General features: G+C 67.1%; 52 protein-coding genes, 1 pseudogene and 1 riboswitch (1 of these 54 cut by a window edge). Of the genes and pseudogenes, 23 read left to right on the top strand and 30 right to left on the bottom strand.

The window, feature by feature from the left end; genetic code table 11:
• From argB to coaBC, 4 genes are all read right to left on the bottom strand, one after another.
• Positions 1-338 carry the start of an acetylglutamate kinase gene (gene argB, locus ACYVD0_RS03240; RefSeq protein ID WP_460425456.1) on the bottom strand. Its footprint begins 565 nt before the window's first position, so the window shows 338 of its 903 coding nt (coding positions 1-338); its start codon is at positions 336-338; the stop codon falls past the left edge of the window.
• Positions 339-479: 141 nt separating this feature from the next.
• Entirely contained in the window at positions 480-1,877 is a 1,398-nt protein-coding gene (gene algC / locus ACYVD0_RS03235; protein WP_460425455.1) for a phosphomannomutase/phosphoglucomutase, read from the bottom strand.
• Between the two features lie 176 nt (positions 1,878-2,053).
• Positions 2,054-2,509 carry a dUTP diphosphatase gene (gene dut, locus ACYVD0_RS03230; RefSeq protein ID WP_460425454.1) on the bottom strand — a complete coding sequence of 152 codons (456 nt, stop codon included), beginning with the start codon at positions 2,507-2,509 and terminating at the stop codon, positions 2,054-2,056.
• A gap of 4 nt (positions 2,510-2,513) precedes the next feature.
• A complete protein-coding gene (gene coaBC / locus ACYVD0_RS03225; RefSeq protein ID WP_460425486.1) occupies positions 2,514-3,722 on the bottom strand; it encodes a bifunctional phosphopantothenoylcysteine decarboxylase/phosphopantothenate synthase in 1,209 nt (402 codons plus the stop codon).
• Positions 3,723-3,880: 158 nt separating this feature from the next.
• On the opposite strand from coaBC, the gene radC reads away from it, so the two are divergent.
• Positions 3,881-4,555, top strand: a complete 675-nt coding sequence (radC, locus tag ACYVD0_RS03220; RefSeq protein WP_460425453.1) for a JAB domain-containing protein — start codon at positions 3,881-3,883, stop codon at positions 4,553-4,555.
• Positions 4,556-4,568: 13 nt separating this feature from the next.
• Here radC and mtgA read toward each other — a convergent pair whose 3' ends face one another.
• Entirely contained in the window at positions 4,569-5,282 is a 714-nt protein-coding gene (gene mtgA / locus ACYVD0_RS03215; protein ID WP_460425485.1) for a monofunctional biosynthetic peptidoglycan transglycosylase, read from the bottom strand.
• A 69-nt stretch (positions 5,283-5,351) separates the two neighbouring features.
• Between mtgA and ACYVD0_RS03210 the strand changes: the two genes are divergently transcribed.
• The 4 genes from ACYVD0_RS03210 (at position 5,352) to trmB (ending at position 7,710) form a co-directional block, all read left to right on the top strand.
• Positions 5,352-5,729, top strand: a complete 378-nt coding sequence (locus ACYVD0_RS03210; RefSeq protein WP_460425452.1) for a DUF423 domain-containing protein — start codon at positions 5,352-5,354, stop codon at positions 5,727-5,729.
• An 83-nt stretch (positions 5,730-5,812) separates the two neighbouring features.
• Positions 5,813-6,013, top strand: a complete 201-nt coding sequence (thiS, locus tag ACYVD0_RS03205) for a sulfur carrier protein ThiS (protein WP_460425451.1) — start codon at positions 5,813-5,815, stop codon at positions 6,011-6,013.
• 90 nt (positions 6,014-6,103) lie between these two features.
• Complete coding sequence (locus tag ACYVD0_RS03200) at positions 6,104-6,898, top strand: thiazole synthase (protein WP_460425450.1); 795 nt, start codon at positions 6,104-6,106, stop codon at positions 6,896-6,898.
• 89 nt (positions 6,899-6,987) lie between these two features.
• Entirely contained in the window at positions 6,988-7,710 is a 723-nt protein-coding gene (gene trmB / locus ACYVD0_RS03195) for a tRNA (guanine(46)-N(7))-methyltransferase TrmB (protein ID WP_460425449.1), read from the top strand.
• Positions 7,711-7,840: 130 nt separating this feature from the next.
• On the opposite strand, the gene ACYVD0_RS03190 is transcribed toward trmB, so the two are convergent.
• The 10 genes from ACYVD0_RS03190 to ACYVD0_RS03145 form a co-directional block, all read right to left on the bottom strand.
• Positions 7,841-8,164, bottom strand: coding sequence for a DUF3392 domain-containing protein (locus ACYVD0_RS03190; RefSeq protein ID WP_460425448.1), 324 nt, complete (start codon positions 8,162-8,164; stop codon positions 7,841-7,843).
• A gap of 34 nt (positions 8,165-8,198) precedes the next feature.
• Positions 8,199-9,458 (bottom strand): radical SAM family heme chaperone HemW, encoded by a 1,260-nt coding sequence (gene hemW / locus ACYVD0_RS03185; protein WP_460425447.1) that lies wholly within the window; start codon positions 9,456-9,458, stop codon positions 8,199-8,201.
• The gene (gene rdgB, locus ACYVD0_RS03180; protein ID WP_460425446.1) at positions 9,455-10,051 is read right to left on the bottom strand and encodes a non-canonical purine NTP pyrophosphatase; all 597 of its coding nucleotides are present in this window, start codon (positions 10,049-10,051) and stop codon (positions 9,455-9,457) included. The genes hemW and rdgB overlap by 4 nt, the downstream gene beginning before the upstream one ends.
• Positions 10,048-10,467, bottom strand: coding sequence for a DUF4426 domain-containing protein (locus tag ACYVD0_RS03175; protein WP_460425445.1), 420 nt, complete (start codon positions 10,465-10,467; stop codon positions 10,048-10,050). Before ACYVD0_RS03175 ends, rdgB begins: the two co-directional genes overlap by 4 nt.
• Before the next feature lie 73 nt (positions 10,468-10,540).
• Positions 10,541-11,134 carry a class I SAM-dependent methyltransferase gene (metW, locus tag ACYVD0_RS03170; RefSeq protein ID WP_460425444.1) on the bottom strand — a complete coding sequence of 198 codons (594 nt, stop codon included), beginning with the start codon at positions 11,132-11,134 and terminating at the stop codon, positions 10,541-10,543.
• 7 nt (positions 11,135-11,141) lie between these two features.
• Positions 11,142-12,281, bottom strand: a complete 1,140-nt coding sequence (gene metX / locus ACYVD0_RS03165; protein WP_460425484.1) for a homoserine O-succinyltransferase MetX — start codon at positions 12,279-12,281, stop codon at positions 11,142-11,144.
• A 153-nt stretch (positions 12,282-12,434) separates the two neighbouring features.
• Positions 12,435-12,740, bottom strand: coding sequence for a DUF167 domain-containing protein (locus tag ACYVD0_RS03160; protein WP_460425443.1), 306 nt, complete (start codon positions 12,738-12,740; stop codon positions 12,435-12,437).
• Positions 12,741-12,748: 8 nt separating this feature from the next.
• Positions 12,749-13,342 carry a YggT family protein gene (locus ACYVD0_RS03155; protein ID WP_460425442.1) on the bottom strand — a complete coding sequence of 198 codons (594 nt, stop codon included), beginning with the start codon at positions 13,340-13,342 and terminating at the stop codon, positions 12,749-12,751.
• Between the two features lie 18 nt (positions 13,343-13,360).
• On the bottom strand, positions 13,361-14,179 hold the full coding sequence (gene proC / locus ACYVD0_RS03150; protein WP_460425441.1) for a pyrroline-5-carboxylate reductase family protein: 819 nt from the start codon (positions 14,177-14,179) through the stop codon (positions 13,361-13,363).
• Between the two features lie 17 nt (positions 14,180-14,196).
• Positions 14,197-14,889: a YggS family pyridoxal phosphate enzyme gene (locus ACYVD0_RS03145; RefSeq protein WP_460425440.1), complete on the bottom strand. Its 693-nt coding sequence runs from the start codon at positions 14,887-14,889 to the stop codon at positions 14,197-14,199.
• Positions 14,890-14,960: 71 nt separating this feature from the next.
• Between ACYVD0_RS03145 and ACYVD0_RS03140 the strand changes: the two genes are divergently transcribed.
• The 3 genes from ACYVD0_RS03140 (at position 14,961) to ACYVD0_RS03130 (ending at position 17,721) form a co-directional block, all read left to right on the top strand.
• Positions 14,961-15,995 (top strand): type IV pilus twitching motility protein PilT, encoded by a 1,035-nt coding sequence (locus ACYVD0_RS03140; protein ID WP_460425439.1) that lies wholly within the window; start codon positions 14,961-14,963, stop codon positions 15,993-15,995.
• 86 nt (positions 15,996-16,081) lie between these two features.
• Complete coding sequence (locus tag ACYVD0_RS03135; RefSeq protein WP_460425438.1) at positions 16,082-17,227, top strand: PilT/PilU family type 4a pilus ATPase; 1,146 nt, start codon at positions 16,082-16,084, stop codon at positions 17,225-17,227.
• A gap of 92 nt (positions 17,228-17,319) precedes the next feature.
• Positions 17,320-17,721 carry a TM2 domain-containing protein gene (locus ACYVD0_RS03130; RefSeq protein ID WP_460425437.1) on the top strand — a complete coding sequence of 134 codons (402 nt, stop codon included), beginning with the start codon at positions 17,320-17,322 and terminating at the stop codon, positions 17,719-17,721.
• Positions 17,722-17,878: 157 nt separating this feature from the next.
• On the opposite strand, the gene ACYVD0_RS03125 is transcribed toward ACYVD0_RS03130, so the two are convergent.
• The 7 genes from ACYVD0_RS03125 to gshB all read right to left on the bottom strand — a co-directional run bounded on the left by ACYVD0_RS03125 (position 17,879) and on the right by gshB (position 23,730).
• A complete protein-coding gene (locus tag ACYVD0_RS03125; RefSeq protein ID WP_460425436.1) occupies positions 17,879-19,150 on the bottom strand; it encodes a dihydroorotase in 1,272 nt (423 codons plus the stop codon).
• Between the two features lie 6 nt (positions 19,151-19,156).
• Complete coding sequence (locus ACYVD0_RS03120) at positions 19,157-20,167, bottom strand: aspartate carbamoyltransferase catalytic subunit (RefSeq protein ID WP_460425435.1); 1,011 nt, start codon at positions 20,165-20,167, stop codon at positions 19,157-19,159.
• Between the two features lie 18 nt (positions 20,168-20,185).
• Positions 20,186-20,695: a bifunctional pyr operon transcriptional regulator/uracil phosphoribosyltransferase gene (gene pyrR, locus ACYVD0_RS03115; protein WP_460425434.1), complete on the bottom strand. Its 510-nt coding sequence runs from the start codon at positions 20,693-20,695 to the stop codon at positions 20,186-20,188.
• Positions 20,696-20,738: 43 nt separating this feature from the next.
• Positions 20,739-21,167, bottom strand: a complete 429-nt coding sequence (gene ruvX, locus ACYVD0_RS03110; RefSeq protein ID WP_460425433.1) for a RuvX/YqgF family protein — start codon at positions 21,165-21,167, stop codon at positions 20,739-20,741.
• A complete protein-coding gene (locus ACYVD0_RS03105) occupies positions 21,164-21,730 on the bottom strand; it encodes a YqgE/AlgH family protein (protein WP_460425432.1) in 567 nt (188 codons plus the stop codon). The genes ruvX and ACYVD0_RS03105 overlap by 4 nt, the downstream gene beginning before the upstream one ends.
• Before the next feature lie 93 nt (positions 21,731-21,823).
• Positions 21,824-22,717 carry an energy transducer TonB gene (locus tag ACYVD0_RS03100; RefSeq protein ID WP_460425431.1) on the bottom strand — a complete coding sequence of 298 codons (894 nt, stop codon included), beginning with the start codon at positions 22,715-22,717 and terminating at the stop codon, positions 21,824-21,826.
• A 56-nt stretch (positions 22,718-22,773) separates the two neighbouring features.
• Positions 22,774-23,730: a glutathione synthase gene (gene gshB / locus ACYVD0_RS03095; RefSeq protein WP_460425430.1), complete on the bottom strand. Its 957-nt coding sequence runs from the start codon at positions 23,728-23,730 to the stop codon at positions 22,774-22,776.
• A 232-nt stretch (positions 23,731-23,962) separates the two neighbouring features.
• Between gshB and pilG the strand changes: the two genes are divergently transcribed.
• The 8 genes from pilG (at position 23,963) to ACYVD0_RS03055 (ending at position 36,736) form a co-directional block, all read left to right on the top strand.
• A complete protein-coding gene (gene pilG / locus ACYVD0_RS03090; RefSeq protein WP_460425483.1) occupies positions 23,963-24,370 on the top strand; it encodes a twitching motility response regulator PilG in 408 nt (135 codons plus the stop codon).
• A gap of 46 nt (positions 24,371-24,416) precedes the next feature.
• On the top strand, positions 24,417-24,782 hold the full coding sequence (pilH, locus tag ACYVD0_RS03085; protein ID WP_460425429.1) for a response regulator: 366 nt from the start codon (positions 24,417-24,419) through the stop codon (positions 24,780-24,782).
• A 44-nt stretch (positions 24,783-24,826) separates the two neighbouring features.
• Entirely contained in the window at positions 24,827-25,369 is a 543-nt protein-coding gene (locus tag ACYVD0_RS03080; protein WP_460425428.1) for a CheW domain-containing protein, read from the top strand.
• Positions 25,370-25,547: 178 nt separating this feature from the next.
• The gene (locus ACYVD0_RS03075) at positions 25,548-27,596 is read left to right on the top strand and encodes a methyl-accepting chemotaxis protein (protein ID WP_460425427.1); all 2,049 of its coding nucleotides are present in this window, start codon (positions 25,548-25,550) and stop codon (positions 27,594-27,596) included.
• A gap of 80 nt (positions 27,597-27,676) precedes the next feature.
• Entirely contained in the window at positions 27,677-28,546 is an 870-nt protein-coding gene (locus tag ACYVD0_RS03070) for a CheR family methyltransferase (RefSeq protein ID WP_460425482.1), read from the top strand.
• Positions 28,547-28,567: 21 nt separating this feature from the next.
• Positions 28,568-35,215, top strand: coding sequence for a hybrid sensor histidine kinase/response regulator (locus ACYVD0_RS03065; RefSeq protein ID WP_460425426.1), 6,648 nt, complete (start codon positions 28,568-28,570; stop codon positions 35,213-35,215).
• Positions 35,212-36,222, top strand: coding sequence for a chemotaxis protein CheB (locus tag ACYVD0_RS03060; RefSeq protein WP_460425425.1), 1,011 nt, complete (start codon positions 35,212-35,214; stop codon positions 36,220-36,222). The genes ACYVD0_RS03065 and ACYVD0_RS03060 overlap by 4 nt, the downstream gene beginning before the upstream one ends.
• A gap of 43 nt (positions 36,223-36,265) precedes the next feature.
• Positions 36,266-36,736, top strand: coding sequence for a CheW domain-containing protein (locus tag ACYVD0_RS03055; protein ID WP_460425424.1), 471 nt, complete (start codon positions 36,266-36,268; stop codon positions 36,734-36,736).
• Positions 36,737-36,890: 154 nt separating this feature from the next.
• Here ACYVD0_RS03055 and ACYVD0_RS03050 read toward each other — a convergent pair whose 3' ends face one another.
• Together ACYVD0_RS03050 and ACYVD0_RS03045 are read right to left on the bottom strand one after the other, a co-directional pair.
• The gene (locus ACYVD0_RS03050; RefSeq protein ID WP_460425423.1) at positions 36,891-37,610 is read right to left on the bottom strand and encodes an RsmE family RNA methyltransferase; all 720 of its coding nucleotides are present in this window, start codon (positions 37,608-37,610) and stop codon (positions 36,891-36,893) included.
• 112 nt (positions 37,611-37,722) lie between these two features.
• Entirely contained in the window at positions 37,723-39,129 is a 1,407-nt protein-coding gene (locus ACYVD0_RS03045; RefSeq protein ID WP_460425422.1) for an aspartate aminotransferase family protein, read from the bottom strand.
• A gap of 659 nt (positions 39,130-39,788) precedes the next feature.
• On the opposite strand from ACYVD0_RS03045, the gene ACYVD0_RS03040 reads away from it, so the two are divergent.
• Together ACYVD0_RS03040 and ACYVD0_RS03035 are read left to right on the top strand one after the other, a co-directional pair.
• Positions 39,789-40,343 (top strand): cytochrome b, encoded by a 555-nt coding sequence (locus ACYVD0_RS03040; RefSeq protein ID WP_460425421.1) that lies wholly within the window; start codon positions 39,789-39,791, stop codon positions 40,341-40,343.
• Between the two features lie 24 nt (positions 40,344-40,367).
• Entirely contained in the window at positions 40,368-40,946 is a 579-nt protein-coding gene (locus tag ACYVD0_RS03035; protein ID WP_460425420.1) for a YceI family protein, read from the top strand.
• A 72-nt stretch (positions 40,947-41,018) separates the two neighbouring features.
• Here the strand turns inward: ACYVD0_RS03035 and ACYVD0_RS03030 are convergent, their stop codons facing one another.
• From ACYVD0_RS03030 to ahcY, 3 genes are all read right to left on the bottom strand, one after another.
• Positions 41,019-42,824, bottom strand: a complete 1,806-nt coding sequence (locus ACYVD0_RS03030; RefSeq protein WP_460425419.1) for a DEAD/DEAH box helicase — start codon at positions 42,822-42,824, stop codon at positions 41,019-41,021.
• A 222-nt stretch (positions 42,825-43,046) separates the two neighbouring features.
• Positions 43,047-43,892 carry a methylenetetrahydrofolate reductase gene (gene metF, locus ACYVD0_RS03025; protein WP_460425418.1) on the bottom strand — a complete coding sequence of 282 codons (846 nt, stop codon included), beginning with the start codon at positions 43,890-43,892 and terminating at the stop codon, positions 43,047-43,049.
• Between the two features lie 99 nt (positions 43,893-43,991).
• The gene (gene ahcY / locus ACYVD0_RS03020; RefSeq protein ID WP_460425417.1) at positions 43,992-45,401 is read right to left on the bottom strand and encodes an adenosylhomocysteinase; all 1,410 of its coding nucleotides are present in this window, start codon (positions 45,399-45,401) and stop codon (positions 43,992-43,994) included.
• Between the two features lie 21 nt (positions 45,402-45,422).
• Positions 45,423-45,511: riboswitch (S-adenosyl-L-homocysteine riboswitch) on the bottom strand.
• A gap of 330 nt (positions 45,512-45,841) precedes the next feature.
• On the opposite strand from ahcY, the gene ACYVD0_RS03015 reads away from it, so the two are divergent.
• Positions 45,842-46,285 carry a c-type cytochrome gene (locus tag ACYVD0_RS03015; RefSeq protein WP_460425416.1) on the top strand — a complete coding sequence of 148 codons (444 nt, stop codon included), beginning with the start codon at positions 45,842-45,844 and terminating at the stop codon, positions 46,283-46,285.
• Between the two features lie 44 nt (positions 46,286-46,329).
• Here ACYVD0_RS03015 and ligB read toward each other — a convergent pair whose 3' ends face one another.
• A complete protein-coding gene (ligB, locus tag ACYVD0_RS03010; RefSeq protein WP_460425415.1) occupies positions 46,330-48,003 on the bottom strand; it encodes an NAD-dependent DNA ligase LigB in 1,674 nt (557 codons plus the stop codon).
• A gap of 274 nt (positions 48,004-48,277) precedes the next feature.
• On the opposite strand from ligB, the pseudogene ACYVD0_RS03005 reads away from it, so the two are divergent.
• Positions 48,278-49,215, top strand: a pseudogene (locus tag ACYVD0_RS03005) (2-hydroxyacid dehydrogenase).
• A 130-nt stretch (positions 49,216-49,345) separates the two neighbouring features.
• On the opposite strand, the gene fucP reads toward ACYVD0_RS03005, so the two are convergent.
• Positions 49,346-50,674: a sugar MFS transporter gene (fucP, locus tag ACYVD0_RS03000; protein ID WP_460425414.1), complete on the bottom strand. Its 1,329-nt coding sequence runs from the start codon at positions 50,672-50,674 to the stop codon at positions 49,346-49,348.
• Between the two features lie 457 nt (positions 50,675-51,131).
• On the opposite strand from fucP, the gene ACYVD0_RS02995 reads away from it, so the two are divergent.
• The gene (locus ACYVD0_RS02995) at positions 51,132-52,355 is read left to right on the top strand and encodes an ROK family transcriptional regulator (protein ID WP_460425481.1); all 1,224 of its coding nucleotides are present in this window, start codon (positions 51,132-51,134) and stop codon (positions 52,353-52,355) included.
• Between the two features lie 294 nt (positions 52,356-52,649).
• Entirely contained in the window at positions 52,650-53,525 is an 876-nt protein-coding gene (locus ACYVD0_RS02990; protein WP_460425413.1) for a shikimate dehydrogenase family protein, read from the top strand.
• On the opposite strand, the gene ACYVD0_RS02985 is transcribed toward ACYVD0_RS02990, so the two are convergent.
• The gene (locus ACYVD0_RS02985; protein ID WP_460425412.1) at positions 53,481-54,692 is read right to left on the bottom strand and encodes an RNA-guided endonuclease InsQ/TnpB family protein; all 1,212 of its coding nucleotides are present in this window, start codon (positions 54,690-54,692) and stop codon (positions 53,481-53,483) included. The two genes, ACYVD0_RS02990 and ACYVD0_RS02985, sit on opposite strands and share 45 nt — an antisense overlap.
• A gap of 22 nt (positions 54,693-54,714) precedes the next feature.
• On the opposite strand from ACYVD0_RS02985, the gene tnpA reads away from it, so the two are divergent.
• On the top strand, positions 54,715-55,128 hold the full coding sequence (gene tnpA, locus ACYVD0_RS02980; protein ID WP_460425411.1) for an IS200/IS605 family transposase: 414 nt from the start codon (positions 54,715-54,717) through the stop codon (positions 55,126-55,128).
• The last annotated feature ends 100 nt before the right edge of the window (positions 55,129-55,228 follow it).

Genomic DNA, 55,228 nt, shown 5'->3' with positions numbered 1-55,228 from the left:
ACGATGTCCTTGTTCACTTGGCCGCCGAGGACCATCTCCACCACGTCCATGGTCTGCGCATCGGTGACGCGCATGCCGTCGACGAAGCGGCTCTCGATGCTCAGGCGCTTGAGCAGGTCGCCGATCTGCGGGCCGCCGCCGTGCACCACCACCGGGTGGATGCCGACCGCCTTCATCAGCACGATGTCGCGGGCGAAGCCGGTCTTCAGCTCGTCGCTCTCCATGGCGTTGCCGCCGTATTTGATCACCAGGGTCTTGCCGACGAAGCGGCGGATGTAGGGCAGTGCTTCGGAGAGAACCTTGGCGACTTGGGTGGCGGCATCACGGCTGAGGGTCATGCTGAACTCCGCTGAACAGAGACTGGGATGAATGCGTCCGACACCGTGCCGGCATCGGAGGGAAATCGGTCGCCGTCGCAAATGGCGAAAGGCCGACGCCCCCCCTGGCGGCGGGCGTCGGCCTCGGTATGCCGGCCGGATTTAGAACGGCAGCTTCAGGTCCGGGGCGACATTATAAAGCTGTGCACGGAACACTTCCTGGATGCGTTGCAGCTCTTCGGCGCTCTCGGCCTCGAAGCGCAGCACCAGCACCGGGGTAGTGTTGGAGGCGCGCACCAGGCCCCAACCCTTCGGATAGTCGACGCGCGCGCCATCGAGAGTGCTCACTTCGGCGTCTGCGCCCCACTGGGCGTCGCGCTGCAGGGCCTCGATGATGGTGAACTTGCTTTCCTCGGTGACCTTGATGTTGATCTCCGGGGTGGAAACGTCGACCGGGAAGTCGGCGAACACCTGGTCGGCATTGCGCGAATCCTTGGCGAGGATCTCCAGCAGGCGCGCGGCGCTGTAGATGCCGTCGTCGAAGCCGAACCAGCGCTCCTTGAAGAATACGTGCCCACTCATCTCGCCGGCGAGCAGGGCGCCGGATTCCTTCATCTTCTTCTTGATCAGCGAGTGGCCGGTCTTCCACATCAGCGGACGGCCGCCGCTGGCCTTGATCAGCGGTGTCAGGCGACGAGTGCACTTGACGTCGAAGATGATCTCGGCGCCCGGGTTGCGCGAGGCCACGTCCTTGGCGAAGAGCATCAGCAGCTGGTCAGGATAGATGATGGCGCCGCTGTTGGTCACCACGCCGACGCGGTCGCCGTCGCCGTCGAAGGCCAGGCCGAGGTCGGCCTTCTCGCTGGCGACCTTGGCGATCAGGTCCTTGAGGTTCTCCGGTTTGCCCGGATCCGGGTGGTGGTTGGGGAAGTTGCCGTCGACCTCGCAGAACAGCGGGATCATCTCGCAGCCGATGGCCTCGAGCAGGCGCGGGGCGATCACCCCGGCGACGCCGTTGCCGCAGTCGACCACCACCTTCAGCTTGCGCGCCAGGCGGATGTCGCCGCGGATCTGCTCGAAGTAGCGCTCCAGCACATCGACCTGTTCGACGCTGCCTTCGCCGGCGGTCAGGTCGCCACTCTCGATGCGCTGGCGCAGCACCTGGATCTGCTCGTTGGCCAGGGTGTCGCCAGCGACGACGATCTTGAAGCCGTTGTAGTCCGGCGGATTGTGACTGCCGGTGAGCTGTACGCCAGACTTGCCGGCGAGGATGTTGGCCGCGTAGTAGAGCACCGGGGTCGGCACCATGCCGACGTCGCTGACGGTGCAGCCGCTGTCGCGCACGCCGCGGATCAACTGCTCGACCAGCTCGGGGCCGGACAGGCGGCCGTCACGCCCGACCGAAACATTCGGCTCGCCCTTGGCCAGGCTCTCCGAGCCGATGGCCCGGCCGATCCAGTAGGCGGCTTCCGGGGTCAGGCTGTCGCCGACCACGCCGCGGATGTCATAAGCCCGGAAGATGCTGGCGGGCAGGGAGGGGGCTTTCTGGAAGCTGTTCATGCAGGGGTGGTGCTCCGATGTTTCCGGACCGCCGGTCCGGGTTACTTCAAGGATGTCCATGTCGAGCATGTCATTGGGTGCAGCAGTCGGCGACCGGCTCGGTGGGCAAGAGGCCAGTCCATTGCCATTCGGTGCCGGCCCGCAGATTTGATGGGCGGGGCGCCGCAGAGTTCCAATCAGTGACTGCCCGAATGGCCGAAGCCGCCGGCGCCGCGCTGGCTCTCGTCGAACGCCTCGACCAGCTGGAAATGCGCCTGCACCACCGGCACCAGCACCAGCTGGGCGATGCGCTCGCCCACTGCGATGCAAAAGGCGCTCTGGCCGCGGTTCCAGCAGGAGACCATGAGCTCGCCCTGGTAGTCCGAGTCGATCAGTCCGACCAGATTGCCGAGGACGATGCCGTGTTTGTGGCCGAGCCCGGAGCGCGGCAGGATCAGCGCGGCCAGGCCGGGGTCGGCGATGTGGATGGCCAGCCCGGTGGGGATCAGGGTGGTCTGCCCCGGCTCCAGGGTCAGATCTTCCTGGAGCATGGCGCGCAGGTCGAGGCCGGCGGAGCCGGAGGTGGCATAAGTCGGCAGCGGATAGGCGCTGCCCAGGCGGGGGTCGAGAATCTTGGCTTGCAGACTGTGCATGGGGTCAGGCCTGGTCGAGGCGGTCGGCGATGAAGGTGATCAGCTGGCGGGCGATCTTGCCCTTGCTGGTTTGGGCGAAGCGGGTTTCCTGTTGCGTGCGGTCGATCACGCTGACCGCGTTTTCCTCGCTGTTGAAGCCGATGCTGGGATTGGCCACATCGTTGGCGACGATCAAGTCGAGATTTTTTGTCTTCAACTTGCGCAGGGCGTATTCCCGCAGGCTTTCGGTCTCGGCGGCGAAGCCGACGCTGAACGGGCGGTCGGGGCGCTGCGCCAGGGTGGCGAGGATGTCCGGGTTGCGCACCAGCTGCAGGAGCAGGCCGTCGTCGTTGTTCGGATCCTTCTTCAGCTTCTGCGGGGCGATTACCTGCGGGCGGTAGTCGGCCACCGCGGCGGCGGCGATGAGGATGTCGCAGGGCATCGCGGCCTCGCAGGCGGCGAGCATGTCGCGGGCGCTGACCACGTCGACGCGCTCGACGCGGTCCGGCGTCGGCAGGTGCACCGGGCCGCTGACCAGGGTGACGCGGGCGCCGGCCTCGGCGGCGGCCTCGGCCAGGGCGAAGCCCATCTTGCCGGAGCTGTGGTTGGTGATGTAGCGCACCGGGTCGATGTTCTCCTGGGTCGGACCGGCGGTGATCAGTACGTGGCGTCCGGTCAGGCGGCCGCTTTCGAAGCAGTCGGCAACCCGCTGGGCAAGCTCCCCGGGCTCCAGCATGCGCCCCGGGCCGACATCGCCGCAGGCCTGGCTGCCTTCAGCCGGGCCGAACAGGCGCATGCCGCGTGCGGTGAGGGTCTGCGCGTTGGCCTGGGTCGCCGGGTCGCGCCACATGGCCTGGTTCATTGCCGGGGCCAGGGTCACCGGCGCGTCGGTGGCCAGCACCAGGGCGGTCAGCAGGTCGTCGGCCATGCCTTGGGCTAGGCGCGCCAGCAGGTCGGCGGTGGCCGGGGCGATCAGCACCAGGTCGGCCCAGCGGGCCAGTTCGATGTGGCCCATCGCCGCTTCGGCTGCGGAGTCGAGCAGATCCAGGTGCACCGGGTGGCCGGAGAGGGCCTGGAGGGTCAGAGGGGTGATGAATTCGCGCCCGCCCCGGGTCATTACCACATGGACTTCCGCACCCTGGTCGCGCAGGCGGCGGACCAGTTCCGCGCTCTTGTAGGCGGCGATGCCGCCGCCGACGCCCAGGACGATGCGTTTCCGATACAGCCGCTGCATAGGCCTGCCTTGCTTTGTTGTCATGATCGAGTGCCCTGGCATGTCCTGGGCAGCAGGACTGCCTGGGTGTGCTCCCCATCACATCCGGACACAAAATGCCGGCTAAGATAGCACACCCCTCGCATCGAGAGCAGTGGGGCGTTCGACAGGGAGGTGGCATGAGCATTCGGGACTGGCCGGCGACGGAGCGGCCGCGGGAAAAACTGCTGGAACAGGGCGCTCCGGCACTGAGCGACGCCGAGCTGCTGGCGATCTTCCTGCGCACCGGGGTCGCCGGGCAGAGTGCGGTGGATCTGGCCCGTCACCTGCTGAACGACTTCGGCAGCCTGCGTGCCCTGCTCGAAGCCGATCGGGCCTCGTTCAGCCGCCGCCTTGGCCTTGGGCCGGCCAAGTTCGCCCAGTTGCAGGCGGTGCTGGAGATGTCGCGCCGCCATCTGGCCGAGCGCTTGCGCCGCGACTCGGCGCTGGAGAGTCCGCAGGCGGTGCGCGACTACCTGAAGGCGCGTCTGCGCCACGAGCCCCACGAGATCTTCGGCTGCCTGTTCCTCGACGCCAAGCACCGGGTGTTGGCCTTCGAGGCGCTGTTCCACGGCACCGTCGACGGCGCCAGCGTCTATCCGCGCCAGGTGGTCAAGCGCGCCCTGGCGCACAACGCCGCCGCGCTGATCCTCACCCACAACCATCCCTCCGGCATCGCCGAGCCGAGCCAGGCGGACCGCAGCCTGACCCAGCGGCTAAAGGAGGCGCTGGCGCTGATCGACGTGCGGGTGCTCGACCACTTCATCGTCGGTGACGGCGAGCCGCTGTCCATGGCCGAGCACGGCTGGCTGTAGTGGCTCCGCGCGCTCAGCGGGCGGGGTGCGGCTTCCCGAGGCGTTCAAGGTAGGCGCTGCCGCCCAGCTGGCGCATCTGCCGGGCGATCCAGTTGGCGCGGCCGCTCACATAGGGGCTCGGCGCGGACGCGCTCCACTTCCGCGGATTGGGCAGGACGGCGGCGAGCAGGCTGGCCTGGCGGGTCGACAGAGAAGGCACGCCAATGCCGAAATGATGGCGGGCGGCGGCCTCGGCGCCGAACACCCCATCGCCCCACTCGGCGCTGTTCAGATAGATCTCAAGAATCCGCTGCTTGGGCCAGAAGAGCTCGATCAGTGCGGTGAACCAGGCCTCGATGCCCTTGCGCAGCCAGCTGCGTCCAGACCAGAGGAACAGGTTTTTCGCCAGCTGCTGGCTGAGGGTGCTGGCGCCGCGCAGCGTGCCGCCCAGCTCGTTGTGTTTCAGGGCGGCGCGGATCGCCGCGAGGTCGAAGCCCCAGTGCTCGGGGAAGTGCTGATCCTCGGCGGCGATCACCGCCATCTTCAGGTCGTCCGGCAGCTGTGCCCAGGAGCGCCATTCCCGCTGCAGTTCGATCGGCCGGCCGTCGAGCCAGGATTCCAGCTTGCGCTCCACCATCAGCGCGCTGCCCGGCGGCGGCATCCAGCGTAGGCTCAGCACCAGCAGGATGGAGCCGGCGGCGAGCCAGAGCGGGAACTGGAGCAGGCGGCGGAGCAGGGAACTGGACATGGTCGGCTTGGCCGGGGCGGTTGGGCGGGCCATTATAGCGACCTCGTTTCGTCTGTCTGGAGTCCCTTTATGGCGCGTGCCTTTCTCGTGCTGGCTGCCCTGTTCGGTTTCACCGGCGTGGCCCTCGGCGCCTTCGGCGCCCATGGGCTGCGCGGTCTGCTGAGTCCGGAATACCTGGAGGTGTTCCAGACCGGCGTGCACTACCAGCAGTTCCACTCCCTGGCGCTGCTCGGCGCCGGCCTGCTCGCCCTGCATCGCCCGGGGCGTCTGCTGGCGGCGGCCGGCATCCTCTTCGGCCTGGGCATCCTGATGTTCTCCGGCAGCCTCTACCTGCTCACCCTGGGCGGGTTCAAGCTGGGTATCGTCACGCCGTTCGGCGGCCTGGCCTTCCTCCTCGGCTGGCTGTGCCTGGGGCTGGCCGGCTGGCGCCTGGGCGCGGCGGCCTGAGTGCCGGGCAGTCTGCCGATGCCTTGGTGATCGTCGCGGATCGGGGCTAGAATGCCAAACCCTCCAGTCGCAACGAACCTGTCATGCGCATTCAGTTGAACGGCGAACCCTACGAACTTGCCGATGGCCAGACCATCGCCGACCTGTTGGCCGGTCTGGATCTGACCGGCCGGCGGGTCGCGGTCGAGCTCAATCTCGATATCGTGCCCCGCAGTCTGCACGCTGCCACCGCCTTGCGCGAGGGCGACCGGGTAGAGGTGGTGCATGCCATTGGTGGTGGTTAGCAGGTCGTTGGAAAACCTCCGCGCCCGGCTCGGCATCGGGAGGGCGCTCCGGCATCACCTTTTCAACCGCCTGCTCAGGAGGAAATCCCGATGAGTCCCGCTCGCAACGACACCCCCTTTACCCTGGCCGGCCGCACCTACAATTCGCGCCTGCTGGTCGGCACCGGCAAGTACAAGGATCTCGAAGAGACCCGCCAGGCCATCGAGGCCTCCGGCGCCGAGATCGTCACCGTCGCGGTGCGCCGCACCAACATCGGCCAGAACCCCGGCGAGCCGAACCTGCTGGAGGTGATCAGCCCCGCGCGCTACACCATTCTGCCCAACACCGCCGGCTGCTACACCGCCGAGGAGGCGGTGCGCACCTGTCGCCTGGCGCGCGAACTGCTGGACGGGCACAAGCTGGTCAAGCTGGAGGTGCTGGCCGACCAGAAGACCCTGTTCCCCAACGTGATCGAGACCCTCAAGGCCGCCGAAGTGCTGGTCAAGGACGGTTTCGACGTGATGGTCTACACCAGCGACGATCCGATCATCGCCCGCCAGTTGGCCGAGATCGGCTGCATCGCGGTGATGCCGCTGGCCGGCCTGATCGGCACCGGCCTCGGCATCTGCAACCCTTACAACCTGCAGATCATCCTCGAGGAGGCGACGGTGCCGGTGCTGGTGGATGCCGGCGTGGGTACTGCCTCGGACGCCACCATCGCCATGGAGCTGGGCTGCGAGGCGGTGCTGATGAACAGCGCCATCGCCCACGCCCAGGACCCGGTGCTGATGGCCCGGGCGATGAAGCACGCCATCGAGGCCGGGCGCCTGGCCTGGCTCGCCGGGCGCATGCCGAAGAAGCTCTACGCCAGCGCCTCGTCGCCGCTGGAAGGCTTGATTCGTTAATTTGCCGGGCGGCGCCCGGCGTCGCCTGCGTTCAGCGAAGCGAGTCCTGTCCGTGAGGGCAGGGCTCGTTTGTCTTTTCAGGAAGCGTTATGACCGACGAAATCCAACAAGCGCCGCAAACCGCCGCCGAAGCGCCGCGCCTGCGCACCATCAAGAGCTTCGTGATGCGCGCCGGACGCGTGACCGAAGGCCAGCAGCGCGGCCTCGAACAGGGCTGGCTGCAGTTCGGCCTGGAACTGGAAGATGGCCTGCGCGACCTCGACCAGGTGTTCGGACGCCAAGCACTGCGCACCTTCGAGATCGGCTTCGGCATGGGCCATTCGACCCTGAAGATGGCCGCGGCTGCCCCGGAGCAGGACTTCATCGGCGTCGAGGTGCACAGGCCGGGCGTCGGCGCCCTGCTCAGCGGCGCCCTGGCGCAGAGTCTGACCAACCTGCGCGTATACAGCTGCGATGCGCTGGACGTGCTGCGCCAGTGCGTGGCCGACGCCAGCCTGGACCGTGTGCTGCTGTTTTTTCCCGATCCCTGGCACAAGAGCCGGCACCACAAGCGGCGCATCGTCCAGCCGGCATTCGCTGAACTGGTGCGGCAGAAGCTCAGGATCGGCGGCGTGCTGCACATGGCCACCGATTGGCAGCCCTATGCCGAGCACATGCTGGAAGTAATGAGTGCCGCGCCGGGCTACCGTAACCTGGCCGAGAGTGGCACCTATGTGCCGCGCCCGGAAGAGCGCCCGGTGACCAAATTCGAGCGACGTGGCGAGCGCCTCGGGCATGGGGTATGGGATCTGAAGTTCCAGCGCGTGGAGTGAGAGGTGCTGGTCCCGTAGGGTAGAAAACGACCGCAGGTCTTTTCCACCAACCGGCCACGCCATGACTTTCCGGTGGAAAACGCTGCGCGGTTTTCCTCCCTATGCCTGCAGACGCTTCGTTCGCCAGCCCTCAGCGCCGCTCGGCGATCACCCCGATGCCGACGAACACCAGGATCAGCGCCGGCGCCAGCAGGTGATTGTTCAGCTGCGCCAGCGCCCTGGCCAGCCAGGGCGTGGCGTGGATGATCAGCATGCCGTAGCCCAGGGCGCAGAGCAGGATGAACAGCAGGGCGCGGAAGACGAAATTCAGGCTGCCGACCCGTCGCTGTAGCCAGGCGTTGATCAGCGGACCGAACAGTACCAGCAGTGCGGCGACCACGGCCAGGGCGATCTCGTCGAGGTGGCTGCGGCACCAGCGCGAGAGGGTGACGAAGAGGTTAAGTAGCAGGTCCATGGGCTCTCCTTGGCGAGGGACGACGCGGGCCAGTCTAACCGCTGTCGCGCGGCAGGCCTGCCACCCCGGACACGGACGGAAGAAAATGCTGCAGCAGATCGTTGAGAAACAGCTGGCCGCGGGCGGTCGGCCGCAATACTTGGGGATCGCTCTCCAAGAGGCCTGCGGCGCGGGCGGCGGCGCAGGGCTCTGCGATGCTGGCGCGTGGCAAGCCAGTGCGCTGTGTGAAGAGCTTCACTGGCACGCCCTCGCTCAGGCGCAGGGCGTTCATCATGAACTCGAACGGCAGCTCGGCTGCCTCCAGCAGGCGTTCGCCAGCCTGGAAGCGCTTGTCCGGGGCGAGGTAGTCCTTGGGGAGGCGGGTCTTCCAGGTACGGCGGATGCGCCCGTCCGGATCGCTCAGCTTGGCATGGGCGCCGGCGCCGATACCGAGAAAATCGCCGAAGGTCCAGTAGTTGAGGTTGTGCCGTGCGCGCTGGCCGCCTCTGGCATGGGCCGAGGTCTCGTACTGGATGAAGCCTTCGGCAGCCAGTAGCGTCTGGCCGGCTTCCTGGATGTCCCAGAGGAGGTCATCTTCGGGAATCTGTGGCGGCTGGCTCCAGAACAGGGTGTTCGGCTCCAGGGTCAGCTGGTACCAGGACAGGTGGGGCGGCGCCAAGGCGATGGCCTGGCGCAGGTCGGCCAGCGCTCCGGCCACGTCCTGGCCGGGCAGGCCGTGCATCAGGTCGAGGTTGAAATTGTCGAAGCCGGCGCGCCGCGCCATTTCGGCGGCACGGATCGCATCAAAGCCATCGTGGATGCGGCCCAAGGCCTGGAGCTGCGCTGTCTGGAAGCTCTGCACGCCGATCGACAGGCGGTTGATGCCGAGGTGGCGATAATTGGCGAATTTTTCCTGTTCGAAGGTGCCCGGGTTGGCTTCGAGGGTGATTTCGATGTCATGTGCGAAGCCCAGACGCCGGTTGACCCCGCTCAGCAGGCGGTCGAGGGCGCGGGCGGAGAACAGACTGGGCGTGCCGCCGCCGAAGAAGATCGACACGAGCTCGCGGCCATGGGCAGCCGGCAGGTCGGCCTCGAGGTCGGCGAGCAGAGCGTCGACGTAGACTTCTTCCGGCAGTTCGGGGCCGGCGGCGTGGGAGTTGAAGTCGCAGTATGGGCACTTGCGCACGCACCAGGGGATGTGAACGTACAGCGCCAGGGGAGGTGGCTGGAATCTGCCTTCCCTCTCCCCCGGCCCCTCTCCCGGAGGGCGAGGGGAGGAAAAGCCGAGAGGCTGGGGAGGGGGCTGTCGGCTCATGCCAGCCCCAGCCGCTGCCTGAGCAGGGCCATGGCACGGGCGCGGTGGCTCAGCCGGTTCTTCTCGACCGGTGCCAGTTCGGCGCTGGCACAATCCCTCTCCGGTACCCAGAACAGCGGATCATAACCAAAGCCATTCGCGCCACGCGGCGCATGCAGGATGCGCCCGTGCCACAGGCCCTCGCAGATGATAGGCAGTGGGTCCTCGGCATGCCGCAGCAGGGCCAGCACGCAGACGAACTGGGCGCCGCGCCCGGCGTCCGGCACGTCCCTGAGCGCCTCCAGCAGCTTGGCGTTGTTCGCCGCATCGCCGCCTTCGCCGGCATAGCGCGCCGAGTAGATGCCCGGCGCGCCGCTGAGGGCGTCCACTGCCAGGCCCGAGTCGTCGGCCAGCGCCGGCAGGCCGGACACCTGTGCGGCGTGGCGGGCCTTGAGGATGGCGTTCTCGACGAAGGACAGGCCGGTTTCTGCCGGCTCGTGACTGCTGAACTCAGCCACCGAGCGCACCTTGACGGCGTCGCCCAGCAGGGCCTGGAGTTCCTTGAGTTTGCCGGCGTTGTGGCTGGCCAGTACCAGTTGGGAAAGAGTCATCATTCGTCGGGGAAGAATTGCTGGTCGAACTCGAAGCTGTTGAGTGGGCCGCCGCCGCTCTGGACTTCGACCGTGAAGTGCAGGGTTTCCTTGTCGAAGGGGAACTGCGACAGGTAATAGATGGCCTCGCCCTCGCGTACCTCGCGGAACCTCAGCGTGCGGATCTGCCCCAGTAGGTTGCGCACCTGGGCCTTGACCGTCGCGGGCTGGGCCTTGCCGTCCTTCTGCACGGAGACATTGAGCACGCCCTGGGTCTTGCTACGGACGATACCGGCGGCGCTGGCGATCTCCGGCTGCAGGAAGCCGGAGTTGAAGGCACTGTAGTGCACATCGAGTTCGCCGAACTTCTGCATGCGCTCGGCGGCGGTGGCCGACAGCGACAGGCAGAGGGTGAGCAGGAACAGGGCTGGGGGGCGCATGGCGATCTCCTTACCGGAAGAGCTCGGGGCGAGGGCATCCGGCCGTATCGCCGTGGCCGGCCAGGGCTGGAGATCAGCGGCGGCTGACATGGTAGATGCCGATTTCACCTAACAGATTAGGCCACAGGCGACTGGCCCAGCCATGCCGGTGCTCACGGTCCACGGCCAGGCGCTGCAGCACCTGTACCTGGCGTTCGCGGCACAGCGCCTCGAAGTCCTTGAAGGTGCAGAAGTGGATATTCGGCGTGTTGTACCAAGTGTAGGGCAGGAACTCGGAAACCGGCATCCGCCCCTTGCTCGCCAGGTACCAGCGGCAGCGCCAGTGGCCGAAGTTGGGGAAGGTGATGATGCAGGTGCGGCCGACCCGCAGCATCTCTTCGAGAATGCGGTCCGGGTAGTGCACGGCCTGCAGCGCCTGGGTCATCACCACCACGTCGAAGCTGTCGCTGGCGAGGTTGCCGAGGCCCTTGTCCAGATCCTGCTCGATCACGTTGACGCCTTTGTCGAGGCAGGCGGTGATGTTCTGGGGGTCGATCTCCAGGCCGTAGCCACCAACCCGCTTGTGCTCACGCAGCCGGGCCAACAACTCGCCGTTGCCGCAGCCGAGGTCGAGGACCCGGCTGCCGGCGGGAATCCACTCTTGGATGATGTCCAGGTCAGCTCTCAAGGTCGCCTCACAACGCGATTCGGTTCATGTAGCTGCGGAACCCTTGCAGATAGCGGGGAATCGGTATCAGGAAGGCGTCGTGACCCTGCGGCGCGTCGATTTCCAGGTAACTGACGTTCTTGCCCGCGGCGATCAGTGCATCGACGATTTCCCGCGAGCGGGCCGGCGAGAAGCGCCAGTCGGTGGTGAAGGACATCAGGCAGAAGTCGGCCTGGGCCGCTGCCAGGGTCCTGGCCAGATCGTCGCCGTGCGCGGCGGCGGGGTCGAAGTAGTCCAGCGCCTTGGTCATCAGCAGGTAGGTGTTGGCGTCGAAGCGGCCGGAGAACTCCTCGCCCTGGTAGCGCAGGTAGCTCTCCACCTGGAACTCGACGCTGTGAAAGTCGTAGTTGAGCTGGTCGGTCTTCAGCTCGCGGCCGAATTTCTCGCCCATGGCGTCGTCCGACAGGTAGGTGATATGGCCGACCATGCGCGCCAGCATCAGGCCGCGCTTGGGGATTACCCCGTGCTCCTGGAAATGCCCACCGTGGAAGTCCGGATCGGAGAGGATCGCCTGGCGCGCCACCTCGTTGAAGGCGATGTTCTGCGCCGACAGCTTGGGCGCCGAGGCGATGGCCAGGCAATGGCGCACCCGCTCGGGATAGCTGATGGTCCACTGCAGGGCCTGCATGCCGCCGAGGCTGCCGCCGATCACTGCGGCCCACTGCTGGATGCCCAGGGCGTCGGCCAGGCGCGCCTGGCTGTGCACCCAGTCCTCCACCGTCACCACCGGGAAGTCCGCGCCATAGGGCCGGGCGGTCGCCGGGTTGAGGCTGGAGGGGCCGGTGGAGCCGTTGCAGCCGCCGAGGTTGTTCAGGCTGACGACGAAGAAGCGGCGGGTGTCGATGGGCTTGCCGGGGCCGATGCAGCTATCCCACCAGCCGGGCTTGCGGTCCTCGGGGCTGTGGTAGCCGGCGGCATGGTGATGGCCGGACAGGGCGTGACAGATCAGCACCGCATTGCTGCGTGCCGCGTTGAGTTCGCCGTAGGTTTCATAGACCAGTTCGTAGTCGCCCAGACTGCGTCCGCAGGCGAGCATCAGCGGTTCGCTGAAGTGCAGCATCTGCGGGCGAACCAGACCGACAGAATCTTCGGGTAAAGCCAATGGCAGGCCCCTGCTCTCGCAAAAAAGAGCGCCAGTCTAGGGCCTGTCATCGATTATTTCCACGCTTGCGTTGCCGCCTGAAGGCAGCCCAGGCAAGGCGCCGCCTGTCGGCAATGGTCATTTCCCTGTCAAAGGGTGCAACACCGCATCGGCCGTGGCTCAGGCGTCCGGCCGCGGGGTGAGGCCGGGTAGCTCGGGAAGCTGCCGGGGCTGGCGGATGCGTACCCGCTTCTGGCGGTTCAGTTCGCCGCTTTCCAGGCTCACCTGACTCTTCGGCACGCCGAAGGCGCCGGCGAGGAAGGCCAGCAGGTGGGCGTTGGCCTTGCCCTCCACCGGCGGGGCGGTGAGGCGGATCTTCAGGCGCTCGCCATGCAGCCCGGCGAACTCGTCCTTGCTGGCCTTGGGCTGCAGGTGGCAGGCGAGGATCAGGTCCGCGCCGTCCCAGCGGTACCAGGCGCTGCTCATGTGGCTGCTCAAAGGAAGGGGCTGAGTGCCCGCGGCATGCCGGTCATGGCGGCGAGGTTGTTGACCACCAGCATGTCGACCAGGTTCAGCGCGATGAACGCGAAGATCGGCGAGATGTCCAGCCCGCCGAGATTCGGCAGAATGCGCCGGATCGGCGACAGCAGGGGTTCGCAGATCTGGTTGACCAACTGAGCGGCCGGATTGTAACTGCCGGGGGCTACCCAGGAGAGGATTACGCTGACGATCAGGGCGAAGAAGAACACCTTGAGGAACAGCGAAGTGACACCGATGGCCGACCAGATCAGCAGCAGCAGCAGGTAGTTGCCGACGCCGTAGCCCATCAGCAGCAGGATCCCGATCATCAGCAGCAGTTGGACCAGGATGGCCAGCACCAGGGAGGCGAAGTCCAGCCCGCCGAAGCCGGGAACGATCCGCCGCAGCGGCTTGAGCAGCGGCTGGGTGGCCTTGAGCACGAACTGGCTGAGAGGGTTGTAGAAGTCGGCGCGCACCAGCTGGAGGATGAAGCGCAGCAGGACGATCAGCAGGTAGAGGCTGCCGAGGCTCTGCACGATATAAATGGTCGCGGTATTCAATCCGTTCATTCGGGAATGGCTCCTTGGTTATCGGCCCAACTGTTCGGCCAGTTCGGCGGAGCGCCGGGCAGCAGCGTCCAGCGCCTGCTGCACCAAGGCTTCGAAGCCGCCGGCCTGGAAGGTGTTGATTGCCGCTTCGGTGGTGCCGTTCGGCGAGGTCACCCGGCGGCGCAGTTCAGCGGCGTCGACGCCGCTTTCGGTGGCCATGCGCGCTGCACCGAGGGCAGTCTGCAGAGTCAGCTGCGCGGCGGTGCCGTGCGGCAGGCCGAGTCGCTCGCCGGCGGCGGTCATGGCCTCCATGAGCAGGAAGAAATACGCCGGGCCGCTGCCGGACACCGCGGTGACGGCATCCAGCAGGCGCTCCTCGTCGAGCCACAGGGTCAGGCCGACCGCGCCCAGCAGCTGTTCGGCCTGCTGGCGCTGTTCGGCGGACACCCGGGCGTTGGCGAACAGGCCGCTGACGCCCTGGCGCAGCAGTGCCGGGGTGTTCGGCATGCAGCGTACCAGCGGTCGCTCGCCCAGCCAGGACTCCAGGCTGGCGCAGTCGATGCCGGCGGCGATGGAGACGATCAGCTGCTGCGGGCGCAGGTGGGCGGCGAGCGCCTGGCAGACCGCCTTCATCACCTGCGGCTTGACCGCCAGTACCACCACCTCGGCACCGGCGGCGGCCTCGGCGTTGTCGGCGAACAGCTCGATGCCGTGCTCGGCGGCGATGCGGGCGCGCTGTTCGGCGCCCGGACCGCTGGCGCGGATCGCGGCGGCCGGCACGCCCTGGGCGCGCAGCCCGCCGATCAGGCTGGCGGCCATGTTGCCGGCGCCGATGAAGGCGATGCGGGTGTCACTCATGAAGGACTTTCCTTTATCTAGCGGGGAGGGTGCCCGTAGTCGCGGGCGCCGAACAGGGCGGTGCCGATGCGGATCCAGGTGGCGCCTTCGGCGATGGCGGCCTCCAGGTCGTGGCTCATGCCCATGGAGAGAGTATCGAGATCGAGGTCAAGGCCATCCTTCAATTCGCGCAGGCGGGCAAAGGCGGCGCGTTGGGCTGCGGGGTCGTCGGTCGGTTCGGGAATCGCCATCAGCCCGCGCAGGCGCAGGTTGGGCAGCTCCACCACGGCGCGGGCGAATTCCGCCAGTTCCGCGGGGGTGCAGCCGGACTTGCTTGCCTCGCCGCTGACGTTCACCTGCAGGCAGATGTTCAAGGGCGGCAGCCCGGCCAGGCGCTGCTCGGACAGGCGCTGGGCGATTTTCAGCCGGTCGACCGAGTGCACCCAGGCGAAATGTTCGGCGATGGCGCGGGTCTTGTTGGACTGGATCGGCCCGATGAAATGCCAGGTCAGGGCCAGGTCGGCCAAGTCGGCCTGCTTGGCCAGAGCCTCCTGCAGGTAGTTCTCGCCGAAGTCGCGCTGGCCGCAGGCGAAGGCTTCGCGCAGGTCGGCAGCGGGCCTGGTCTTGCTCACGGCTAGCAAGTGCACGCCCTGCGGATCGCGCCCGGAAGCTTGCGCCGCCTCACGGATACGCGCGCGAACCTTTGCAACATTCTCTGGGATCGTGGACATTTGTACCGTTTCCTGCCCGGGCCGCCGGCTGTCGCGGCATTCTACCCGCTTGTTTGTGATTGGGGACCCCCATGGACATTACCGAGCTGCTCGCCTTCAGCGCCAAGCAGGGCGCGTCGGACTTGCACCTCTCTTCCGGTCTGCCGCCGATGATCCGCGTCGACGGCGACGTGCGCCGCATCAACCTGCCGCCGATGGATCACAAGCAGGTGCACGCGCTGATCTACGACATCATGAACGACAAGCAGCGCAAGGATTACGAAGAATTCCTCGAGACCGACTTCTCCTTCGAAGTACCCGGCGTGGCACGCTTCCGGGTCAACGCCTTCAACCAGAATCGCGGTGCCGGCGCGGTGTTCCGGACCATCCCGTCGCGGGTGCTGAGCATGGACGACCTGGGGATGGGCGAAGTGTTCAAGAGGATCACCGACGTGCCCCGCGGGCTGGTGCTGGTCACCGGCCCCACCGGTTCGGGCAAGTCGACCACCCTGGCGGCGATGCTCGACTACCTGAACGTCAACAAGCACCACCACATCCTCACCATCGAGGACCCGATTGAATTCGTCCACGAGTCGAAAAAGTGCCTGATCAACCAGCGTGAGGTGCACCGCGATACCCTGGGCTTCGCCGAGGCGCTTCGTTCGGCGCTGCGCGAGGACCCGGACGTCATCCTGGTGGGCGAGATGCGCGACCTGGAAACCATCCGCCTGGCGCTGACCGCCGCGGAAACCGGCCACCTGGTGTTCGGCACCCTGCACACCACCTCGGCGGCCAAGACCATCGACCGGGTGATCGACGTGTTCCCCGCGGAAGAGAAGTCGATGGTCCGCTCGATGCTCTCCGAATCGCTGCAGGCGGTGATTTCCCAGACCCTGCTGAAGAAGGTCGGTGGCGGACGGGTGGCGGCCCACGAGATCATGATCGGCACCCCGGCGATCCGCAACCTGATCCGCGAGGACAAGGTGGCGCAGATGTACTCGGCGATCCAGACCGGCGGCTCGCTGGGCATGCAGACCCTCGACATGGCCCTGAAGAGCCTGCTGTCCAAGGGTACGCTCACCCGCGAGAGCGCCCGCGAGAAGGCGAAGATTCCCGACAATTTCTAGACCGGGCGCCGCCCGGGCGGACGGCCTGCTGCGGGCAGCCGCCGCGCCTCCCCGGGGGCCCGGGAGCGTGACAGGCGATCAAGACCATGGAATTCGAAAAGCTGCTGCGCCTGATGATGGAGAAGAGCGCTTCCGATCTGTTCATTACCGCGGGCATGCCGCCCTCGATGAAGCTCAACGGGCGCCTCGTGCCGGTGACCCGCAACCCCCTGTCGCCGGAGCAGGCCCGGGAAACCGTGTTCGCGGTGATGAACGAGCAGCAGCGTCGCGAGTTCGCCGCCAGCCACGAGTGCAACTTCGCCATCAGCGCCCGTGGCATCGGCCGCTTTCGGGTCAGCGCCTTCTACCAGCGTAACCTGGCGGGCATGGTGCTGCGGCGCATCGAGACGCGCATTCCGACCCTCGATGAACTCCAGCTGCCCAAGGTGCTGCGCGAGCTGTCGATGACCAAGCGCGGCCTGGTGCTGTTCGTCGGCGCCACCGGTACCGGCAAGTCCACCTCGTTGGCGGCGATGATCGGCTATCGCAACCAGAACAGCAGTGGCCACATCATCTCCATCGAGGACCCGATCGAGTTCATCCACCAGCACCAGGGCTGCATCGTCACCCAGCGCGAGGTGGGCATCGACACCGAGTCCTTCGAGGTGGCGCTGAAGAACACCCTGCGCCAGGCACCGGACGTGATCATGATCGGCGAGATCCGCACCCGCGAGACCATGGACTACGCAGTAGCCTTCGCCGAGACCGGTCACCTGTGCCTGGCCACCCTGCATGCCAACAACGCCAACCAGGCGCTCGACCGGATCATCAACTTCTTCCCCGCCGACCGCCAGCATCAGGTGTGGATGGATCTGTCGCTGAACCTGCGCGCCATCGTCGCCCAACAGCTCGTACCGACGCCGAACGGCAAGGAGCGCCGGGTAGTGATCGAGGTGTTGATCAATACTCCGCTGATCGCCGACCTGATCCGCAAGGGCGAGGTCCACGAACTCAAGGCGGTGATGAAACGCTCCACCGAGCAGGGCATGCAGACCTTCGACCTGGCACTGTACCAGCTCTACAATCAGGGCGAGATCACCTACGAGGAAGCCCTGCGCCATGCCGATTCGGCCAACGACCTGCGCCTGATGATCAAGCTGGAGTCGGAGACCGATGGCAGGCACCTGGACAGAGTGGCCGACGAACTCAGCCTGCAGGCCAGCGAGGACGACATCGGCCGGCGCATGCGCTGAAGGAGCCAGATTGCCGAACGGCCAGGGGGCAGGACCTTCTTGCTGCAGCCGTCGCTTTCGACCATCCTGCAATTCTTTTCAGGAGATTCGTCATGCAGGTTCAGGATACCCACAGCAAGCTCGTCGGCTACCTGCTGTGGATCTTCGGCTTTCTCGGCGCGCACCGCTTCTACTACGGCCGCCCGCTGACCGGGACGATCTGGTTCTTCACCCTCGGCCTGCTCGGCATCGGCTGGCTGATCGACCTGTTCCTGATTCCGTCGATGGACCGCGAGGCAGACCTGCGCTTCCATGCCGGTTCTACCGACTACAACATCGCCTGGCTCCTGCTGACCTTCCTCGGCATCTTCGGCGTGCACCGCATGTACCTGGGCAAGTGGCTCACCGGCCTGCTTTATCTGCTGACCGGCGGCTTGTTCCTGATCGGCGTACTTTATGACTTCTGGACGCTGAACGAGCAGGTATCCCTGCGCAACGCCCAGCGGGGTTATTGATTGCCGGAACGACAAGACCCGCCGGTTGGCGGGCCTTGTCGTTTGAGCGGTGCTGCGGGCTTTTGTAGGAGCAGAACAGGATGCAGGGTGGATGCCGCTTTGTGCATCCACCTGACGGGGCGGTGGAAAACACTTCGCGGTTTGCCACCCTACAGGCTCACGCCTGGTAGCTGATCCGTCCGTCGAGCAGGGTGTAGCGCACTGCGCCGGGCAGGCAGTGGCCGATGAACGGTGAGTTGCGTCCCCGGGACAGCCAGCTCTCGCCAGCCAGGGTGGAGGCCTCGGGGTCGAACAGCACCAGGTCGGCCGGAGCGCCGGCCACCAGGCGGCCCGCCGGCAGGCGCAGGGCCTGGGCCGGGCCGTGGGTGAGGCGCGCGAGCAGGGTTGGCAGGTCGAGCACGCCTTCCTGGACCAGGCTCAGGGCCAGCGGCAGCAGCAATTCCACGCTGCTGATGCCGGGCTCGGTGGCGCCGAACGGGGCCAGCTTGGCATCCCGCTCGTGGGGCTGGTGGTGGCTGGCGATGGCCTGGATGGTGCCGTTCCTGACCGCTTCGCGCAGGCCGTCGCGGTCGGCGCGTGAGCGCAGCGGCGGCTGCACGTGGTAGAGGCTGGAGAAGCCGGCCAGCGCCTCGTCGGTGAGAATCAGCTGGTACAGCGCCACGTCGGCGGTCACCGGCAGGCCGCGGGCCCGGGCCTCGGCGATCATCCGCGCGCCGCGGGCGCTGGAGAGCTGGCTGAAGTGGGCGCGCACGCCGGCCTGTTCGACCAGCAGCAGATCGCGAGCCAGAGCCACGGTTTCCGCCGTTTCCGGAATGCCCGCCAGGCCCAGGAAGCTGGCCGTCGGCCCTTCGTGGGCGAGGCCGTCCTCGGCGAGGGCGGCATCCTGGGAGTGGAACACCACGGTCAGGTCGAAGGTGGCGGCGTATTCCAGGGCGCGGCGCAGGTTGCGGTTGCTGGCGAAGCTGGCCAGGCCGTTGCCGAAGGCGACACAGCCGGTGTCGCGCAGGGCGACCAGCTCGGCCAGTTGCTCGCCGGCCAGCTCCCTGGTCAGCGCGCCGACCGGGAAGACCTTGGTGTGGCCGGCGTCGCGGGCGCGGTCGAGGATCAGTTCGGCCACCGCCGGGGTGTCCAGCACCGGCTTGGTCAGCGGCGGGCAGCACAGGCTGGTGACGCCGCCGGCAGCGGCGGCGCGGGTTTCGCTGGCGATGCTGCCCTTGCGGCTGTAGCCGGGCTCGCGCAGGGCGACCGACAGGTCGACCAGGCCGGGGGCGGCGATCAGGCCGCGGGCGTCGAGGGTCTCTTCGGCCTCGAAGGCGGCCGGCGCTTGTCCTACGGCGGCGATCCTGCCGTCGGCCAGGTAGAGGTCGGCGACCTGGTCCAGGCCGCTGGCCGGGTCGATGACGCGGGCGCCGAGGATACGGGTGCGCATCGGTAGTTACTCCTCGAATGCGGATGCGGAATGGAGTTGGCGCTGCGCGGTCTGCCCGCTCATGGCCATGGACAGCACCGCCATGCGCACGGCGATGCCGTAGGTGACCTGGTTGAGGATCACCGACTGGGCGCCGTCGGCCACTGCCGACTCGATCTCCACGCCGCGGTTGATCGGTCCCGGGTGCATGACTATGGCATCCGGTTTGGCCAGCGCCAGGCGCGTGCTGTTCAACCCGTAGAGGCGGTAGAACTCACCCTGGCTGGGCAGCAGGCCGCCCTGCATGCGCTCGCGCTGCAGGCGCAGCATGATCACCACGTCGACGTCCCTGAGGCCCTCGGCCAGGTCGTGAAAGACGCGCACGCCGTACCGCTCGAGATCCGTCGGCAGCAGGGTCTTGGGGCCGATCACGCGGATGTCCGGGCAGCCGAGGGCGCGCAGGGCGAGCATGTCCGAGCGCGCCACCCGCGAGTGCAGGACGTCGCCGACGATGGCCACAGAGAGGTTCTCGAAGCCGCCCTTGTGGCGGCGGATGGTCAGCATGTCGAGCATGCCCTGGGTCGGGTGGGCATGGCGGCCGTCGCCGCCGTTGATCACCGCCACGTCGGGACAGACATGCTCGGCGATGAAGTGCGCAGCCCCGGAGTCGGCGTGGCGGATGACGAACATGTCGGCGGCCATCGCCTCGAGGTTGCGCAGGGTGTCGAACAGGGTCTCGCCCTTGCTGGTCGAGGAGGTCGACACGTTGAGCGTGATCACGTCGGCGGACAGCCGCTGGGCGGCCATCTCGAAGGTGGTGCGGGTGCGCGTGGAGTTCTCGAAGAACACGTTGCAGACGGTCTTGCCGCGCAGCAGCGGGACCTTCTTCACCGCGCGGGTGCCGACCTCGAGGAAGGAGTCGGCGGTGTCGAGAATCTCGGTCAGCAGCTCGCGGGACAGACCGTCGAGCGAGAGGAAATGGCGCAGCTGGCCCTGGTCGTTGAGCTGCAGCGGGCGCTTGGCGTCGTTCGGCGTCATCGCGGAGGAACTCTTGGGTTAGGCGGAGGCAAGGACCTGGCGCTCGAGGGCGAGCGGTGCGGGGCCGAGCAATTTTACCCGTTCGTCGGGGGCGAGCGACAGGGTCTGGCCGACCACGTCCGGGCGGATCGGCAGTTCGCGGGCGTCGAGGTCGAGCAGGCAGACCAGGGTCACGCTGGCCGGGCGGCCGTAGTCGAACAGCTCGTTGAGGGCGGCGCGTACAGTGCGGCCGGTCATCAGCACGTCGTCGATCAGCACCAGGTGCTGTCCCTCGATCTCGAAGGGCAGCGCGGAAGGGCGTACCTGCGGGTGCAGGCCGCTTTGGGTGAAGTCGTCGCGGTAGAAGGACACGTCCAGCACGCCCAGCGGCTCCTTGCTGCCGAGGGTGTCCAGCAGGGCCTGGGCGACCCAGACGCCGCCGGTGTGGATGCCGACGAAGCGCGGCGTGTCGATGTGCTGGCTCAGCAGGTGGCGGTTCAGTTCGGCAGCCATCCTGGGCAGCAGTGCAGCGGGATCGGGCAGGGTCATGGGCGGTCTCCTTGGGTGCGCCGCGGATCGCGGTGCCATGGTTTCAGCTGGCTGGGCGCTCTGCCAGCCAGCCTTCCAGTAACAGGGCGGCAGCCAGGGCGTCCACCGGGCGCTGGCGGTAGCCGTCGCGCTGGCCCTGGGCCAGGCGGTGACCCTTGGCCTCGAAGGTGGTCAGGCGCTCGTCGTGGGTGTGCACCGGCAGGTTGAGGCGGCCGTGCAGGCGGCGGGCGAAGCGCTCGGCGCGCTCACTCATCTCGCTCGGCGTGCCATCCATGTTCAGCGGCAGGCCGACCACGATGGCGTCCGGCTGCCACTCCTCGATCAGCTTCTCGACCTGGGTCCAGTCGGGCACGCCGTTCTGTGCCTTGAGCACGCAGAGCTCGCGGGCCTGGCCGGTGATCGCTTGGCCGACGGCGACGCCGATCTGTCGGGTGCCGTAGTCGAAGCCGAGCAGCAGGCGCAGCCCGCTCATGCGTGGCCGGCCTGGGAGGTCAGCAGGGCGAGGTTGATGCCCAGGCGGGCAGCGGCAGCGGCCAGGCGCTGTTCCGCCGGGGTGTCGAAGAGGATGGTGGGATCGACCGGACAGGTCAGCCAGATGTTCTGCAGCAGCTCGGTCTCCAGCTGGCCGGCATCCCAGCCAGCGTAGCCGAGGGCAATCAGGCAACGCGCCGGGCCGCTGCCGTCGGCGATGGCCAGCAGCGTGTCCTGGGAGGTGGATAGCGCCAGCCCGCCCAGATCCAGGGTTGCCTGGAAGCTGTAGCCGGGCGCATGCAGGACGAAGCCGCGGTCGGTCTGCACCGGGCCGCCAGTATAGATCGGCAGGCCGCGGCGCTCTTCGCTCGGCGGGCTGTCCGGGCTCAGCTGGGCGAGCACCTGGCCCAGGTCGAGCTCGCTCGGGCGGTTGACCACCAGGCCCATGGCGCCCTGGTCGTTGTGCTCGATCAGATAGACGAGAGCCTGCGCGAAATGGGGATCGGCCATGTGCGGCATGGCGATCAGGAAATGGTGCTTGAGGTATTGGGGGGCAGTGTTCATCTTCATCGGCCTAGTTTCAAGCTTCGGGGCGCAGGCTTCAAGAGTGGCGCAGGGTTGCACGGCGGACCCGCGCGGTCGGCCCGGCATCGGTCGTCAGTTGCTCGACAGCCGGTCGCCGCGCTTGAAACGCCAGGTCCGGATGATTTCCAGCCGGTCGATGTCGGCCAGATCGCCGGTGAACGGGGCGTAGGGAGCGGCCAGACGGACGATGCGCAGCGCCGCCTGGTCCAGGACCGGCTCGCCGGAGGACTCCAGGACCAGCACTTCGTAGAGGGTGCCGTCGCGATTGATCGACACCAGCAGGCGCAGGCTGCCGTAGAGATGCTGACGGCGGGCATCCTCGGGATAGTTGAGGTTGCCGATCCGCTCGACCTTCCTGCGCCACTCTTCCTTGTACCAGGCGCCCTTGTCGCGCATGGTCGAGGCCGCGTTGAGGCGGTGGATCCGCGGGCGCTTGGCGTAGCGCTGGACGTCGTTGGCCAGCTCGGCCTCCAGGCTGGCGATCTCGCTGGACAGCTGGGCGCTGTCGAAGGTCGGCGTCGTCGGGCTGGGCGGAGCCGGCTTGGCCGGCTCGCGCTTGACCGGCGCCTTTTCCGGCTGCGGCTTGCGCGTCGTCACTACCGCCTTCGGTTCCTGCTTGGGCGCCGCGGGTGGTGCGACAGGAGGCGGGGTGACCTGGTTGATCTCGGTGTCTTGAAAGGGAGCGGTTTCGGTGGTCTTGGGTTTCGCCAGGTGTTCCAGGGTGCCGCTGCCCTGCTGATTGTCCTGGGCGAGGAAGTCGGCCTCCTTGGGCTTTTCCTCGCTCTTGAAGGTGGACAGGGTGATTTCCAGGGTCTTGCTGACCGCGGTTGGTTTCGGCAGCTCGAAGCCGAGGCCGAGGATCAGGGCCAGGTGCAGCAGCACGGCGAGGAGCAGGGTCAGGCCCAGGCGATCCGCGGGACGGACGCCGGGGCGGGCGGGTGCGGGCGGAGGGGAGACTGCGGTCATGGCTTTTCGGCTTGCTACGGATTGCCGCGCAGTCTGCCGAGGGGGCGGCGAAAAGTCTATGAACCAGGCGGCAGCTTCTGCGCGATCGCGTCTATCAGGCGTTCGCCGATGCGCGTGTCGTAGGCGTTGTCGATCTCGCGGATGCAGGTCGGGCTGGTGACGTTGACCTCCGTCAGGTGCTCGCCGATCACGTCGAGGCCGACGAACAGCAGGCCGCGCTGGCGCAGTTCCGGGCCCACGTGGGCGGCGATCTCACGGTCGCGCTCGGTCAGCGGCTGGGCCACCCCGCGGCCACCGGCGGCGAGATTGCCGCGCGTCTCGCCGGGTGCCGGAATGCGCGCCAGGCAGTAGGGAACGGGTTCGCCGTCGACCATCAGGATGCGCTTGTCGCCATCCTTGATCGCCGGCAGGTAGCGCTGCGCCATGATCTGTCGGGTGCCGTGCTCGGTCAACACCTCCAGCATCACCGACAGATTGGGGTCGCCCTGACGGTGGCGGAACACCGAGGCCCCGCCCATCTCGTCCAGTGGTTTGAGAATGACATCACCATGCTCGGCGGCGAACTCGCGCAGAATGTCGGCTCGACGGCTCACCAGGGTCGGCGGGGTGAACTGCGGGAACTGGGTGGCGAAGAACTTCTCGTTGCAGTCGCGCAGGCTTTGCGGGCGGTTGACGACCAGGCAGCCGGCCTTTTCGGCAAGTTCGAGCAGGTAGGTGGAGTACACGTATTCGCTGTTGAAGGGCGGGTCCTTGCGCATCAGGAGCACGTTCAGATCTGCCAGGGGCGCGTCGCTCTCCTCCTGCAGTTCGAACCAGTGCGCCGGGTTGTCGAACACCCTGAGGGGGCGCATCCGGGCCCGGGCCTCGCTGCCGCGCTGGTAGAGATCCTGCGGCTCCATGTAGTGCAGCGACCAGCCGCGCGCCTGAGCGCTTTGCAGCATGGCCAGCGAGCTGTCCTTCTTGAAGGAGATCTGCGCGATGGGGTCCATGACGATCCCGAGGCGAATGCTCATGGGTGTCCTCCGGGTGAAAGGCGGCCGGAATCTCGGCCGGAGTGCAAAAAAAGAGGGCTCAGATTGGCGCCGGCCTGGCGCTCGGTCAAGAAATCCTTGAGCGAGTGCACGTTTGGATTCGGAACGAGTGTGCTAAAAAGTCCCGGCGATGGGGTGGTCCTTCGCCGGCAAGTCCCAGATGGTCTGGGAGCAACGCGTGGTCAACGGCTCGGCGGAGTCCGGTAAGGCGAATATGGAACAGCATTCCGACGGTTTGAAGGTCATGGTGATCGACGACTCCAAGACGATTCGTCGCACTGCGGAAACCCTGCTGAAGAAGGTGGGTTGTGAGGTCATCACCGCCGTGGACGGCTTCGATGCCCTGGCCAAGATCGCCGATGGCCATCCGCGGATCATCTTCGTCGATATCATGATGCCGCGTCTGGACGGCTATCAGACCTGTGCCTTGATCAAGAACAACAGCGCATTCAAGTCCACGCCGGTGATCATGCTGTCCTCCAGGGACGGTCTGTTCGACAAGGCCAAGGGACGCATTGTCGGCTCCGACCAATATCTGACCAAGCCCTTCAGCAAAGAAGAGCTGCTGGGCGCGATCAGGGCCCACCTGCCCGATTTCGTCCCGGTAGAACAAGCATCCTGAGTGCCGGCCGCAGGGCCGCGCCGCCTTATTCCGTATGGGGAAATCCATGGCTCGAATTCTGATTGTCGATGATTCGCCGACCGAGATGTACAAGCTGGCCGCCATGCTCGAGAAGCATGGGCACAGCGTGCTCAAGGCGGAAAACGGTGCCGACGGTGTGGCCCTGGCCCGCCAGGAGAAGCCGGACGCCGTGCTGATGGATATCGTCATGCCGGGCCTGAACGGCTTCCAGGCGACCCGCCAACTGACCAAGGACAACGAGACCAGCCATATTCCAGTGATCATCGTCACCACCAAGGATCAGGAGACTGACCGGGTCTGGGGCAAGCGTCAGGGCGCACGCGACTACCTGACCAAGCCGGTGGAAGAAAACACCCTGCTGAAAACCCTGAATGCAGTGCTGGTCGGCTGATGCTCGCCCGCCACACCCGTCACGGTTCATAAGGCACAGGTTGGATGTCGCCTGCAGACACGCCCTTTCAACTGCTGCTCGAGATCGATCGGCGCTGCCGTTCGCTGGCTGCCGTGCTGCCTGCCCAGCAGGAGACGGCCCAGACCTGGAGCGGTATCGGTTTCCGCATGGGCGAGCGGCTGTTCGTCGCCTCCATGGGCGAAGTGAGCGAGGTGCTGCACGAGCCGCGCTACACCCCGCTGCCCGGCGTGAAGAACTGGGTGAGGGGCGTCGCCAACGTGCGTGGGCGCCTGCTGCCGATCATGGACCTGTGCGAATTCTTCGGCCGCGAGGCGGCGGCCCTGCGCAAGCAGCGGCGGGTGCTGGTGGTGGATTGCCAGGCGGTGTTCGCCGGGCTGATCGTCGACGAGGTCTACGGCCTGCAGCATTTTCCGGTGGAGACCTTCGCCGAGCGGCTGCCGCCCCTGGAGGCCTCGATCCAGCCGTTCATTCTCGGCGTTTTCCAGTGCGAGCAGCCCTGGCTGGTGTTCAGTCCGCACGCACTGGCACGGGACGCCGGCTTTCTCGACGTGGCGTCGCGGCACTGAGCCGGACGTCCCGTCTGTTTCCGAAAAAACCGGGACCATGCTGGACGGGCCCGGGCGGCAAGGTGCGCAATCTTGCCCTCAATGGCGCTCTAGCGCCACTTAATGTCGGGTTGGCAGCTGGCTGGCCCATTGGCGGTACAGGGAACCGTCGTTCGGCGGGGTAAGGCGGGGGTGGAGCATGCAAAAACACAATACGGACTCTTTATGGATGAGCCTGCGCAGCAGTGCATGGCTAGCCGGATTCTTCGTGATCCTGATCGTTTCCATCATTCTGCTGTTCGCCATCTTCACCTATCTCAACACCCAGACGGTCAACGACCAACAACACATCACCCATGCCGGCGAGTTGCGCGTACTGTCCCAACGCATCGCCACGAACGCCGGTGAGGCGGCCGCGGGCAACGGTCCGGCTTTCGCCCTGCTCAAGGATGCCAGCATGGACTTCGAGAGGCGCTGGAACATCCTGAAGAATGGCGACGAGGAGACCGGCCTGCCGCCGGCGCCCTTCTCGATGCAGGAGACGATGAATGCGGTGCAGGCCGACTGGGATACCCTGAAGACCAACAGCTCCACCATTCTCGCCAGCCAGAAGGCCATTCTGTCCCTGCATGCGGTGGCTGCGACCCTGACCGAGACCGTGCCGCAGCTGCAGACCGAGTACGAGAAGGTAGTCGAGAGCCTGGTTGCCGGCGTTGCCCCGGCCGCCCAAGTGGCGCTGGCCCAGCGCCAGGCGCTGCTGGCCGAGCGGATTCTCGCCTCGGTGAAGATGGTGCTCGCCGGCGACAAGGGGGCGATCGAGGCCGCCGACAGGTTCGGCCGTGACGCCAGCCAGTTCGGTCTTGTGCTCGCCGGCATGCGCGAGGGCAACCCGGAGGAGGGGGTCTCCCGGGTGACCGACACCCTGGCGCTCGAGCGTCTAGCAGGAATCGCCGAGCTGTTCCAGTTCGTGGCCGGTTCGGTGGACGAGATCCTGGAGGCTTCGCCGGAGCTTTTCCAGATGCGCGAATCGGTCGATGCCGTCTTCGCCGTTTCGCAGGTCCTGCTGGACAAGGCCAAGACCCTGGCCCTCAGCCTGGAAGGGCTGGCCGACGAGCGTGAGCTGACCTCCGTGGCCGGCTATGTGCTGGTCGTGCTGATGGTGGCGGCGATCGTCATGATTGCCCTGGTCATGGTGCAGGGCACCCGCCGGCGCCTGATCGAAACCGCGGAGAAGAACGAACGCAACCAGGCCGCGATCCTGCGTCTGCTCGACGAGATTGCCGACCTCGCCGACGGTGACCTGACCGTGGCGGCGACCGTGACCGAGGACTTCACCGGGGCCATCGCCGACTCCATCAACTACTCCATCGACCAACTGCGCGATCTGGTGGCGACCATCAACCAGACGGCCCAGCAGGTGTCGGGTTCCGCCCAGGAAGCCCAGGCGACCGCGATGCATCTGGCCGAGGCTTCCGAGCACCAGGCGCAGGAAATCGCCGGCGCCTCGGCGGCGGTCAACGAGATGGCTGTGTCCATCGATCAGGTGTCGGCGAACGCTGCGGAATCCTCGGCGGTGGCGGAACGCTCCGTGGCCATCGCCAACAAGGGCAACGAGGTGGTGCACAACACCATCACCGGCATGGACAACATCCGCGAACAGATCCAGGACACCTCCAAGCGGATCAAGCGCCTCGGCGAATCCTCCCAGGAGATCGGCGACATCGTCAGCCTGATCAACGATATCGCCGACCAGACCAACATCCTCGCCCTGAACGCCGCAATCCAGGCGGCCATGGCCGGCGACGCGGGCCGCGGCTTCGCGGTGGTGGCCGACGAGGTGCAGCGTCTCGCCGAGCGCTCCTCGGCGGCGACCAAGCAGATCGAGGCGCTGGTGAAGACCATCCAGACCGATACCAACGAGGCGGTGATCTCCATGGAGCAGACCACCACCGAAGTGGTCCGTGGTGCCCGCCTGGCGCAGGACGCCGGAGTCGCTCTGGAAGAGATCGAAAAGGTCTCCAAGACCCTCGCCGCGCTGATCCAGAACATTTCCAACGCAGCGCGCCAGCAAGCCTCCTCGGCTGGCCACATCTCCAACACCATGTTCGTGATCCAGGAGATCACCTCGCAGACTTCCGCTGGTACCAGCGCCACAGCCATGGGCATCGGCAACCTGGCCAAGCTGGCCAGCGAGATGCGCAGATCGGTGTCCGGTTTCACCTTGCCGGAAACCGCGGATACGCTCTGAGCCGCCAGACCGGCTCCGGACCGACAAAGAGGCGGCGGCCCCATGTGGGCCGCCGGGTGCGCATGAACGAAATTCGAGCTATACAGCCAAGAAGCGCCTGGGCGATGAAAACCTCGGCCGAGATGTCCGCGGCCGAGTTCAGTGACTGGCAGCGACTGCTCGAACAGCGCTGCGGCATGGTGCTTGACGAGCAGCGTCGGCGCTTTCTGCAGATCGGCCTGAGCGCCCGTATGGGCGAACTGGGCCTGAGCGACTACGCCAGCTACTACCGGCGGGTCGTCGACGGACCGCGGGGCGCGGTGGAGTGGTTGCTGCTGCTGGATCGTCTGACCGTCCAGGAAACCTGCTTCTTCCGCCATGCGACGTCGTTCGCACTGCTCGAGCGCTATCTGCGCGGGCGCCTGGCCGAAGATCGGACTCAGCGCCCCTGGGCCTTCTGGAGCGTCGGCTGCTCCACGGGCGAGGAGCCCTACTCGCTGGCCATCACCGCCATGGAGGTGTTGGCCGGCATGGTCGCGGCCCCGGCCGAGCGCTTCGGCGTCACGGCCACCGACATCAGCCGCAGCGCCCTGGAAAAGTTGGGCCAGGGGCTGTACCCGGCGGCCAAGCTGGAGCGCCTGGATACGACGCTGCGCGAGCGTTATTTCATCGCCCATCCGGACGGGCGCTATAGGATTCTGCCGGGGCTGGCGTCGCGCGTGTGCGGCGCCAGGCTCAACGTGCTGGACCTGGCCAAGGCGCCGATGTCCGGCATGGACGTCATTTTTTGCCAGAACCTGCTGATCTATTTTCGTCGCTGGCGGCGCCGCGAGATTCTCAACCGGCTGGCCGAGCGCCTGGCACCGGGCGGACTCCTGGTGGTCGGAGTGGGCGAAGTGGTCGGTTGGCAGCATCCGGACCTGGTGCCGGTGGCCGACCCTCTGGTACTGGCATTTACCCGCAGGGGGTAGTTCACGTTGACTGGAGTCGCTATGGGGGATCGGCACGATTATGTCGCCCTGGAATGGGTCAAGGGCGAGATCGCGGAGACCCTGAAACAGGCCCGGCATGCCCTGGAGGCCTTTGTCGAGAGCCCGCAGGATCTGTCGCGGATACGCTTCTGCCTGGCCTATATCCATCAGGTGCAGGGCACTCTGCAGATGGTCGAGTTCTATGGCGCGGCGCTGCTCGCCGAGGAAATGGAGCGGCTCGCCCAGGCCATGCTGGACGACCGCGCGGACAACCGCGGCGAGGCGCTGGAAGTGCTGATGCAGGCCATCCTGCAGCTGCCGGTCTACCTTGAGCGGATCCAGGCCGCCCGCCGCGATCTGCCGCTGGTGGTGCTGCCGCTGCTCAACGACTTACGTGTCGCCCGCGGCGAGAGCCTGCTCTCGGAGACCAGCCTGTTCGCGCCGGACCTGAGCGGCCCGGCGCCGCTGTCGGACGCGGCGCTGGCCGCGCTGCGCACCCCGGAGACCACGGTCCTGCTGCGCAAGCTGCGGCAGATGCTGCAGCTGGCGCTGGTCGGGGTCATCCGCGAGCAGGACGTGAACACCAACCTGGGCTACCTGGCGCGGGTCTTCGCCCGTCTGGAAAGTCTGTGCCGAAACGCGCCGCTCGGCCCCCTGTGGGAGATCGCCGCCGCGCTGGTCGAGGGGCTTAGTGACGGCAGCGTGGGCCACAGCAGCGCGCTGCGCGATCTGCTGCGCCAGGTCGAGAAGGAATTGAAGCGACTGGTGGAGCAGGGCGTCGAGGGCATCAACCAGCCGGCGCCGGAGGAGCTACTTAGAAGCCTGCTGTTCTACGCCGCCAAGGCTCCGGCCGGCGGTGTGCGTTTGCAGGCGCTGAAGGCGCACTACCGGCTTGACGAGCTGCTGCCCGAGAGCGGCGTGGTGGACGAGGAGCGCGTGCGTCTGGCCGGTCCGGACCGCGACGCGATGCGCTCGGTGGTCGCCGCCCTCTGCGAGGAGCTGGTGCGGGTCAAGGACAGCCTCGACCTCTTCGTGCGCAGCGACCGCCGCCAGCTCGCCGAGCTGGAAGCTCTGCAGCCGCCGCTCAAGCAGGTTGGCGATACCCTCGGGATGCTCGGTTTCGACCAGCCGCGCAAGATTGTCGTCGACCAGCTCGAAACGATCCGTTCCCTGGCCCATGGCCGGCAGGGGCCGGGCGATGCCGTGCTGATGGATATCGCCGGAGCGCTGCTGTATGTCGAGGCGACCCTCGCCGGCATGGTCGGCACTGCCGAGGAGCGCAGCCGCGAAGAGAATCTGCTGCCCACCACCGACGTGGCGCAGATCCACCAGATGGTGATCAAGGAGGCGCGCACCGGTCTGGAGCAGGCCAAGGACGCCATCATCGAGTTCATCGCCTCGCAGTGGAGCCACGAACATCTGCAGCGCGTACCGGTGCTGCTGACCCAGGTCCGTGGCGGGCTGTCGATGATTCCCCTGACCCGCGCTGCCGCGCTGATCGACATCTGCAACCGCTACATCCAGGAGCAGCTGCTGGTCGGCCGGATGGTTCCCGACTGGCAGAGCCTGGACACCCTGGCCGATGCCATCACCGGCATCGAGTACTACCTCGAGAGACTGAGCGAGGACCACGGTAGCGTCGGCGAGCGGCTGCTCGATGTGGCCGAGGAAAGCCTGGCCAGCCTCGGCTATCCGCTGGTGGAAAAGCCCTCGATTCTCGACTGCGTCCCCTCGGCACCCATCGGCATCGCCACCCCGGCCGCGGCGGAGCCTATCCCCGCCGAGCCCGAGGGCGAGCCGGAGTCCGCCGTGGCGGATCTCCCGACCCTGCCGGAGACCGACTTGGCTGCTGCGGCGCCGAGGACTTCTGCGCCGGCGCCCGCCATGCTCGAAGCCGAGTCCCCGCGGCTCGCCGGGGACACGTCGGCCTCGCCGCCGGTCGCACCTATGGCGGCGCAACCGACCCTCGCCGAGGTCCTGGCCGCCCCCGTACAGCCGATCAGTCCGCCAGCCAGCGAAGTGCCGCTGAGCCTGCTGCCGCCGCCGGCCGACGAGGCGTCGGTGGACGGGGACCTGCTGGAGGTGTTCATCGAGGAAGCCGGCGAGGTGCTGGAAGCCCTCGGCGAATGCTTCCCCCAGTGGTGCGCCGATAGTTCGGACAAGGAAGCGCTGATCGAGGTCCGCCGCGCCTTCCATACCCTCAAGGGCAGCGGGCGCATGGTGCGCGCACTGATCATCGGCGAGCTGGCCTGGTCCATCGAGAACCTGCTCAACCGCGTGCTCGACCGCAGCATTCAGCCGACCGCCGAGGTGCGGCAGGTGGTGACCGAGGTGCTGGCACTGATGCCGGCGCTGATCGGGGTATTCGCCGCCAAGGCCCAGCGCCAGCGCGACGACGTGGATCGCCTGGCGGCCACCGCCCATGCCCTGGCCCTCGGTGAGGAGCCGGCAGCGGCCGTACTCACCGAGGCCGGGCAGGCCGCGGCGCAGCTTCCGGCCGACGTGGCCGCCGACGCGCTCGACGAGCAACTGCTGGAAATCTTCCGCAATGAGGCGGTTGCCCATCTGCAGACCCTCGACCGCTTCCTCGCCGCCTGCGCCCGGGAGCTGCCGCAGGGGGTCACCGACGGCCTGCAGCGCGCCCTGCACACCCTCAAGGGCAGTGCGCGCATGGCCGGCCTCCTGCCGATCGCGGAAATCGCCATGCCGCTGGAGCGGCTGGTCAAGGAGTTCAAGACCAGCCTGATTCTCATCGATCTCGCCGAGGTCGAGCTGCTCCAGCGCGCGGCGCAACTGCTGCGGCACGGTCTGGAACAGCTCGACGGCCGGCCGCTGGCGCCCATCGAGGGCAGTGCGGCCTTTCTCGACGCGGTCAGACGGCTGCATCAGGAGCGCCTCGAGGCGGCCAAGGAGGGCTGGGAGGGCGACAGCGGCGAAGTGCGCGACCCGCGGCAGATCGGCCGCTTCCTCGCCGAGGACATGGACACCCTGCTGGAGGCTGAGGATCTGCTGCGCCACTGGCGGGCCCGGCCGGAGCAGCCGCCGGCGCTCGTCGTGCTGCTCGGCGAGCTGGACACCCTCGGCGCCGGCGCGCGGCAGGCCGAGCTGCCCCAGATCGATGCGCTCTGCCAGGCCCTGCTGGCCCTGTACGACGCCGTGCAGGCCGGCCGCCTGAGCCCCGGCAAGCGCTTCTTCGACGAGGCCGAAGCCGCCCACGAGGCGTTGATCGGCATGCTCGATCAGGTTGCCGCCGCCTTGGGAGTGACTCCGCAGCCCGAGCGCGTGGCCGCTTTGCAGGCCTTGCTCGAGGAAGCGGCAGAGGTGCAGCCGCTGGAACTGGATGAAAGCGAGGCGGAGTTGTTCGTCATCGACTCGGCCGAGCCTGAGCCGGACATCGCTGAACCTGCGCCCGCAGAGCCCGGACAGGCTGCCGTGGAGCCATCCTCTCTGCCCTCTCTGCTGCTGCCGCTGGAGGTCGCCGAACCGGCTCCGGCGGAGTTCGAGCCGGCCGCCTTGAAGTTCGGGGACGTCTTGCCGGGCGACGGCGGGGCGGATGACGAGCTGGCCTCGCTGTTCCTCGAAGAGGCGCTCGATCTGTTGGACAGCGCCGGTCAGATGCTGGAGCGCTGGCTGCGCCAGTCGGAGGACAGCCTGGCGCTGACCGCCCTGCTGCGCGATCTGCACACCCTCAAAGGCGGCGCGCGGATGGCCGGCATCGCGCCGGTCGCCGATCTTGCCCATGAACTGGAAAGCCTCTACGAAGACCTGCTCGCGCACTCCCGTCCGGACCTGGCGGGCCTCGGTGATCTGCTGGAGTGCAGTCACGACCGGCTGGCGCTGTTCGTCGAGCGGCTGCAGGCCAGGCTCCCGCTGGGCGACCCGCAGGAGCTGATCCAGGCCCTGCAGGGTTGGCGCCGGCTGGCCGTGGCGCTCCGCCCCGAGGCCAGCAGCGTCGTGGCCGAGGCGCTGGAGCCGGGCGTCCTCCCGCCGGCTGCCGAGGCGCTGTCGTTCGCCGAGTCGTTCGATGCTGCTGCGGACGCGCTGCAATTCCATATGGAGCTGCTCGACTTCTCCGCGCTGGAAGACGCGCGGGTAAACGCCGCACTGGAGTCGATGCCGTCGCCGGCGACCGGGAGCCCGGTCCAGGAGCCCGTCGCCCCGAACTGGGACCCCGAACTGTTGGAGGTCTTCCTCGAGGAGGGTTTCGATATTCTCGAAAGTGCCAGCGCCGCCTTGCAGCGCTGGCTGGAGGAGGCTGCCGACCGGTCGGCCCTGGAGGCCTTGCAGCGCGACCTGCATACCCTCAAGGGTGGAGCGCGGATGGCCGAGGTTCGTGAGGTCGGTGATCTCGCCCACGAACTGGAATTCCTCTACGAAGGGCTCGGCAACAGCCGGCTGGCAGCCGGTCCGGCACTCGCCGGGCTACTGCAGGCCTGCCATGACCGCCTTGCCGGGATGCTCGAGGCGGTGCGCGAGCGGCGTCCGCTGCAAGACGGCGAGGCGCTGATCGCGGCGATTCGCAGCTGGTGCGCCGGGACCCGGGAACCGGTGTCCGACGCAGCCGCGCAGAAGCCGGCGTTGTCGCAAGCGGTCGTGTCGGAACTTCCGGAGCTGCGCGCCGAAGTGGAGCCTGAAGTTGTCGGTGCGCCGCTCGCGGAGCCAGTGCCGGCCGTCGCGGCGCGTCTGGAGCTGCCGGGCAGCCCTCTGCTCGTCGCCAGCGAGGCTCCCGCCGGTGCTGCACCGAGCAGGGGCCTGCCGTTCGTGCAGCGGGCCGCCGAGGCCGCGCGGGAGGCCGCCGCCCAGCGTGCCCCGCAGGAAATGGTCCGGGTCCCGGCGGAGCTGCTGGAGAGCCTGGTCAACCTGGCCGGGGAAACCTCGATCTTTCGTGGCCGGGTCGAGCAGCAGGTGAGCGACATCGGCTTCACCCTGAACGAGATGGAGTCGACCATCGAGCGGGTGCGCGACCAGCTGCGCCGGCTCGACATCGAAACCCAGGCGCAGATCCTCAGCCGCTACCAGGCCGAGGCCGAGCGTGCCGGCTACGAGGACTTCGACCCGCTGGAGATGGACCGCCACTCGCAGCTGCAGCAGTTGTCACGGGCGCTGTTCGAATCGGCTTCCGACCTGCTCGACCTCAAGGAAACCATGGCTGCGCGCAGCCGCGATGCGGAAACCCTGCTGCAGCAGCAGGCGCGGGTCAACACCGAGCTCCAGGAGGGGCTGATGCGCACCCGCATGGTGCCCTTCGAGCGCCTGCTGCCGCGTCTGCGCCGGGTGGTCCGGCAGGTCGCCGGCGAATTGGGCAAGCAGGTGGAGTTCAGCGTCGGCAACGCCGAGGGGGAACTGGACCGCAGCGTGCTGGAGCGCATCGTCGCGCCGCTGGAGCATATGCTGCGCAATGCCATCGACCATGGCATCGAGCCGGGCGAGGCGCGCCGTGCCGCCGGCAAGCCAGAGCAGGGCAGCATCCGCCTGGACCTGCTGCGCGAGGGCGGCGACATCCTGCTCACTCTCGCCGACGACGGTGGCGGTATCCGCCTCGATGCAGTGCGCCGCAAGGCCATCGAGCGCGGTCTGATGAAGCCCGACGCCCAACTGACCGACCACGAGGTGCTGCAGTTCATCCTCCAGGCGGGCTTCTCCACGGCGGAACGGGTCACCCAGATTTCCGGGCGTGGCGTCGGCATGGATGTGGTGCACTCGGAGGTGAAGCAGCTCGGCGGCTCCATGAGCATCGAGTCGACCCTGGGCGCGGGAACCCGCTTCCTGATCCGCCTGCCGTTCACCGTATCGGTCAACCGCGCCCTGATGGTGCTCGCCGGCGAGGACCTCTATGCGGTGCCGCTGAACACCATCGAGGGCATCGTGCGGGTGCCGCCCCGCGAGCTGGAGGCGCTCTATGCGCGCCGCGCCGGCGGGCAGGCGGAACAGACGCGCCTGGAATACGCCGGCAAGCGCTACGAGCTGCGCTATCTCGGCGAGCTGCTGGACAATGGCCGGCAGCCCAGGCTGGCCGGCCAGCATTTGCCGCTGCCGGTGATCCTGCTGCGTTCCAGCGAGCAGGCGGTGGCGGTTCAGGTGGACGGCCTGGCCGGTTCCCGCGAGATCGTGGTGAGGAGCTTCGGCCTGCAGTTCGCCGTGGTGCCGGGGATCTCCGGCGCGACCATCCTCGGCGACGGCCGAGTGGTGGTGATTCTCGACCTTCTGGCGACTCTGCGCGAACGCCTGGCCGGCCTGCAGCCGAGTGCGCCGATCCAGCCCCAGGCGCCTGCCGAGGCCGAGAAGGAGCGGCCGCTGCTGGTGATGGTGGTGGACGACTCGGTCACCGTGCGCAAGGTCACCGGCCGCCTGCTGGAGCGCCATGGCATGGACTGCATGACCGCCAAGGACGGGGTCGATGCCCTCGCCCAGCTGCAGGAGCGGCGCCCGGACGTCATGCTGCTGGACATCGAGATGCCGCGCATGGACGGCTTCGAGGTGGCAGCCAGGGTGCGCCACGACGAACATCTCCAGGGCCTGCCGATCATCATGATCACCTCGCGTACCGGGGAGAAGCACCGCGACCGGGCGCTCGGCCTCGGTGTCGACGAATACCTCGGCAAGCCCTATCAGGAGGCGCTCCTGCTGGAAACCATCCGCCGGCTGGCCAGGGAGCCTGACGCACGATGAGCGCGCGCATCGCGGTGATCGCCGACACCTCGCTGCAGCGTCACGTGCTGCAGCAAGCGTTGGTCGACAACGGCTACGAGGTGGTGCTCAACAGCGACCCGGCGCGCCTCGACGAAGAGAGCCTGGCGTCCTGCACGGCGGATCTCTGGCTGGTCGATCTGGCCCAGCTGGAGGACACGCCGCTGCTCGATGCGCTGCTCGAGGCCAGCCGGGTGCCGGTGCTGTTTGGCCAGGGACAGGCGCCGGAGCGCCATTCGGAACACTATCCGCGCTGGGAGCGGCGGCTGATCGGCAAGCTCAAGCGGCTGGTCGGCGACCCGGCCGCGGCGGTCGGGCCAACCCTCGCGGCACTGTTCGACGAGGGCCAGCGCCCGAGCCGGCTGCCCCTGCCTGCGACGCTGCGGGAGCGTCCGCTGTCGGTCGGTCAGCCGTCCCGCCTGGTTTGGCTGCTGGCCGCCTCCCTGGGCGGCCCGGAGGCGGTCAAGGCGTTTCTCGATGCGCTGCCAGGCGGCCTGCCGGTCGCCTTCATCTACGCCCAGCACATCGATCCCTCCTTCGAGTCGGCCCTGCCAAAGGCGGTCGGCCGCCACAGCCAGTGGCAGGTCGTGCCCGCCCGCCACGGCGAGCGACTGTGCTGCGGCGAGGTGGTGGTGGCGCCGATCCGTCACGAACTCGGCTTCGCCGAAGATGGCGCGCTGCTGATCGCCGAGCGTCCCTGGCCTGAACCCTACAGCCCGTCCATCGACCAGATGATGCTCAACCTGGCCCGGCAGTTCGGTCCGCGCTGCGGGGTGATCGCCTTCAGCGGCATGGGCAGCGACGGTACGGCGGCGGCCGCCTACGTGCGCCGTCAGGGCGGCGTAATCTGGACCCAGCGGCCCAACAGCTGTGTCTGTTCGAGCATGCCGGACAGCCTGCGCGCGAGCGGCTACAGCCAGTTCAGCGGCGCGCCGCGGGAGCTCGCCGAGGCCCTGGTACAGCGGCTGGCGGAGGAGTGCGCCGAGTGAGGAAAGCCGTCCGGGGCCACGCATCGATCTTGCAGGAGCTTCCATGAATCAAGCCGTAGCCAATCCGACCGGCGTCGATAGCCTGACCGCCCTGCTGCTGCCGCTGGCCGACCGTACCCTGATGCTGCCCAACGTGGCGGTGGCCGAGATCATTCCCTACCGCGGCGTGCAGACCGCGCCCGACCTGCCGCCCTGGCTGCTCGGGCAGATCGGCTGGCGCGACCTGCGCCTGCCGCTGCTGTCCTTCGAGGCCGCCAGCGGCGGGCCGGCGCAGCTCGGCGCGACGCCGCGGGTGGCAGTGTTCAATGCCCTCGGCGGGCGGCCCCGGGTGAAGTTCCTGGCTCTGCTGCTGCAGGGCATCCCGCGCTCGCTGAAGGTCGATGCCCTGCTGCCGCGTGCCGAGGCCGAGCTGGCGCCGCTGGAGCTGGCTGCGGTGCAGGTGGAGGGCGGTGTGGCGCGGATTCCCGACCTGCAGGCGCTGGAGCAGAAGCTGGCCGACGCCGGACTGATCTGAGAGCCTGTTCATGATCTGCTACGCGTCGGCCATGCTGCGTTGAAATCGGGTTCGGAATGCTCATTTACTACTTGTAAACTCCGCTTCCTCACCCGATCTCGCCTTGCCTGGCCTTAGCTCGCTAGATCGTGAACAGGCTCTGGCGCGGGAGCTCTCAGAAATCCCCCCACAACTGCTGCGCCACGCTCAGCGCCACCACCGGCGCGGTCTCGGTACGCAGCACCCGCGGACCGAGGCGGGCGGCCTGGTAGCCGGCGCGCTGCGCCTCGGCCACCTCCGCCTCGGACAGGCCGCCCTCGGGACCGATCAGGAAGGCCAGCGAGGCCGGCCGGGCATGGCTGGTCAGCGTCTCGGCGAGCGGATGCAGAACCAGCTTCAGTCCGGCCTGGGTGCACGCCAGCCAGTCGCCCAGCAGCATGGGCGGATGGATCGATGGTACCACCGAGCGGCCGCACTGCTCGCAGGCGCTGATGGCGATTTGTCGCCAGTGGGCTAGACGCTTGTCCGCGCGCTCGTTCTTCAGGCGCACCTCGCAGCGCTCGCTGACGATCGGGGTGATGTGTGCCACGCCGAGCTCGGTGGCCTTCTGGATCGCCCAATCCATCCGCTCGCCGCGCGATAGGCCCTGGCCGAGGTGGATGCGCAGCGGCGATTCGGCGAGTCCCGCCAATTCCTCGCGCAGCTCCACCTGCACGCTCTTCTTGCCCACCTCGGCCAGTTCGCCGATGTATTCCCGTCCACTGCCGTCGAACAGCTGCACGGCATCGCCCGCGGCGAGCCGGAGCACGCGGCCGATATAGTGGGACTGGGCTTCCGGCAGGTCGTGGCGGCCGAGGGACAGGGGAGCGTCGATGAATAAACGGGACAGGCGCATGGAATGGCTTCGACAGGCAGAAAAAAGCGCAAGCTTAACCGCTGGCCGTAGGGCGGGTGCAACCCGCCGTTTCGGATCGGGCTTTGACCATTCCCGGCGGGTTGCACCCGCCCTACCCGGGATCGCGGAACTCGGCGGGCGCGCCGGTCGGCACCGCCACGCTGACCGCATTGCGGGTGGCGATATCGATGCCCTCGGTCGCCACCTCGGCGAGAAAGTCGATCTCTTCGCAGGTGATCACGTAAGGCGGCAGGAAGTACACCACGCTGCCCAGCGGGCGCAGCAGGGCGCCGCGCGACAGTGCATGCTGGTAGACCGCCAGGCCGCGACGCTCCTGCCAGGGATAGGCGAGCTTGCCGTCCCTGTCGGCGACCATCTCGATGGCCAGGGCCATGCCGGTCTGGCGCACTTCGGCGACATGCGGGTGATCCTTGAGATGTTCCGTCGCGCGGGCCATGCGCGCGGCCAGCGCCTGGTTGGCCTCGATCACCTGGTCCTCTTCGAAGATGTCCAGGGTCGCCAGGGCGGCGGTGCAGGCCAGCGGGTTGCCGGTGTAGGTGTGCGAGTGGAGGAACGCGCGCAGGGTGGCATAGTCGTCGTAGAACGCCTGGTAGACGGTTTCCGTGGTGAGCACCGCGGCCATCGGCAGGTAGCCGCCGGTGAGGGCCTTGGACAGCACCAGAAAATCCGGGGTGATCCCCGCCTGTTCGCATGCGAACATAGTGCCGGTGCGGCCGAAGCCGACGGCGATCTCATCCAGGATCAGGTGCACCCCATAGCGGTCGCAGGCTTCGCGCAAAAGTTGCAGGTACACCGGGTGGTACATGCGCATGCCGCCGGCACCCTGGATCAGTGGTTCGACGATCACCGCGGCGATTTCGGCGTGATGCTCGGCGAGAGTCTGCTCCATGTGGGCGAACATGGTCCGCGAATGCTCCTCCCAGCTCACCCCCTCCGGGCGCAGGTAGCAGTCCGGGCTCGGCACCTTGAAGGTGTCCAGCAGGAGCGGCTTGTAGGTGTCGGTGAACAGCGCCACGTCGCCCACCGACATCGCCGCCACGGTTTCGCCGTGGTAGCTGTTGGTCAGGGTGACGAAACGCTTCTTGTCCGTCCGTCCGGCGTTGCGCCAGTAGTGGAAGCTCATCTTCAGCGCCACCTCGATGCCCGAGGAGCCGTTGTCGGCATAGAACACCCGCGCCAGGCCCGGCGGGGTGATCCGCACCAGGCGCTCGGACAGCTCGATCGCCGGCTGATGGCTGAAGCCGGCGAGCATCACGTGCTCGAGCTGCTCGAGCTGCGCCCTGATCCGCGCATTGATCCGCGCATTGGCATGGCCGAATACGTTGACCCACCAGGAGCTGACCGCATCCAGGTAGCGCTTGCCGTCGAAGTCCTCCAGCCATACGCCCTCGCCACGACGGATCGGGATCAGTGGCAGGCGTTCGTGATCCTTCATCTGGGTGCAGGGATGCCAGAGCACGGCGAGGTCGCGCTGCATCCAGTCGGCGTTGAGGCTCATGGGGACTCTCCTGGAAAAGATCGGCGAGAGCCTAGCAGAGGTGCGCCACGCTTTGCCGCCTGACATCTGTGATGGCTGGCTGCCAGCAGGGCGCTGGCGTATGCTCCGTGCCGCGTGCACGGGGCTGTGCAGCGTCGTGGTGCTGGGCAAGGAGAAACAGCCGACCGCGCTCGTCGTCGACGGCGGACTGGCCGCGGGTTGGGAGCTGCAGCGCGATGGCTGGAGGTCACCCTGCTGGAGGCCTGCGCCAGCGCCAGGGTTCAGCCGTTGCTCAACGACTACCTGACCCACTTCAAGCTGAAGACCCAGGCGGTGCCCGAGTCGGTGTGCGGCACCGGCAACCTGATCGACGGGACCTATTTCAGCGCCGCCGATCTGGCCCAGCAGCTGTCGACCATCCGGGCGGCAGCCGCAAGCTCCGCAGATCACCCGGCTGGACCAGCCGGCGGCCGTGCAGGCCAAGGCCGTGCCCGTGGCGGAGCTGCCGGCCGGGGGCGAGCGCAAGGAAGGCTTCTTCTCCCGCCTGGCCCGGCTGTTCCGCTGACGGACCCGGTCGCTCGAATATCGAACGATTCGATCTTTTCAAGCGAAAAATTCCACTTTAAAGTGATAAATAAGCGGTTAGGCTGTGCGTATCCCCGAGCCAAGGAATGCCGTACATGCAATGGCGCAACTCCCCCTTCCGTTTCGGCCTGGTCAGCATCCTGCTGCACTGGTCGGTGGCGCTGACGGTCTTCGGTCTGTTCGGCCTGGGCCTGTGGATGCGTGGCCTGGACTACTACAGCGCCTGGTACCGCACGGCCCCGGACATCCACAAGAGCATCGGCATCCTGCTGTTCCTGGTCATGCTGCTGCGCCTGCTCTGGCGCTTCGTCAGCCCACCGCCGGCGGTCCTGGCCAATCACGGGCCCCTGACCCAGCTGGGAAGCCGAGCCGGACACGCACTGCTCTACCTCGGCCTGTTCGCGTTGATGATCAGCGGCTACCTGATCTCCACCGCGGACGGCCGGCCGATCTCGGTGTTCGGCTGGTTCCAGATGCCGGCGCTGCTCAGCGGCCTGCCCAACCAGGAAGACGTCGCCGGCGAGGTGCACGAACTTCTCGCTTGGGCGCTGGTCGGCCTCGCCGTCGTGCATGCCCTGGCCGCCCTGAAACACCATTTCTTCGACCATGACGCGACCCTGCTGCGCATGATCGGCCGCGACACCCGCTAACCCCCCTCTCCAAGGAGAAAACTCATGCTGAAGAAAACCCTTGCCGCCCTCGCACTCGGCTCCGCCTTGCTGGGCGCCAGTCAGGCCATGGCCGCCGACTATGTGATCGACAAGGAAGGCCAGCATGCCTTCGTCAACTTCAAGATCAGTCACCTGGGCTACAGCTGGTTGTACGGCTCCTTCAAGGATTTCGATGGCAGCTTCAGCTTCGACGCCGCCAAGCCGGAGACGAACAAGGTTCAGGTGAACCTGAAGACCGCCAGCGTCGACTCCAACCACGCCGAGCGCGACAAGCACCTGCGCAGCGCGGATTTCCTCAACGTTGCCAAGCACCCCACGGCGACCTTCGAGTCCACCTCGATCAAGTCCACTGGGCAGGATACCTTCGATATTGCCGGCAACCTGACCCTTAACGGCGTGACCAAGCCGGTGGTGATCGCCTCCAGGTTCATCGGCGAAGGTAAGGACCCCTGGGGCGGTTATCGTGCCGGCTTCGAGGGCAGCACCCGGCTGAAGCTGAAGGACTTCAATATCCAGAAGGATCTCGGCCCGGCCTCCCAGGAGGTGGAGCTAATCCTCTCGATGGAAGGCGTGCGCCAGTAAGCGGGCGAGCGACTCGCCAACAAAAAAGCCGGCGCGAAGCCGGCTTTTTGGTGTACGGAGAGGGCGCTTGCCTCACTCCTCGCGATTGCGCGTCAGCAGCGCCGGCTTCTCGCCGCGCGGGCGGCGACCCGACAGCTGGTCGAGCTGTTCGGCGGTGGGGAAGCGGTCGCTCTTCGACTCCTTGTGCAGGATCAGCGGCTGCCGTTCCTGCTTGCGCGGCGCTGCGTCCTCGCGGGGCTGCTCGCTGCGGTAGGCCGGCACCGGGGCGCGGCGTGCCTGGCCGTTGCCGGAGCCCTGGCTCTGCCCCTGGCGCTTCGGACCGCGCTGGCCCTGGTTCTGACTCTGGCTACGGTTGGGGCCGCTCGCCTGGCCGTTCGCGCTGGGGCGGCGGCCGCGCTGCTGCTTGTTCTGGTAGGGGCTGACGTAGTCGGCGCGGTTGCCGAAGTTATCGATCTCGTCGTCGAGGAACTCCTCCGGGTCGCGGTTCGGCAGCAGGCCGGGGACCGGTGCCTGGCGGGCGGGCTGCGCCTTCTGCGCCGGGCGGCTCGGCTGGCCGCCGCCCTTGGTGGCCTGGGGCTTGGCCCTTTCCTTGCCCCGGGCCTTCTCTTGAGCCTTCTCCCGGGGTTTTTCCTGTCCCTTGTCCCTGCCCTTGTCCTTGCGACCAGCGCTGCCGGCGTTGCGCGGCGGACGCGGCGGTTCGCGGACCTCGGGCTTCTCCGCCTCGACGGCGCTGGCGTCGAAGCCCGCCCAGTCACCTTCCGGGATGCTCTGGCGAGTCATGCGCTCGATGGACTTGAGCAGCTTCTCCTCGTCCGGCCCTACCAGCGAGATCGCCTCTCCGCTGCGCCCTGCGCGGCCGGTGCGGCCGATGCGGTGGACATAGTCCTCCTCGACGTTGGGCAGCTCGAAGTTGACCACATGGGGCAACTGGTCGATGTCCAGGCCGCGGGCGGCGATGTCGGTGGCCACCAGCAGGCGGATGGTGCCGCTCTTGAAGTCGGCCAGGGCTTTGGTGCGGGCGTTCTGGCTCTTGTTGCCGTGGATCGCCGCGGCCGGCAGGCCGTGCTTTTCGAGGTATTCGGCAAGGCGGTTGGCGCCGTGCTTGGTGCGGGTGAATACCAGTACCTGCTCCCAGGCACCCTGGGTGACCAGGTGGGCGAGCAGGGCACGCTTGTGGCTGGCCGGCAGGCGGAACACGCGCTGCTCGATGCGCTCCACGGTGCTGTTCGGCGGCGTCACCTCGATGCGTTCGGGGTCGTGCAGCAGCTTGTTGGTGAGGTTGATGATGTCCTGGGAGAAGGTTGCCGAGAACAGCAGGTTCTGCCGCTTCGCCGGAAGCCTGGCAAGCACCTTCTTCACATCGTGGATGAAACCCATGTCGAGCATGCGGTCGGCTTCGTCGAGCACCAGGATCTCCACGTGGGAGAGGTCGACGCTGCCCTGGCCGGCCAGGTCGAGCAGGCGCCCGGGACAGGCCACCAGCACGTCGACGCCGCGGGACAGGGCCTGAACCTGTGGGTTCAGGCCGACTCCGCCGAAGATGCAGGCGCTGACCAGTTTCAGGTCGCGGGCGTAGAGCTTGAAGCTGTCGTGCACCTGGGCGGCCAGTTCGCGAGTCGGGGTCAGCACCAGCACGCGGGCTTGGCGTGGGCCGTGGCGGTGTTCCTTGTCCGGGTGGCCGCCGGGGAACAGGCGCTCGAGCACGGGAAGGGCGAAGCCGCCGGTCTTGCCGGTACCGGTCTGGGCGGCAACCATTAAATCGCGACCCTGCAACACGGCGGGAATGGCCCGCTGTTGCACGGGAGTGGGCTGGGCATAGCCGGCGGCCTCGACGGCGCGGACCAATGCCTCGGAGAGCCCGAGGGAAGCAAAGGACATGGGAAATCCTGTCTGGTTAGGGCGGGGCCCGAAGGTACGAACGTGCCGGGCGCGAATCGCGGGAAGGTGCGCGATCCCGACCGGTCTTGCTTGGCCTGCGTCAGCCGAGCAGCCGGGCGCAAGCCTGGCGGAAGCCAAGAGTATATCAGAGCTGCGGGTTGGCGAAGCATGATGCAGCTTGGCCCCCGTCGCCATCGCATGCGGCAACGGGTGTGCGGCAGTTCAGCGCGGCAGTCCGAGGTTGTTCCAGATCGCCAGGCTGGGTTCGGCTTGGTTCAGGGTGTAGAAGTGCAGGCCCGGTGCGCCGCCTTCGAGCAGGCGTTCGCACATCGTGCTGACCACCTGTTCGCCGAACGCCTGGATGCTCTCCAGGTCGTCGCCGTAGGCCTCCAGCTGCTTGCGCACCCAGCGCGGCAGTTCCGCGCCGCAGGCGTCGGAGAAGCGCGCCAGCTTGCTGTAGTTGGTGATCGGCATGATGCCGGGGACGATTGGCTGGTCCACGCCCAGCTTCCGCGCCCGCTCGACGAAATGGAAATAGCTGTCGGCATTGAAGAAGTACTGGGTGATGGCGCTGTTCGCACCGGCCTTCATCTTGGCGGCGAAGTGGGCGAGGTCGTCCTCGAAGTTGCGTGCCTGGGGGTGCATCTCCGGGTAGGCGGCGACCTCGATGTGGAAGTGCTCACCGGTTTCGCGGCGGATGAACTCCACCAGATCGCTGGCGTAGCGCAGCTCGCCGCTGGCCATGCCCATGCCCGAAGGCAGGTCGCCGCGCAGGGCGACGATGCGCCGGATGCCGGCATCCCTGTAGGTGTTCAGCAGTGTGCGCAGCTCGGCCTTGCTGTCGCCGACGCAGGACAGGTGCGGCGCGGTCATCACTTTCACCTCGCCGTCCAACTGCAGCACGGTGTTGAGGGTGCGGTCGCGGGTCGAGCCGCCGGCGCCATAGGTGCAGGAGAAGAAATCCGGCCGGTAGCCGGCCAGCTGGCGCGCGGTGGCCAGCAGTTTTTCATGCCCGGCTTCGGTCTTGGTCGGGAAAAACTCGAAGCTGTAGCGGCGTTCTTGAGACATGACAGGGTCCTTCAGACGTAGGGTGGAAAACGACCGCCAGTCTTTTCCACCGGAGGTCGTCTGGTGGAAAACCGCTGCGCGGGTTTTCCACCCTACGGATCAATAACGGTAGGTATCCGGCTTGAACGGGCCTTCGACGCTGACGCCGATGTAGTCGGCTTGCTGGCCGGTCAGGCGGGTGACCACGCCACCGAAGCCCTTGACCATCTCCAGCGCCACTTCCTCGTCGAGCTTCTTCGGCAGCACTTCCACGCCGAGGCGCGCGGCTTTTTCGCCGGCCGGCAGATCGGCGAACCCGGCGCCGTACAGGTGGATCTGCGCCAGCACCTGGTTGGCGAAGGAGCCATCCATCACCCGGCTCGGGTGGCCGGTGGCGTTGCCCAGGTTCACCAGACGGCCTTCGGCGAGCAGGATCAGGTAGTCATCGCTGCACGGATCAAAGCCGTCCTTGCCGGTGCGGTGGATCTTGTGTACCTGCGGCTTGACCTCTTCCCAGGCCCAGTGGGCGCGCATGAAGGCAGTGTCGATCTCACTGTCGAAGTGGCCGATGTTGCACACCACGGCACGCTTCTTCAGCGCCTTGAGCATGTTGGCATCGCACACGTTGACATTGCCGGTAGAGGTGACGATCAGGTCGATCTTGCCCAGCAGCGCGCGGTCGATGCTCGCCTCGCTGCCATCGTTCTCGCCGTTCAGGTAGGGGGATACCACCTCGAAGCCGTCCATGCAGGCCTGCATGGCACAGATCGGGTCGATTTCCGTGACCTTGACGATCATGCCTTCCTGGCGCAGCGACTGCGCCGAGCCCTTGCCCACGTCGCCGTAGCCGATCACCAGCGCCTGCTTGCCGGACAGCAGGTGGTCGGTGCCGCGCTTGATGGCGTCATTGAGGCTGTGGCGGCAGCCGTACTTGTTGTCGTTCTTGCTCTTGGTCACCGAGTCGTTGACGTTGATCGCCGGGACCTTCAGGGTGCCGGCCCTGAGCATGTCGAGCAGGCGATGCACACCTGTGGTGGTTTCCTCGGTGATGCCGTGGATCTTCTCCAGCATCTGCGGGTGGTCGCGGTGCAGGATGGCGGTCAGGTCGCCGCCATCGTCCAGCACCATGTTGGCGTCCCACGGGCGGCCGTCCTTGAGGATGGTCTGCTCGATGCACCATTCGTACTCTTCTTCCGTTTCGCCCTTCCAGGCGAACACCGGGATGCCGGCGGCGGCGATGGCTGCGGCGGCCTGGTCCTGAGTGGAGAAGATGTTGCAGGACGACCAGCGCACTTCCGCCCCCAGCGCAATCAGGGTCTCGATCAGCACTGCGGTCTGGATGGTCATGTGGATGCAGCCGAGGATCTTTGCGCCCTTCAGCGGCTGTTCGGCGGCATACTTGCGGCGCAGGCCCATCAGCGCCGGCATCTCGGATTCGGCGATGATGATCTCGCGGCGGCCCCAGTCGGCCAGGGCAATCTCGGCGACCTTGTAGTCGGTAAAAGCGGCAGGCGTCATGACAGCGCTCATGCAGAGTCTCCATTCGTAATGTGCGAATGGGCGCCGTTGATGCGTTCGGAAAACGCCCCTTCCGAGCCTGACAGGCCGATGGCTGGCCTGCTGCAGCGCCCCTCGGAAGGGTGGCGGGCACGGCCGAAGCAGAGTCGGCCGCGAAAAATCCGCCCGATTATAGCCGCCTGAGCCGGCAAACCCCAAGGGGTGCCCAGGGCAATCGCATGAAGGAGCCGGTGCAGCCGTTCACTCCCTCTCCCGCGTGCGGGAGAGGGCTGGGGAGCGGGAAAACAAGCCATCGCTGCTCAGTTTGCCCTCTCCCCCGGCCCCTCTCCCATGTATGGGAGAGGGGAGAAAGTCGCTCATGCGATTGCCCTGAAGGGGCGCCCGGAGACGTGGTAATGGCGGGCACGGCGGAGGATAATCGCGGCCCTTCGCCGGCAACCCCTGAACGAGCCATGACTTTCAAGCCGATTCTGCTGGGCGTGGTCGCCCTCACCCTAGTCGCCTGCAACGGCGTGGACCCCGATTCACCACTCGGCAGGCGCCAGACCCTCTTCAAGCAGATGCTGAATACCAGCGAGGACCTTGGCGGCATGCTGCGCGGCCGGCTGAGCTTCGACGAGCAGCGCTTCGTCGATGGCGCGTCGCGCCTCGACCAGCTGTCGCGCCAGCCCTGGCAGCACTTCCCTCAGGTCAAGGAAGACGACAGCAGCGCCCGCGACGAGGTCTGGCAGCGCCAGGAGCGCTTCCAGCAACTGGCCGGCAGCCTGGAGCGGAGCACCGCGGCGCTGGTCGCCGCGACCGCAGCCCGACCTCTGGAGCCCAAGGCCCTGGCGCCGCACGTGCAGCGTGTGGAGGACGCCTGCGAGGCCTGCCACCAGGAATTTCGCGCCTACTGACGGCGTATGGGGGAAGCCGCGAAGCGTTTTCCACCATGCTCGTTCTAGAAGCCCTCGATGCCCGCCGCCTGCAGCCGTAGCCGCAGCGTCTGCACCTCGGGATGCCGGAAGAAGGCCTGCAGCCGGCGGGCGCGACCGGCGCCGATGCCGGGTTCGCGCTGCCACTGCTCCAGGCTGCGCCCGGCCAGTTCGTCCCAGCGTGGCGGCAGCGCCGCATCGCCGGTCGGCGGCAGGCCGAGAGCCCGGAGCCAAACGGGGAAGGGACGCTGCCGCGCCGTGCGGAAACGCTCGGCTAGCATGCCGGCGCTGCGTTCGCCGAAGCCGGGCAGGCTGGCCAGCTCCGCCTCGGTCAGCTCCAGCCAGTCGAGCAAGCCGTCGAGCTGGCGGTTCTCCAGCAGGGCCTCCCAGGTGCCGCGGCCGATTCCTCCGAGGGTCAGACCGTGCTTACCGCCCAGCCAGTCGAGACGGGCGAGAAACTGGCTCTCGCAGCCCGCCACCGGCCGCCAGCAGCTCAGCGCATGGTAGGCGGCCTGATCGGGCGCCGGCAGCGCCGGTCGTTCGGCGGCGCGCCAGACCACGGCCTCGACCTGCGGAATGCTCAGCCCGGCCAAGCGGATCGCCAGTTGATCGCCGGGGCGGATATCCAGCTCCTGCCAGCGGCGCAGCGAGCCGAGGGCGACCCGGCGGATCAGCCGGTCGTCCAGGCGCACCGGCTGCAACTCCAGCAGTGGGGTAATGCGTCCGCTGCGGCCGATGCTGAAGCGTACCGCGCGCACCTCTGCCAGGGCCTGGGCGAGGGGATGTTTCCAGGCCACTGCCCAATGCGGTGGCTCGGCCTGCCAGCGCTCGCCCGGCGGGCGGCGGCCCTGGCGCAGCACCACGCCGTCGCTGGCGAAGGGCAGTGGCTCGCGATACCAGCATTCGCGCCAGAGGCGGGCTGCCGCGAAGTCCGCCAGCGGCTGGCTGTAGCGGCGCACATCGGCGAAGCCGAGCCGCTCCAGGCCGTCCAGCCGCTGTGCCATTTCGGTCGGGCCGTTCGGCCAGTCCCAGACGAACAGGCCGATTCCGGCGGCCTCCGCCTCGTCCAGCGCCTGGCGCGCCAGCAGTCCGGCGACCTTGGCCCGTGCGCCCCGGCCGCCGGCCTCGGCCTGCACGTGGGCGGTCTGCCGCCAGTAGAGTTCGCCCTGCAGGATCAGATGCCGCCTGTCTGCCAGCTGCTGCGGCACCGCCGGCAGGCGCCGGGCATGGGCGGTCCAGTCCTGGCCGTGGCGGCCGTCGCCACGGCTGATGGCGCGCTGCAGGCGGCCACCCAGGTATTCCAGGGTGACCGCCACGCCGTCCACCTTGGGCTGGATCCACAGCCCCTTGCGCGCGGCCATCCAGGCCTGCACGGCCGCCTCGTCGAGCTTGTCCAGCCCAGTGTGCGGCAGCGGATGGGCCAGCGATCCGGCGCTGCCGGCGAGCGGCTCGGGCGCCACGCCGGCCTGCCCGGGGAAGCACTGGCGCCAGTGCGCCAGGCGGGCGCGGGCCTGGTCGTAGAGCTCGTCCGCCAGCGGCGTGCGGCCCTCGCGGTGATAGGCGCCGTCCCACTGGCGCAGGCGTTCGGCGAGCGCCGCCAGCTCGGCGCCGGCACGGGATTCCGTCCAGTCGGGGCAGGGCGCGGCGAGCGCGGGGAGGGCGAACAGGCAAAGAACGGAAAGCGCGATCCGGCGGGTCATCGAGGCATCCTTGCTCTGCAGAGGTCGATCCCCGCCGCGGCCCGGGCCGGCGGCGGGCGGAGCGGTCCAGTCTAGGCGGCGGCGCCGCGCGCTCGAAGGCGCTGCTGCCGAAGTCTTGACGGGCGTCACGGTCTGGTGGGAAAAGGCGCCCGGGACGGCAGTCGCTTGAGGACCTGGGCCGAGCAGCATCGCCTGCACAACGGCCTGGTACTGTTCAATCCGGCGCCGGTAACCTGGGGCCGGTCATCCCCCGAATCCAGCTGAGGAATTTCCCATGAAGGAACCGAAAGTGCTGCAGGTCGGCCCGTTGAGCGAGCGCTTCAACCGGCGCCTGGCCGAGGAATTCGCCGCCCAACCCTACTGGAAGCCGGTCGACGGCCTGGCCTTTCTTGCCGAGCGCGGCGCAGAGTTCGAGGTGCTGGTCACCGCGGCGCGCTTCGGCTGCTCGCCGGCGATGTCGAGGCCCTGCCCAACCTGCGCGCCATCTGCAGCTTCGGCGTGGGCTACGATGCGATTCCGCTGGAGCAGGTGCGCCAGCGCGGCATCCCGTTCAGCAACACGCCGGACGTGCTCAACGAGTGCGTCGCCGACCTGGCCATGGGGCTGTTGATCGACGGCGCGCGCAGGATCGCCGAGGCCGACCGCTTCGTCCGTGCCGGCAACTGGCGGATCGGCAACTTTCCGCTGGCCACCCGGGTCAGCGGCAAGCGCCTGGGCATCGTCGGCCTGGGACGCATCGGCCAGACCGTGGCGCGGCGTTCCAGTGGTTTTGACATGGACGTGCGCTACCATAATCGCCGGCCCGTGGCGGACTGCCCCTATGGCTACGAGGCGTCGCTGGTCGAGCTGGCGCGCTGGGCCGACTTCCTGGTGCTGGTCTGCCCTGGTGGCCCGGCAACCCATCACCTGGTGAATGCCGAGGTGCTCGCGGCCCTGGGGCCGAAGGGCCTGCTGGTCAACGTGGCGCGCGGCACGGTGGTCGACGAGGCGGCGCTGGTCGCGGCACTGGCCGCCGGCCGGCTCGGCGCCGCCGCCCTCGACGTCTTCGAACGGGAGCCGCAGGTGCCGGCGGCACTGCTGGACATGCCCAGCGTGGTGCTGCTGCCGCACATCGGCAGCGCCACCGAGGAAACCCGCCTGCAGATGGAGGAACTGGTCATCGCCAACCTGCAAGCGTTCATCGACAGGGGAGAGATGCTGACGCCGGTCTGACACCTGCCCGCACCGAATATGGCGCTCCGCCATCCCTCGTGCAGATTGCACTGGCCGGATGCAGCAAGGCGCACCAGGGGTGCGCCTTTTTTACCGATCGGTTCGGGGCAGTCGGGAAGCTGCCGCGCCGTCAGGCGGGTTCGGCCACCTTGCGGGCGGTGGAGCGGAAGTCGAACAGGCCGGCCTTCGACGTGCTCAGGTGGAACAGGCCGTAGGCCGCCACCGCCAGGAAGCAGAGTCCCGGCACCGCGAAGGAGGTCGCCGCACCGAAGGCGTCGATCGCCGCGCCCTGGACCATCGGCATCAGGGCGCCGCCCAGCAGCGTCATGACCAGCCCCGCCGAGCCGAACTTGGTCTCCGCCTCGTCGAGCCCCAGCAGCGCAATGCCGTAGATGGTCGGGAACATCAGCGAGAGGCAGGCGGAGACCGCCACGAGCGCCCAGACACCGGAAGCGCCGGGGTTGAGGACGGCATAGAGGCAAAGGCCAGTGGCCGCGAAGCCGAGCAGCACCAGCAGCATGGAGGGGCGGACATAGCCCATCGCCCAGGTCGCCACGAAGCGCGCGACGAGGAAGACGATCATGCTGTATTGCAGATACATCCCGGCCGCCGCAGGGGTGGCGCCGGTGGCCTGCTGCGCGTACTGGATGGTGAAGGTCCAGGTGCAGGTCTGCGCCGCGATGTAGAAGAACAGCGCCACGACCCCCCAGCGGTAATGCGCGTTGTGAAACAGTCGCCCGCAGATGGCGGCGAACCCGCCGTTGCCCGGCTGCGCTTCCGCCTTGGCTTGCTCCTTGGCCGGCATGCGGGTCAGGGCGATGCCGATCCAGATTGCCAGAAGGACGAAGGCGAAGCCGACGTAGGGCAGCATGACCGCCTGCAGTTCAGTCGAGCGGATGGCGAGCAGGTCTGCCTGGCTCATCGTGGCCCGCTCGACGGCTGTGGCGGAGTTCAGGTTCGGCAGGATCAGGCTGGCCGCCAGCAGGACGCCGATGTTGGTCCCGACCGGGTTGAAGGACTGCGCGAGGTTCAGCCGGCGGGTCGCGTTGCCTTCAGGTCCCATCGAGATGACGAAGGGATTCGCCGAGGTTTCCAGGATCGCCAGCCCGCCGGCCAGGGTGAACAGCGCCAGCAGGAAGAGGCCGTAGGTCATCGCCAGACTGGCGGGGTAGAAGAGCAGCGCCCCGCTGATGGCCAGACCCAGGCCGACCAGCACGCCGGTCTTGTAGGAATAGCGTTGATTGATGAAGGCGGCCGGGATGGCCAGCAGGAAATACGCGCCGTAGTAGGCGAACTGGACCAGCGAGGCCTGCAGGCTGCTCATGCTGAAGACGGTACTGAAGACCTGCACGAGCGGGTCGGTCATGTTCGCGACCACGCCCCAGGCGGCGAAGCAGCAGACCAGCAGGATGAAGGGCAGGAGCTTGTCCCGGTGTACGAATTCTCGACGTGTCGGCATATCTGCGTCTCCAGAAATTCAATTCTTGTGAATTATTTTGTTGAAGTGCCTTGTCCGCCCCTTCCTTGGGTAAGAAATATCCGGTGGATGGCTGTCGGATTGCCGGAAAAATGCTTGCTGAAACGATTCATGTCAATGTTTTTTTCATATTTGATGAGGATTCTGGATCAACGGGCCACTGACTGACTTTCTAAAGATTTCCTGAAAAAAGCTTCCCGATCTGGTGAAATACGCCCATTTCGTCAGGGGCGCGGCCAATGAAGGGTCGTCTTCGCTGGTGCCGGGCAAGTCGGTCGGCAGGCGCGCGACCTTGCAATGGAACGCAAGAATCTGGAGGGGGCGTCTTGAGCTACCACGGAATTGCTGCTTTTTTGAGCAGTCAAGAACTTGGCCGGGAAGCATCGAGGCCGATTCGGCGCTTCTCCCGAGGTTGGGGGAAACGCACAAATTGAACGGCATGACGATCGTTCCCGAAGGTGTGGGGCATGACTGCATGGGCGGCCTGCGCGGCTCGAATCTGCGCGGCGTGCGGGCGCACAACGAACGCCTCGTGCTGTCGCTGTTGCGCAGCCGTGGCGAGATGACCAAGGCCGAGATCACCCGGGTGACCGGGCTCTCGGCGCAGACGGTTTCCGTCATCATGCGCGCGCTGGAGGGCGACGGACTGATCTGTCGCGGCCAGCCGCTGCGCGGCCGGATCGGCCAGCCGTCGGTGCCGCTCAGGCTGGCGCGGGAGGGAGCGTTCAGCTTCGGCCTGAAGGTCGGGCATCGCAGCCTCGACCTTGTGCTGGTGGACTTCCTCGGCGGCATCCGCACCCGTGTGACCGAACGGCATCACTACCCGACGCCCGACACTGTGGTGCGTTTCGCGGACTCTGCGGTCACTGACATTCTCAGCCAGATCGGCGCCGGGGAGCGCGCCCGGATCGCCGGATTGGGGATCGCCATGCCGTTCCAGATCTGGGAATGGTGGCGCACCCTGGGCGTTCCGGAGGAGGCGCTGATCGACTGGCGCGAGCGTAATATCGGGGCCGAGATCGGTGCGGCGACGGGCTTTCCGGTCTACGTGCAGAACGACGCCACGGCCGCCTGCGGCGCGGAGTTGCTCTTCGGGCACGGGCACAAGCCGCGGGATTTCCTCTATTTCTATGTCGGGTATTTCATCGGCGGCGGAATCGTCCTGAACGGCAGTCTGGTGCCAGGGCGAACCGGCAATGCCGGGGCGATCGGCTCCATGCAGGTGCCGGACGGGCGGGGCGGACAAGCCGCGCTGCTCGATATCGCCTCGCTGTCGGTGCTGGAGCGGATGCTGGGCGCCGCGGACGAGGCGTCCGATCGCCTGTGGGACACACCGTCGGAATGGCATTTCCCGCAGGCGCTGGTCGAGGCCTGGGCCGACGAGGCGGCGCGCGCGATCGCCGCTGCGTCCGCGGCGGCGGCGGCGGTCTATGACTTCGAGGCCTGCCTCGTCGATGGCTGGATGCCCGTCCGGATCCGGACCCTGCTGCTGGAGAGGGTGCGGGTCCATCTGGCGGCGATCCCGGCCAACGGCATCAGCCTGCCGCTGATCGAGGCGGGTACGATCGGCGCCCATGCCCGATCGCTCGGCGCGGCGAGCCTGCCGCTGTCGGGCCGCTTCCTGCTCGACCTGCAGGCCTTCGCCTCCGCCGGTGCCGGATGACGCCCGGAGCGTCTCGAGCATCCCGCCCTCGATAGCCATCCCGACCCTCCCCCTCGATGTTGGCAGTCCTTGGCGCCCCGCTCGTCGAAAGGCTTGCCTCCAGTAAATAATTCATTCATCGTGAATTAGTTGGGGCGGATTGGCGGCATGGCCTGGGCGGGAGGAGGGCGACGCCAAGCTCCAACCCGGTTCCCGGCGCGCGGCCCTTGGTGCGGGCCGGGGCGCTCGCTCCGCAGCGATACCGTAGATTTTCCAAAACAATCCATAAATCACAGACTGTCGTGGGGACGCATCATGGCGGAGCCAAATTTCCTGAGCACGCTGACAGGGTCGTTCGCAATGCCGGCAGCCGAGAATCCGACGGTGGCGATGGTCGAGGCCGCCTATCGCCATCACGGACTCGATTGGCGCTACATCAACTGCGAGGTGGCGCCGAAGTTTCTCGGCGATGCCGTGCGGGGCGCGAAAGCCATGGGATGGGCCGGCTTCAACTGCTCCATTCCCCACAAGGTCGCTGTCATCGAGCATCTTGACGGGCTCGGCCAGTCGGCCGAAATCATCGGAGCGGTCAACACCATTGTCCGGTGTGGCGACACGTTCATCGGGGAAAACACGGACGGCAAGGGGTTTGTCCAGGCCATGCGCGAGGTAATAGATCCGCGCGGCAAGTCCGTCATGATTTTCGGCGCGGGAGGCGCGGCGCGTGCGGTTAGCGTGGAGCTCGCCCTGGCCGGCGCCACCCGCATCACCGTGGTCAACCGGAGTCGCGACACCGGACAGACACTTGTCAATCTCTTGAACGAGAAGACTGCTGCCGCCGCCGATCTGCGCCTGTGGAATGGCACCGTGGACGTGCCGCGCGATACCGACATCGTGATCAACGCCACCTCCGTCGGCCTGTATCCGAACGTCGACCAGCGCCTCGATCTCAATCTGGATTCGCTTCATTCCGACATGGTGATTGCGGACGGCATACACAATCCACCGCGAACCCATCTGATCCGTAGCGCCGAGGCGCGCGGCTGCCGCGTGCTCGACGGGTTGGGAATGCTCTTGACATCCTCCCCTCCCTCTCGCAAACGCTCGCCGCCCGAAGGGCGGAAAGGAAGGGGATTCCTACCGTGTTCAGCCCATCAGGGCCGACTCACCTCGGTGGGTTCCTGCTGCTGACGGCCTTACCGCACCGCTCACTTCACAGGCGAACTGGGCGTGTCCCGCCCTTAGCACATTGATCGCGCCGACCAGATCGGCGTTTTCCTCGAAGCCGCACTCCACACACGCGAACCGCGCTTGTATCTGGCGGTTGTCTGTCGACACATGGCCGCAGGCCGGACATGTCCGGCTGGTGTTCTGCGGCGGCACGGCGATGAGCCAGCCGCCGTTCCATGCCAGCTTGTAGTCCAACTGGCGGCGGAACTCGAACCAGCCCTGGTCGAGAATGGCCTTGTTCAGGCCGGATTTGGCCCTGACCTGCTTTCCCGGCTGCTCGGCGCTGCCCTTGGCTGACCTGGACATATTCCGCGCCTGCAAGTCCTCGATGCACACCATCGCATGGTTTTGGCTGATCGTGGTCGAGGTCTTGTGCAGGTAGTCACGGCGGGCGTTGCCAATGCGGGAATGAATCTTCTGGACGCGGGCTTTCGCCTTCTTCCAGTTGTGGCTGAACCTGGTCTTGCGGCTCATCGCCTGCTGCGCCTTGCGTAGCGCGGTTTCGTGTCGCTTGAAACTATTGAGCGGGGCATGGAACGTGCCATCCGACAGGGTGGCGAAGCGGGCAATGCCCATATCGATACCAACTGCACCGCCCTGCAGGATAGGCCGCTCGACTTTCCGCTCGGTCTGGACCGACACGAACCACTTGCCGCAGGACTGGCTGACGGTGACGTTCCTCACCGTGCCGAGCACGTCCCGGCTGTTGCGATAACGCAGCCAACCGAGCTTGGGCAGGAAGAGGCGGCTGTTGGCCTGGTCGAGCTTGATCTGTTTCGGGTCGGGGTAGCGAAAGCTGTCGTGCCGGCCCTTCTTCTTGAAACGCGGGAAGTCGGCCCGCTGGGCGAAGAAGTTGCTGTAGGCACGCTCCAGATCCTTGAGGGTCTGTTGCAGCGGATGAACCGGCGCATCCGCCAGCCATGCCGTCTCCGGATCATGCCGCCATTCCGTGAGCCGCTTGCACAGCCCGGCGTAGCCGAGCTTCTTCTCGCCTTGCTCGTAGCGTTTCTTCTGCAACGCCAGCGCCTTGTTGAACACGAACCGGCACGAGCCAGCGAAGCGGCGCATTTGCCGCTCTTGCTGGCCGTCTGGACGTAGCTCGAATTTGAAAGCTTGAAGGCGTTGCATGACCCGATCATGCTCTTGGTCTATGAGCAATGACAACGATATACGGCACGGGCGGCACTGCGTTTTCAAGATGCACGCCAATTTGGTCTTCGTAGCGAAGTATCGCCGCAGTGTGTTCGATGGCGATGCCATCGAGCGGTTGCGTGCCATCTTCACCAAGGTCTGCGCCGACTTCGAGGCCAGCCTGATCGAGATGGACGGCGAGGACGATCACGTTCACCTGTTGGTGGAGTACCCGCCCAAGGTGGCCGTGTCCAGTCTGGTGAACAGCCTGAAAGGCGTGTCCAGCCGTTTGCTGCGAAAGGAGCGGCCCGACATTCAGAAACGCTACTGGAAGGGCGTGCTGTGGTCGCCGTCCTATTTCGCTTCATCCTGCGGCGGCGCACCGATCTCCATCGTGCGCCAGTACATCGAGCAGCAGCAGATGCCGCACTAGCACTACAGTTGCATTTTTGAAATGAGATGAGCCCGCCTGGCCCCGGCCTGATGAGCCCTTCGCCAACATGACCAGGCAATGATCTGTGCCGGATCGATCA

This window comes from Azotobacter armeniacus, assembly GCF_054779355.1.
Note: the sequence above shows the minus strand (reverse complement) of the source record. Positions and strands in the feature narration are given on the sequence as shown.

Excerpts from the sequence above, each read along its gene's own strand:
- ACYVD0_RS03130 (WP_460425437.1), top strand. The coding sequence starts at position 17,320 with ATGCAGGTTCAGGATACCCACAGCAAGCTCGTCGGCTACCTGCTGTGG.
- trmB (WP_460425449.1), top strand. The coding sequence starts at position 6,988 with ATGACCGACGAAATCCAACAAGCGCCGCAAACCGCCGCCGAAGCGCCG.
- ruvX (WP_460425433.1), bottom strand. The coding sequence starts at position 21,167 with ATGAGCGGGCTGCGCCTGCTGCTCGGCTTCGACTACGGCACCCGACAG.
- ACYVD0_RS03120 (WP_460425435.1), bottom strand. The coding sequence starts at position 20,167 with ATGACGCCGAACGACGCCAAGCGCCCGCTGCAGCTCAACGACCAGGGC.
- ACYVD0_RS03075 (WP_460425427.1), top strand. The coding sequence starts at position 25,548 with ATGCAAAAACACAATACGGACTCTTTATGGATGAGCCTGCGCAGCAGT.
- fucP (WP_460425414.1), bottom strand. The coding sequence starts at position 50,674 with ATGCCGACACGTCGAGAATTCGTACACCGGGACAAGCTCCTGCCCTTC.
- ACYVD0_RS02995 (WP_460425481.1), top strand. The coding sequence starts at position 51,132 with ATGACGATCGTTCCCGAAGGTGTGGGGCATGACTGCATGGGCGGCCTG.
- pyrR (WP_460425434.1), bottom strand. The coding sequence starts at position 20,695 with ATGACCCTGCCCGATCCCGCTGCACTGCTGCCCAGGATGGCTGCCGAA.
- ACYVD0_RS03210 (WP_460425452.1), top strand. The coding sequence starts at position 5,352 with ATGGCGCGTGCCTTTCTCGTGCTGGCTGCCCTGTTCGGTTTCACCGGC.
- ACYVD0_RS02990 (WP_460425413.1), top strand. The coding sequence starts at position 52,650 with ATGGCGGAGCCAAATTTCCTGAGCACGCTGACAGGGTCGTTCGCAATG.
- tnpA (WP_460425411.1), top strand. The coding sequence starts at position 54,715 with ATGAGCAATGACAACGATATACGGCACGGGCGGCACTGCGTTTTCAAG.
- ACYVD0_RS03200 (WP_460425450.1), top strand. The coding sequence starts at position 6,104 with ATGAGTCCCGCTCGCAACGACACCCCCTTTACCCTGGCCGGCCGCACC.
- ACYVD0_RS03035 (WP_460425420.1), top strand. The coding sequence starts at position 40,368 with ATGCTGAAGAAAACCCTTGCCGCCCTCGCACTCGGCTCCGCCTTGCTG.
- hemW (WP_460425447.1), bottom strand. The coding sequence starts at position 9,458 with ATGAGCCGACAGCCCCCTCCCCAGCCTCTCGGCTTTTCCTCCCCTCGC.
- rdgB (WP_460425446.1), bottom strand. The coding sequence starts at position 10,051 with ATGATGACTCTTTCCCAACTGGTACTGGCCAGCCACAACGCCGGCAAA.
- radC (WP_460425453.1), top strand. The coding sequence starts at position 3,881 with ATGAGCATTCGGGACTGGCCGGCGACGGAGCGGCCGCGGGAAAAACTG.
- dut (WP_460425454.1), bottom strand. The coding sequence starts at position 2,509 with ATGCACAGTCTGCAAGCCAAGATTCTCGACCCCCGCCTGGGCAGCGCC.
- pilH (WP_460425429.1), top strand. The coding sequence starts at position 24,417 with ATGGCTCGAATTCTGATTGTCGATGATTCGCCGACCGAGATGTACAAG.
- ACYVD0_RS03175 (WP_460425445.1), bottom strand. The coding sequence starts at position 10,467 with ATGCGCCCCCCAGCCCTGTTCCTGCTCACCCTCTGCCTGTCGCTGTCG.
- mtgA (WP_460425485.1), bottom strand. The coding sequence starts at position 5,282 with ATGTCCAGTTCCCTGCTCCGCCGCCTGCTCCAGTTCCCGCTCTGGCTC.
- ahcY (WP_460425417.1), bottom strand. The coding sequence starts at position 45,401 with ATGAGCGCTGTCATGACGCCTGCCGCTTTTACCGACTACAAGGTCGCC.
- ACYVD0_RS03135 (WP_460425438.1), top strand. The coding sequence starts at position 16,082 with ATGGAATTCGAAAAGCTGCTGCGCCTGATGATGGAGAAGAGCGCTTCC.
- algC (WP_460425455.1), bottom strand. The coding sequence starts at position 1,877 with ATGAACAGCTTCCAGAAAGCCCCCTCCCTGCCCGCCAGCATCTTCCGG.
- ACYVD0_RS03060 (WP_460425425.1), top strand. The coding sequence starts at position 35,212 with ATGAGCGCGCGCATCGCGGTGATCGCCGACACCTCGCTGCAGCGTCAC.
- proC (WP_460425441.1), bottom strand. The coding sequence starts at position 14,179 with ATGAGTGACACCCGCATCGCCTTCATCGGCGCCGGCAACATGGCCGCC.
- ACYVD0_RS03145 (WP_460425440.1), bottom strand. The coding sequence starts at position 14,889 with ATGTCCACGATCCCAGAGAATGTTGCAAAGGTTCGCGCGCGTATCCGT.
- gshB (WP_460425430.1), bottom strand. The coding sequence starts at position 23,730 with ATGAGCATTCGCCTCGGGATCGTCATGGACCCCATCGCGCAGATCTCC.
- ACYVD0_RS03160 (WP_460425443.1), bottom strand. The coding sequence starts at position 12,740 with ATGAGCAGCGCCTGGTACCGCTGGGACGGCGCGGACCTGATCCTCGCC.
- ACYVD0_RS03045 (WP_460425422.1), bottom strand. The coding sequence starts at position 39,129 with ATGAGCCTCAACGCCGACTGGATGCAGCGCGACCTCGCCGTGCTCTGG.
- ACYVD0_RS02985 (WP_460425412.1), bottom strand. The coding sequence starts at position 54,692 with ATGCAACGCCTTCAAGCTTTCAAATTCGAGCTACGTCCAGACGGCCAG.
- ACYVD0_RS03080 (WP_460425428.1), top strand. The coding sequence starts at position 24,827 with ATGTCGCCTGCAGACACGCCCTTTCAACTGCTGCTCGAGATCGATCGG.
- ACYVD0_RS03030 (WP_460425419.1), bottom strand. The coding sequence starts at position 42,824 with ATGTCCTTTGCTTCCCTCGGGCTCTCCGAGGCATTGGTCCGCGCCGTC.
- ACYVD0_RS03125 (WP_460425436.1), bottom strand. The coding sequence starts at position 19,150 with ATGCGCACCCGTATCCTCGGCGCCCGCGTCATCGACCCGGCCAGCGGC.
- ACYVD0_RS03055 (WP_460425424.1), top strand. The coding sequence starts at position 36,266 with ATGAATCAAGCCGTAGCCAATCCGACCGGCGTCGATAGCCTGACCGCC.
- pilG (WP_460425483.1), top strand. The coding sequence starts at position 23,963 with ATGGAACAGCATTCCGACGGTTTGAAGGTCATGGTGATCGACGACTCC.
- thiS (WP_460425451.1), top strand. The coding sequence starts at position 5,813 with ATGCGCATTCAGTTGAACGGCGAACCCTACGAACTTGCCGATGGCCAG.
- coaBC (WP_460425486.1), bottom strand. The coding sequence starts at position 3,722 with ATGCAGCGGCTGTATCGGAAACGCATCGTCCTGGGCGTCGGCGGCGGC.
- ACYVD0_RS03190 (WP_460425448.1), bottom strand. The coding sequence starts at position 8,164 with ATGGACCTGCTACTTAACCTCTTCGTCACCCTCTCGCGCTGGTGCCGC.
- ACYVD0_RS03100 (WP_460425431.1), bottom strand. The coding sequence starts at position 22,717 with ATGACCGCAGTCTCCCCTCCGCCCGCACCCGCCCGCCCCGGCGTCCGT.
- ligB (WP_460425415.1), bottom strand. The coding sequence starts at position 48,003 with ATGACCCGCCGGATCGCGCTTTCCGTTCTTTGCCTGTTCGCCCTCCCC.
- metF (WP_460425418.1), bottom strand. The coding sequence starts at position 43,892 with ATGTCTCAAGAACGCCGCTACAGCTTCGAGTTTTTCCCGACCAAGACC.
- ACYVD0_RS03050 (WP_460425423.1), bottom strand. The coding sequence starts at position 37,610 with ATGCGCCTGTCCCGTTTATTCATCGACGCTCCCCTGTCCCTCGGCCGC.
- ACYVD0_RS03065 (WP_460425426.1), top strand. The coding sequence starts at position 28,568 with ATGGGGGATCGGCACGATTATGTCGCCCTGGAATGGGTCAAGGGCGAG.
- ACYVD0_RS03140 (WP_460425439.1), top strand. The coding sequence starts at position 14,961 with ATGGACATTACCGAGCTGCTCGCCTTCAGCGCCAAGCAGGGCGCGTCG.
- ACYVD0_RS03015 (WP_460425416.1), top strand. The coding sequence starts at position 45,842 with ATGACTTTCAAGCCGATTCTGCTGGGCGTGGTCGCCCTCACCCTAGTC.
- ACYVD0_RS03040 (WP_460425421.1), top strand. The coding sequence starts at position 39,789 with ATGCAATGGCGCAACTCCCCCTTCCGTTTCGGCCTGGTCAGCATCCTG.
- ACYVD0_RS03155 (WP_460425442.1), bottom strand. The coding sequence starts at position 13,342 with ATGAACGGATTGAATACCGCGACCATTTATATCGTGCAGAGCCTCGGC.
- ACYVD0_RS03105 (WP_460425432.1), bottom strand. The coding sequence starts at position 21,730 with ATGAACACTGCCCCCCAATACCTCAAGCACCATTTCCTGATCGCCATG.